The 57671-nt window shown below is 47.6% G+C and carries 44 protein-coding genes and 2 pseudogenes (1 of these 46 running past the window's edge); 30 read left to right on the forward strand and 16 right to left on the reverse strand.

Features of this window, described 5'->3' with window-relative positions:
• Positions 1 to 223 precede the first annotated feature (223 nt).
• The 10 genes from LC073_RS15665 to LC073_RS15710 all read left to right on the forward strand — a co-directional run bounded on the left by LC073_RS15665 (position 224) and on the right by LC073_RS15710 (position 8787).
• On the forward strand, positions 224 to 814 hold the full coding sequence (locus LC073_RS15665) for a hypothetical protein (RefSeq protein ID WP_226648258.1): 591 nt from the start codon (positions 224 to 226) through the stop codon (positions 812 to 814).
• 632 nt (positions 815 to 1446) lie between these two features.
• Positions 1447 to 2445 (forward strand): type I glyceraldehyde-3-phosphate dehydrogenase, encoded by a 999-nt coding sequence (gene gap / locus LC073_RS15670; protein ID WP_226648259.1) that lies wholly within the window; start codon positions 1447 to 1449, stop codon positions 2443 to 2445.
• A gap of 8 nt (positions 2446 to 2453) precedes the next feature.
• Positions 2454 to 3860, forward strand: a complete 1407-nt coding sequence (atpD, locus tag LC073_RS15675) for a F0F1 ATP synthase subunit beta (protein ID WP_226648260.1) — start codon at positions 2454 to 2456, stop codon at positions 3858 to 3860.
• A gap of 27 nt (positions 3861 to 3887) precedes the next feature.
• Positions 3888 to 4280: a F0F1 ATP synthase subunit epsilon gene (locus LC073_RS15680; RefSeq protein ID WP_226648261.1), complete on the forward strand. Its 393-nt coding sequence runs from the start codon at positions 3888 to 3890 to the stop codon at positions 4278 to 4280.
• Between the two features lie 22 nt (positions 4281 to 4302).
• Complete coding sequence (locus LC073_RS15685; RefSeq protein ID WP_226648262.1) at positions 4303 to 4578, forward strand: AtpZ/AtpI family protein; 276 nt, start codon at positions 4303 to 4305, stop codon at positions 4576 to 4578.
• A 3-nt stretch (positions 4579 to 4581) separates the two neighbouring features.
• Entirely contained in the window at positions 4582 to 5280 is a 699-nt protein-coding gene (locus tag LC073_RS15690) for a F0F1 ATP synthase subunit A (RefSeq protein ID WP_226648263.1), read from the forward strand.
• Positions 5273 to 5542, forward strand: coding sequence for an ATP synthase F0 subunit C (gene atpE / locus LC073_RS15695; RefSeq protein ID WP_226648264.1), 270 nt, complete (start codon positions 5273 to 5275; stop codon positions 5540 to 5542). The genes LC073_RS15690 and atpE overlap by 8 nt, the downstream gene beginning before the upstream one ends.
• A gap of 148 nt (positions 5543 to 5690) precedes the next feature.
• Complete coding sequence (locus LC073_RS15700) at positions 5691 to 6458, forward strand: F0F1 ATP synthase subunit delta (RefSeq protein ID WP_226648265.1); 768 nt, start codon at positions 5691 to 5693, stop codon at positions 6456 to 6458.
• Between the two features lie 2 nt (positions 6459 to 6460).
• Positions 6461 to 7936: a F0F1 ATP synthase subunit alpha gene (locus LC073_RS15705; protein ID WP_226648266.1), complete on the forward strand. Its 1476-nt coding sequence runs from the start codon at positions 6461 to 6463 to the stop codon at positions 7934 to 7936.
• Positions 7933 to 8787, forward strand: coding sequence for a F0F1 ATP synthase subunit gamma (locus LC073_RS15710; RefSeq protein WP_226648267.1), 855 nt, complete (start codon positions 7933 to 7935; stop codon positions 8785 to 8787). Before LC073_RS15705 ends, LC073_RS15710 begins: the two co-directional genes overlap by 4 nt.
• 184 nt (positions 8788 to 8971) lie before the next feature.
• On the opposite strand, the gene LC073_RS15715 is transcribed toward LC073_RS15710, so the two are convergent.
• Complete coding sequence (locus LC073_RS15715; protein ID WP_226648268.1) at positions 8972 to 11152, reverse strand: heavy metal translocating P-type ATPase; 2181 nt, start codon at positions 11150 to 11152, stop codon at positions 8972 to 8974.
• A 369-nt stretch (positions 11153 to 11521) separates the two neighbouring features.
• On the opposite strand from LC073_RS15715, the gene LC073_RS15720 reads away from it, so the two are divergent.
• Positions 11522 to 14176 carry a cation-translocating P-type ATPase gene (locus tag LC073_RS15720; protein ID WP_226648269.1) on the forward strand — a complete coding sequence of 885 codons (2655 nt, stop codon included), beginning with the start codon at positions 11522 to 11524 and terminating at the stop codon, positions 14174 to 14176.
• A gap of 28 nt (positions 14177 to 14204) precedes the next feature.
• Here the strand turns inward: LC073_RS15720 and LC073_RS15725 are convergent, their stop codons facing one another.
• From LC073_RS15725 to ppsA, 3 genes are all read right to left on the reverse strand, one after another.
• Complete coding sequence (locus LC073_RS15725) at positions 14205 to 14615, reverse strand: low affinity iron permease family protein (protein ID WP_226648270.1); 411 nt, start codon at positions 14613 to 14615, stop codon at positions 14205 to 14207.
• Positions 14616 to 14681: 66 nt separating this feature from the next.
• Positions 14682 to 16574, reverse strand: coding sequence for a potassium transporter Kup (locus LC073_RS15730; RefSeq protein ID WP_226648271.1), 1893 nt, complete (start codon positions 16572 to 16574; stop codon positions 14682 to 14684).
• A gap of 162 nt (positions 16575 to 16736) precedes the next feature.
• Positions 16737 to 19151 (reverse strand): phosphoenolpyruvate synthase, encoded by a 2415-nt coding sequence (ppsA, locus tag LC073_RS15735; protein WP_226648272.1) that lies wholly within the window; start codon positions 19149 to 19151, stop codon positions 16737 to 16739.
• A gap of 323 nt (positions 19152 to 19474) precedes the next feature.
• Between ppsA and LC073_RS15740 the strand changes: the two genes are divergently transcribed.
• A complete protein-coding gene (locus tag LC073_RS15740; protein WP_226648273.1) occupies positions 19475 to 20470 on the forward strand; it encodes a universal stress protein in 996 nt (331 codons plus the stop codon).
• 50 nt (positions 20471 to 20520) lie between these two features.
• Positions 20521 to 29127, forward strand: coding sequence for a GH36-type glycosyl hydrolase domain-containing protein (locus tag LC073_RS15745; RefSeq protein ID WP_226648274.1), 8607 nt, complete (start codon positions 20521 to 20523; stop codon positions 29125 to 29127).
• 52 nt (positions 29128 to 29179) lie between these two features.
• Here the strand turns inward: LC073_RS15745 and LC073_RS15750 are convergent, their stop codons facing one another.
• Positions 29180 to 29773: a carboxymuconolactone decarboxylase family protein gene (locus LC073_RS15750; RefSeq protein ID WP_226648275.1), complete on the reverse strand. Its 594-nt coding sequence runs from the start codon at positions 29771 to 29773 to the stop codon at positions 29180 to 29182.
• 315 nt (positions 29774 to 30088) lie between these two features.
• On the opposite strand from LC073_RS15750, the gene LC073_RS15755 reads away from it, so the two are divergent.
• Both LC073_RS15755 and LC073_RS15760 read left to right on the forward strand, forming a co-directional pair.
• Positions 30089 to 30718: a hypothetical protein gene (locus LC073_RS15755; protein WP_226648276.1), complete on the forward strand. Its 630-nt coding sequence runs from the start codon at positions 30089 to 30091 to the stop codon at positions 30716 to 30718.
• A gap of 381 nt (positions 30719 to 31099) precedes the next feature.
• The gene (locus LC073_RS15760; protein WP_226648277.1) at positions 31100 to 32452 is read left to right on the forward strand and encodes an adenylosuccinate lyase family protein; all 1353 of its coding nucleotides are present in this window, start codon (positions 31100 to 31102) and stop codon (positions 32450 to 32452) included.
• Positions 32453 to 32532: 80 nt separating this feature from the next.
• On the opposite strand, the gene LC073_RS15765 is transcribed toward LC073_RS15760, so the two are convergent.
• From LC073_RS15765 to LC073_RS15790, 6 genes are all read right to left on the reverse strand, one after another.
• On the reverse strand, positions 32533 to 33177 hold the full coding sequence (locus tag LC073_RS15765; RefSeq protein WP_226648278.1) for a hypothetical protein: 645 nt from the start codon (positions 33175 to 33177) through the stop codon (positions 32533 to 32535).
• Positions 33178 to 33259: 82 nt separating this feature from the next.
• Positions 33260 to 34072, reverse strand: coding sequence for an FTR1 family protein (locus tag LC073_RS15770; RefSeq protein WP_226648279.1), 813 nt, complete (start codon positions 34070 to 34072; stop codon positions 33260 to 33262).
• On the reverse strand, positions 34059 to 34445 hold the full coding sequence (locus LC073_RS15775) for a cupredoxin domain-containing protein (RefSeq protein WP_226648280.1): 387 nt from the start codon (positions 34443 to 34445) through the stop codon (positions 34059 to 34061). Before LC073_RS15775 ends, LC073_RS15770 begins: the two co-directional genes overlap by 14 nt.
• 175 nt (positions 34446 to 34620) lie before the next feature.
• Positions 34621 to 35283, reverse strand: coding sequence for a tetratricopeptide repeat protein (locus LC073_RS15780; protein ID WP_226648281.1), 663 nt, complete (start codon positions 35281 to 35283; stop codon positions 34621 to 34623).
• A gap of 251 nt (positions 35284 to 35534) precedes the next feature.
• Positions 35535 to 36260: a thermostable hemolysin gene (locus LC073_RS15785; RefSeq protein ID WP_226648282.1), complete on the reverse strand. Its 726-nt coding sequence runs from the start codon at positions 36258 to 36260 to the stop codon at positions 35535 to 35537.
• 500 nt (positions 36261 to 36760) lie between these two features.
• Positions 36761 to 37741, reverse strand: a complete 981-nt coding sequence (locus LC073_RS15790; RefSeq protein ID WP_226648283.1) for a hypothetical protein — start codon at positions 37739 to 37741, stop codon at positions 36761 to 36763.
• A gap of 366 nt (positions 37742 to 38107) precedes the next feature.
• Between LC073_RS15790 and LC073_RS15795 the strand changes: the two genes are divergently transcribed.
• The 3 genes from LC073_RS15795 (at position 38108) to LC073_RS15805 (ending at position 41643) form a co-directional block, all read left to right on the forward strand.
• Positions 38108 to 38965 (forward strand): urea transporter, encoded by an 858-nt coding sequence (locus LC073_RS15795; protein WP_226648284.1) that lies wholly within the window; start codon positions 38108 to 38110, stop codon positions 38963 to 38965.
• 180 nt (positions 38966 to 39145) lie between these two features.
• Complete coding sequence (locus LC073_RS15800) at positions 39146 to 39745, forward strand: short chain dehydrogenase (RefSeq protein WP_226648285.1); 600 nt, start codon at positions 39146 to 39148, stop codon at positions 39743 to 39745.
• Positions 39746 to 39972: 227 nt separating this feature from the next.
• Positions 39973 to 41643 (forward strand): FMN-binding glutamate synthase family protein, encoded by a 1671-nt coding sequence (locus LC073_RS15805; RefSeq protein WP_226648286.1) that lies wholly within the window; start codon positions 39973 to 39975, stop codon positions 41641 to 41643.
• Positions 41644 to 41983: 340 nt separating this feature from the next.
• Here LC073_RS15805 and LC073_RS15810 read toward each other — a convergent pair whose 3' ends face one another.
• Positions 41984 to 42904 carry a LysR family transcriptional regulator gene (locus LC073_RS15810; RefSeq protein WP_226648287.1) on the reverse strand — a complete coding sequence of 307 codons (921 nt, stop codon included), beginning with the start codon at positions 42902 to 42904 and terminating at the stop codon, positions 41984 to 41986.
• 203 nt (positions 42905 to 43107) lie between these two features.
• On the opposite strand from LC073_RS15810, the gene LC073_RS15815 reads away from it, so the two are divergent.
• The gene (locus LC073_RS15815) at positions 43108 to 43890 is read left to right on the forward strand and encodes an SDR family oxidoreductase (RefSeq protein ID WP_226648288.1); all 783 of its coding nucleotides are present in this window, start codon (positions 43108 to 43110) and stop codon (positions 43888 to 43890) included.
• A 514-nt stretch (positions 43891 to 44404) separates the two neighbouring features.
• Here the strand turns inward: LC073_RS15815 and LC073_RS15820 are convergent.
• The 3 genes and pseudogenes from LC073_RS15820 to LC073_RS15830 all read right to left on the reverse strand — a co-directional run.
• Positions 44405 to 44764, reverse strand: a complete 360-nt coding sequence (locus LC073_RS15820; protein WP_226648289.1) for a hypothetical protein — start codon at positions 44762 to 44764, stop codon at positions 44405 to 44407.
• Positions 44765 to 45308: 544 nt separating this feature from the next.
• The gene (locus LC073_RS15825) at positions 45309 to 45956 is read right to left on the reverse strand and encodes a hypothetical protein (protein WP_226648290.1); all 648 of its coding nucleotides are present in this window, start codon (positions 45954 to 45956) and stop codon (positions 45309 to 45311) included.
• Positions 45957 to 46140: 184 nt separating this feature from the next.
• Positions 46141 to 46422 (reverse strand): annotated as a pseudogene (locus tag LC073_RS15830) (IS4 family transposase); the annotation flags it as partial.
• Here LC073_RS15830 and LC073_RS22010 point away from each other — a divergent pair.
• From LC073_RS22010 to LC073_RS15870, 8 genes are all read left to right on the forward strand, one after another.
• Positions 46358 to 46615 (forward strand): YdeI/OmpD-associated family protein, encoded by a 258-nt coding sequence (locus LC073_RS22010; RefSeq protein WP_226648353.1) that lies wholly within the window; start codon positions 46358 to 46360, stop codon positions 46613 to 46615. The pseudogene LC073_RS15830 and the gene LC073_RS22010 overlap by 65 nt on opposite strands.
• A 35-nt stretch (positions 46616 to 46650) precedes the next feature.
• Complete coding sequence (locus LC073_RS22015) at positions 46651 to 46824, forward strand: VOC family protein (protein WP_226648354.1); 174 nt, start codon at positions 46651 to 46653, stop codon at positions 46822 to 46824.
• A gap of 306 nt (positions 46825 to 47130) precedes the next feature.
• Positions 47131 to 48918 (forward strand): hypothetical protein, encoded by a 1788-nt coding sequence (locus LC073_RS15845; RefSeq protein ID WP_226648291.1) that lies wholly within the window; start codon positions 47131 to 47133, stop codon positions 48916 to 48918.
• Positions 48919 to 49620: 702 nt separating this feature from the next.
• Positions 49621 to 50640: an acyltransferase family protein gene (locus tag LC073_RS15850; RefSeq protein WP_226648292.1), complete on the forward strand. Its 1020-nt coding sequence runs from the start codon at positions 49621 to 49623 to the stop codon at positions 50638 to 50640.
• A gap of 133 nt (positions 50641 to 50773) precedes the next feature.
• Positions 50774 to 50851 (forward strand): transposase domain-containing protein, encoded by a 78-nt coding sequence (locus tag LC073_RS15855; RefSeq protein ID WP_226648355.1) that lies wholly within the window; start codon positions 50774 to 50776, stop codon positions 50849 to 50851.
• A 330-nt stretch (positions 50852 to 51181) separates the two neighbouring features.
• Positions 51182 to 52888 (forward strand): thiamine pyrophosphate-dependent enzyme, encoded by a 1707-nt coding sequence (locus LC073_RS15860; RefSeq protein WP_226648293.1) that lies wholly within the window; start codon positions 51182 to 51184, stop codon positions 52886 to 52888.
• 224 nt (positions 52889 to 53112) lie between these two features.
• Positions 53113 to 53283, forward strand: a complete 171-nt coding sequence (locus LC073_RS15865; RefSeq protein WP_226648294.1) for a hypothetical protein — start codon at positions 53113 to 53115, stop codon at positions 53281 to 53283.
• Between the two features lie 222 nt (positions 53284 to 53505).
• Entirely contained in the window at positions 53506 to 53841 is a 336-nt protein-coding gene (locus LC073_RS15870) for a hypothetical protein (RefSeq protein ID WP_226648295.1), read from the forward strand.
• A 111-nt stretch (positions 53842 to 53952) separates the two neighbouring features.
• Here LC073_RS15870 and LC073_RS15875 read toward each other — a convergent pair whose 3' ends face one another.
• Positions 53953 to 54399, reverse strand: coding sequence for a LysR substrate-binding domain-containing protein (locus LC073_RS15875; protein WP_226648356.1), 447 nt, complete (start codon positions 54397 to 54399; stop codon positions 53953 to 53955).
• 146 nt (positions 54400 to 54545) lie between these two features.
• Here LC073_RS15875 and LC073_RS15880 point away from each other — a divergent pair, with 146 nt between their 5' ends.
• The 3 genes and pseudogenes from LC073_RS15880 to LC073_RS15890 form a co-directional block, all read left to right on the forward strand.
• On the forward strand, positions 54546 to 54749 hold the full coding sequence (locus LC073_RS15880; protein WP_226648296.1) for a helix-turn-helix domain-containing protein: 204 nt from the start codon (positions 54546 to 54548) through the stop codon (positions 54747 to 54749).
• A gap of 61 nt (positions 54750 to 54810) precedes the next feature.
• Positions 54811 to 55563, forward strand: a pseudogene (locus tag LC073_RS21715) (IS30 family transposase); the annotation flags it as partial.
• A 160-nt stretch (positions 55564 to 55723) separates the two neighbouring features.
• Positions 55724 to 57671 carry the start of a Calx-beta domain-containing protein gene (locus LC073_RS15890; RefSeq protein WP_226648297.1) on the forward strand. 5576 nt of this gene lie beyond the right edge of the window, so the window shows 1948 of its 7524 coding nt (coding positions 1-1948); the start codon lies at positions 55724 to 55726; its stop codon lies beyond the right edge, outside the window.

Raw genomic sequence — 57671 nt, forward strand, 5'->3', positions numbered from 1 at the left:
ATGGCCTCCTTAAAGAACTTGCCGGTTCATGGAGGTCATATTTTCACTCTGCACGCCGGAACGGCAGAGCCTTGTCAAGTCTCACCGCCTGAGGCGGTGGTTTACCTATTTGTTAATTAAAGAATTTGCTGGGCAAATTCAGCCGACAAACGCCAACTAGCTTTCAGATCAATGGCATTTTATTTATAAACCGACTGAAGCGATAATGGAATGGGGTATCACTATGGATTCGAATAAGGCTATCAACAGTCTTTTCTTGTCGGGTATATTTGCGGTTATACTCGCGCACATGGGGCAAGCCTACGCAAAATCTGAAACAAAAAATAGCTTGGACGGCACCTGGTGTACCACAGAGGAAGGTTCTTTTATTTTTTACGAACATAAAAGAGATGCTGTAAACCTAGGAAAAGGCGACTATTGCCGAACTTTTAAGGTCTTAACAATGAACAAGTCAGGTGGGGGCGGCCGATTCATTGATACGCTTAAAAAGCCTGACATAAAAAATCAAATAGGCGGTATTGAAGAATCAAGAGATGGAGTAATTTATAGTAAAGATATTGGTATATTCGTCTATTCGAAGAAAGATGAAGCAATTCATATGATCACAATCGATGTTTCAGATGAAACCGTCAGTGAGTTAACAATTGATAGCAGTGGAGTAATGCACGGTTTTGTGAGGGAGGTCACCTCTGATTCGACCACATATGAGACTTTGGTGGGCGTCCTATTCTTTAAGAAAAATCGCGAACCAATACCATCAAAATTTAATCAGGATTGGGAGCTGATCTTTAATAAAACACACAAAAAGCCATAGCTCAACTTGTAAATAACGTGAGCAAAAGAAGAAGGCAAATAAGCCGTAGGACCGAGCACAACCCTCTGAATATTGATGCAGTCAACGGGCGCTATAAAATTGCACATTCCAATTTTATTATGTTTCAAGGGGGAAATTGAGGTCGTCACTCTACATAATGCCAGCTGTAAACTGTCAGCGTTTTAGGCAATTTGCTGTGATTAAGGCAAACAAATTTACCCCTTAATTTCACTGAGCTATTTCAAGCCTACTAATTGTTCATCTAGCTTTCTTCCTCAAAGCAATCAATGATCCACATTTCTCATTGTCATTTATTTTCCTGTCAGAAATAATTTTGAAATTATCGAGCAACTTGCAGGCAGAAGAGCCTGCAGGGAAATCAACAATCTCTACATTTAGGAAGTTGCTTCAAAAATATGTGAGCGCAAAACATCTAATGCAATACGATTCATACAAGAGCAGGATAAACTTATCCTTAAACCATCCCTGGCAGAAAAACAACTTTTTTCCCGAAAACCGAAACCATTTTTCTGTATTTCAGATTAATTTGTGGATCGACACCTTAAAAACTTTAGCAGAGCCTAGTCTTACCAATAGATACTCGTCATACTTTAAAATGGAAATATAGGTCAATGAAACGCATTGCTGTAAATGGATTGGGCCGCATAGGCAGATTGCTGGTGCGTCGCTACCTACAAGGGAATTATAAAAGATTTTCTCTGGTGGCAGTGAATGACCCTATGCCAATAGAAAATTTACAATATCTTCTCAAATACGACTCAGTCTATGGAAGGTTGGAACAAGATATTTCGTTTTCGAATGGAAAACTTTATCTCAATAAAATGGAGCTCCCCCTATTCTCTGAGGCTGATCCAGAAAAATTGCCTTGGGGGCGGGAGCATGTAGATGTAGTGATAGAAAGCAGTGGTCATTTTACGAAACGGTCTGACGCCGAAAAACATTTAAAAGCTGGTGCCAAACGAGTGCTAATTAGTGCCCCTTCAAAAGATGCAGATTTAACAGTTGTCATGGGCGTCAATGAGGATGATTTCAACCCAAAACAACATTTTGTGATTTCCAATGCTTCTTGCACAACTAATTCTCTAGCACCAACACTCAAAGTACTAGATGCAAACTTTGGCGTGGAGCAAATTCAAGTCACTACCATTCATGCTTATACGGGAAGCCAGAGTGTGGTAGACGAAGCCTCAGGTAAAAAGATTCGGGGTCGGGCTGCTGGAATTAATATTATTCCAACTAGTACGGGGGCTGATGCCGCTACCATAGCCGTAATGCCGGAACTTCAGAATCGTTTAAGTGCATTGGCAGTGCGGGTGCCCGTAGTGGATGGTTCACTCACGGATATTTGTGCACAACTAAAAGTAGATGCCAGTGCCAATGAAATCAACGATGCATTTAAGGTGGCTGCACAGGGGGAACTATTAGGGATACTGGGCTACAGCGAAGAAGAATTGGTGTCCTCTGACATTATTGGAGATCCCCATTCCTGCATAGTGCACGGCATTTCCACTTGTGTACAGGGGAGGCTGGCAAAGGTCCAGGTGTGGTATGACAACGAGTACGGCTATGTTTGCAGATGCTTTGACCTGCTGGAGAAAATACTTTCATAGGAAACTCAATGGTCAGCATAAAGGAACAAATTAACGAAAGAGAAGCAATAGGTGAAATTGAAGAGATACATGGCCCCGTAGTTATCATCCGTTGTGAACTGTTACCCCCATTACGGCAAGCCTTGATGGTGGCATTAGACGATGAAGCTTATCTGTTTGAAGTTCATCAGCACCTGGATCAGAAACATGTACGGGCTATTGCTCTACATGGGATCACAGGCTTAAGGAGAGGTATCAAAGTTTTCGACACTGGTGCACCCTTACATGTCCGAGTAACCCCTAATTGCTTAGGACGTCTACTCAACATATTTGGTGAACCTTTGGATGGCGGTACACCATTGCAATCGACTGAATACCGTAATGTTCACGCATCGCCAGTCGCTCTTTGGGAATCTGTCGGTACTGGCGATATCTTACAAACTGGCATTAAAGTTATCGACCTTTTGTGCCCCTTTGTCCGAGGCGGCAAAACAGGCTTATTTGGAGGCGCTGGTGTAGGAAAAACTGTACTGGTGATGGAATTTATGCATGCTGTAGCATCCCTGCATAGTGGTGTATCCGTGTTTGCCGGTATTGGTGAGCGCATCCGTGAAGGACATGAGTTATGGCGTGAAATGTGTAAAGCGGGGGTAATGGAACAGTCATTGATGTGCTTTGGTCAGATGGATGAATCGCCAGGTGTGCGGTTTCGGATTGGCTTATCAGCCCTCACATATGCAGAATATTTGCGCGATACTCTACAAAAAGAAGTGCTATTTGTTATCGATAATATCTTTCGTTTTGTACAGGCAGGTAGTGAAATTTCCAGCCTACTTGGAAGAATGCCTGCCACTGTGGGCTACCAACCGACGCTAATCAGTGAAGTGGCAGAAATACAGGAACGTATCCTCTCTACCCGTTCTGGTGCAATTACCTCGGTTCAGGCAGTCTATGTGCCGGCAGATGATATGACTGACCCGGCAGTGGATGCTATTTTAAGTCATCTGGATTCATCGGTCGTGTTATCCCGGGCCCAGGCAGGTAAAGGTATTTACCCAGCGGTAGAGCCATTACAGTCCGCCAGCCGCGCAATGGATCGCCAAACCCTCGGCAAGCGCCACTATGCTGTGGCAGAGGGGGTACGCGAACATCTAGCACGTTACCGTGAGCTGGAGGACATTATTGCCATGCTGGGGATTGATGAGCTATCCACAAGTGATCGGCGTATTGTCCTACGTGCGAGAAAGCTACAGCGTTATCTAACTCAACCCTTCAATGTCACTGCGTCCCATACCGGAATTACCGGAGTCTCTGTTTCAGTCGAAGAAACTCTAAATGATTGCGAAGCTTTTTTACTTGGCGATTACGATGATTTTCCCGAAGAAAAGTGCTACATGCGTGGTGGTATGCGTGATGCCGTTTCAAATACGCCCTAGATCGATTTTCCGGTAGGTGCAATAAACATGAAGACTTTTAGTTTGATGCTTATCTCTTCAGACAATCATCATGAGATTGATGATTTAACCTCCTTTGTCGGGGAAGACTCCTCAGGAAGATTTGGCATTCTCGCAGGCCATCAGCGCCTAATAACCTCCCTAGTGTTTGGTCTGATGTATTTTCGACGTATTACCGGCGAAAAGCAGTACTTGGCGGTGCCAGGAGGACTGCTTTATTTCCTGAATGATCGGCTCCAAATATTTACACGACACTACCTGCTAAGCAGGGACTATGGGCATATTTCGGCTTTATTGCGAAGTAAATTTTTAGAGGAGGAGCAGAATTTGCATATGATAAAAGAAAGTCTAAGGCGTATGGAAGAGTCTATATTGCGACATCTTTGGGAGCTGAGCCGTTAAGTGAAATCGAGAGAAAGTGGGAATGAGAAAGAATTACGATAAAAAGCTCTATGAAAAAATCGAGCGCCAAGCCGAGCGCATTAAAAAGTCTGAGCGTGAACGTTCCACAGTATTTGCGCAAACGATTTATATAGGTACCCTTGGGCTTGTTATGGTACTGCCGGTAGTAGGCGGCGCTTATTTAGGTCGATGGCTAGATGCCTTGGTTCAAGGTTATTCAACCCGCTGGACTCTGAGCTTTATTTTTGTGGGGCTTGTTGTTGGCGTTATCAATGTATATTTGCTGATTCGAGAGTAAACAGTGAATGGGGATGATCTAACACCCGCGGTACTATTTACGCTGGGGCCAATATCAATCACTTCGACTGTAATCACCACCTGGATGGTGATGGTCTTTCTGACGGTTTTAGCCCTGGTAGTGATGCGTCGGCTGGAACTGATACCAGGCCCTATGCAGACCCTGGCCGAGGGTATCCATGGCGCGATTGAGGAGGCGATCCGTGCAGTAGCGCCGAATCATGTCACACAGCTACTTCCATTTATCGGCACTTTATGGATTTTTCTTGTGGCCGCCAATTTGTGTGGTCTGATCCCCGGAGTTCATTCCCCTACACGGGATTTGTCCGCCACCACGGCATTAGCAATACTGGTTTTTCTATCTGTCCACTGGTTTGGTATCCGCAGCAAGGGATTTAAAGCCTACTTACGTCACTACCTCTCACCAAGTCCAATACTGCTGCCATTTCAGCTGGTGAGTGAAATTACCCGTACAGTTGCGCTGGCCGTACGATTATTTGGCAATATCATGAGTCTTGAAATGGCTGCATTGATGATATTGTTGGTGGCGGGTTTTCTTGCGCCGTTACCCATACTTATGCTGCATATCATAGAGGCTTTGGTGCAGGCCTATATTTTCGGTATGTTGGCACTGATTTATATTGCGGGTGGGCTACAGTCACAACAACTCAGGAGTTCCAGCAAAGGAGAGCTTAATGAGTGATATGTTCTGGTTTACAGCACTTTCCACTGTCGCTGCGATGATTGGTATTGCTATCGGTGTGCTGCTGCCAGCCTATGCAATGGGTCGTGCTATTTCTAGTGCATTGGAAGCTCTAGCCCGCCAGCCAGAGGCTGAAAAGTCAATTTTGCGGACCCTGTTTATTGGTTTGGCGATGATCGAATCTTTGGCCATCTATGTATTGGTTATTACTTTGATTGTTCTGTTCCGTAATCCACTGCTGGAATACTTGCTTAAGTCCTAGCAGGCAGTTTTTAAAGATAAATTATACCAGGCAGGGAATGTAGAACTCTTAAATGCGATGTATCGTGGGCTTAAAAATTATGCTCGGGCCCGAGATGAATGGGGTGGGAAGGCAATCTCTGCTGCCTACCAGGTGCTTGGAGAAAACTGTGGAACTCAGTTGGTCAACTCTCGCACTGGAAATGTTCAATTTCCTGGTGCTTTTATGGCTGCTTAAACGTTTTTTCTACAAGCCAGTCCAATCTGTAATCAAAAGACGTCAGGACTCTATTGAGGAGCGTCTGGCTCGTGCCGAGCAAATGGAAGTTAAAGCAAATAAAATGTTGTCACAATATGAAGAGCGAAAAGAACAATGGCATTTAGAATGTGAACAGGCTCGTGAAGCTTTACAAACGGAAATAAAATTAAAACGGGAGAAGGAAGAGCGATCATTAAGAGACTCTCTTGAACAAGAGCGGCAAAGAAATCTTACTTTAGAGATCCAGCATTCTCATGATTTGGAACGACAGTTGGAGCTAAGAGCACTGGAGCAAGGTAGTCAGTTTGCCGCGCAGCTTCTGAAACTCGCCAGCGGACCAGAACTTGAGAACCGTTTAATTGAACTATTCATTCACGCATTGAATTCATTGGATGAAGATCGAATAGTAGAACTGCGTAATCAACTATCGCATTCAGATGCCTTGATGCAGATATCCAGTGCCTTCACTTTAACTGAAGAAAAGCGGATTACAATAAAAAAATTGATGAAGAAGATTCTACAGCGAGATTTGCAATACCATTTTGTCGAGGATTCAGAATTGGTTGCAGGTTTGCGTATTAGGGTCGGTCCCTGGGAGCTGGGAGCTAATATAAATGACGAGCTACTCGGTTTTTCGTCTTTGATGGGCGACTTGATGATTGAGTCAACGGGCAGATAACTGTGATTGGAGAGAGACTCAAACGTCGTACAAGTTGGCTTAAAGCCTATCGACCAAACCTACGTATTCGCGAACGGGGCTGGGTGTTGTCGGTTGGTGATGGCATTGTTTGGGTTGCCGGATTGCCTACCGCATCTATGGATGATGTTTTGGATTTCGATGACGGAAGTCGCGGTTTAGTATTTGATCTTACCGGCAACGCAATTGGTGCCGTATTGCTGGTAGAAACTGAACATCTAACCGCTGGCACTTATGCACGTATTTCTCCAAAACCTTTAAGTTTACCCGTAGGAGATAATCTACTTGGCCGTGTGCTTGATCCGCTGGGTAATCCTCTAGATGGTGGGACTGAGCCTGAATGCAGCGATTGGCGCCGTCTGGAAGGCGCATCACCGACAATCATTGAGCGAGATTTTGTACATCGACCGTTATACACCGGCAGTAAGATAATGGACACTTTGATCCCCATTGGCTGCGGCCAACGCCAATTGATTATCGGGGACGAAGGGGTAGGGCGCAGCTCATTAGCAATGGATACAGTGCTCAGTCAACGCGGGCGAAATATTCTCTGCATCATTGTATTGATTGGACAGAAACGCTCCGCTGTAGTCGCTACGATAGAACTTCTAAAGGATACTGGTGCAATTGAATACAGTGTGGTAATTGTGGCAGAGGCTAGTGCCTTACCGGGATTGCAACACCTAGCGCCTTTTTCTGGGTGCGCTATTGCTGAGTATTGGATGCGCAGGGGAAAGGACACTCTGGTTATCTATGACGACCTCTCAACTCATGCCAAAACCTACCGTGAGTTATCACTGTTATTGCGTAGACCGCCAGGGCGAGAAGCCTATCCCGGAGATATATTTTCTGTCCATGCACGCCTGCTGGAAAGGGCTACCTGTCTCAATGCCAAAGAGGGGGGCGGCAGCATGACGGCACTCCCAATAGTGGAGACTAAGCTCGGCGAGATCGCTGCCTATATCCCTACAAATCTAATCTCTATAACCGATGGTCAAATATATTTGGACCGTGAACTTTTCGCTGCCGGTTTTCGCCCGGCAATTGATATTGGTAAATCGGTATCCCGTATCGGAGGTCATGCGCAACATCCATCCATTAAGCGTGAAGCCGGGCGCATGAAGTTTGACTATCTGCAATTTCTCGAGCTGGAAATGTTCACGCGCTTCGGCGCAAAGCTGGAGGCAGGTATGGAAAAAGCCATACGTAAAGGTCGCATATTGCGGGAAATATTAAAGCAGGAGCGATTATCGCCACTAACCGTTGAATTTCAACTATCTTGGCTTATTGCCTTCAACGATGGTCTTTTCAATCAGATTGCCCCAAAGCGATTGCCGGAATTGTTATCCAGTCTGGATCGAAGAGTACGGGCTAGTAATCTGACACTAGATGATGAAAGGGCATGCTGGGAACAGTTTGCACATGAATGGATACAAGGTAATAGTGAAGCACTCAAATGAGTCGACAGCAGGAACTAAAGAATCATAGAAAACAGCTTACAGAAACTCGTCAGATTATTGGCGCCATGCAATCTTTGTCGTTTATTGAGGTGCACAGACTTCGGCAGGTTCTTGACCTTCAACGACAAATTACTAAGGGCCTGGTCCGGGCTGCCAAAGATCTATTGTGTTTTAATCCAAATTTACTACCCAAAATTGAGCCTTTAAAACAACTTTTCCTAGTAGTGGGGTCCGAGCGAGGCTTTTGCGGTGACTTTAATGATCAACTGTTAAAAAAACTGCAACAATGCCTTACTGACCCCACAGGAAAGGATGCTGGCATTCTTGTTTGTGGCAGAAAAATTGGAAATCGTTTAGAAAACCATCCCCAATTATTAAAAGTGCTCGATGGTGCAGCGGTGCTGGATGAAATAGATACTACCCTTATGCACCTGATCGAAATTTTTACCAAAATGAAAGATGGCATGCTGGCATTAACGGTCATTTATCATGGTGAAAGAAGAAAAAGTGATATTATCCAGCACCAATTACTACCGCCTTTTGAGATCCTGGAAGATATACAACAGGAATTCGCGTTCCCTCCACAAATCAATCTTCGACCAGTCCAACTATTCACAGAATTGCTGGAACAGTATCTTTTTACCGCCTTAAACGAAATTCTCTACGTATCCCTAATGGCTGAGAACCAGCACCGCATACAACACTTGGCGGGTGCGATCCGTCATTTGGATCACCGTTTGGAAAGTTTAAGACAAAAACAAAATCAGCTGCGTCAGGAGGAAATTATTGAGGAAATTGAAGTGATCTTACTCAATTCTGCCGACCCTTCATCGCCATCAAGTGGACGCTGAGCGGATGGAAAAATAGGTTGGATTATTACTGGTAGTCTGCTGATTAGCGCTATCGAGCTTATGGAGAAGTCAAACTTCAAGAATATCACCCGCTGCAATAAAATAGATCGGTGGGTAGGTTAGAGGGCAAATTGAAATCGATTGATTTTGTTGCCAGATTAACCCATTACCCAATAGATTTGTTTCATTGTTGCGTATCACTCAAGGTAAAATAGATCTCCTCTTCTTGAGCGAAGTGCAGCCTGACGATGGTAACCAAACTAAGTAAAAGGCTCCTTAATTCCCTTAACTGAAAATCACTAAGTTCATTCTTAGTATATTCATTAGTCAACTGTTCGTAACGACGAGCAAGTCTAAAGATTTCTCTATGTGTATGACTCATTGAGCCTAAAGGATCAAAGCCGTGCATTATTTTGACGAGTTTCGGGTAGAGTTTATCTTCATCTTCATGCTCATGCGTTAACAGCTGTTCTTGAATAATCATTGCTAGGGATTTTAAATCCTCATGAATGTTTGTTGACAGGCCACTACTGAGCATTTGGATTGTTGCATCTATATGATCTAGAACGGGTTGGAGTTCGCTATGCTCATGACGCAGTTTGTCTGCTATTTCTACGGGTAATCGTGCTTCGGCTAAGTACTGTGGTAGTGGTCTCAATGCGCGCAATGCATTGATTATTACAGCTACATCAATCCCTTCTTGTAACAAAGCGCCGGCTACGGGGGACAAATACCCAAAAGCCGCGAATATCATAGCAATTCCAGATAATCCCATACCGACGAGAACACTCTGGAGGGCAATGTGTCGTCCACGGCGAGCAATGTGAATCCCTTCTGGTAACCGGTCTAGCCGGTCTACTAGCAGCACAACATCGGCAGCCTCGGCGGAAGCACCTGCACCCCGAGCACCCATTGCTATACCTACATCAGCCGCGGCAAGCGCGGGAGCATCATTGATTCCGTCTCCCACCATGGCGGTAATAGCATTACGACATTCAGCCTCTACCGCGGCGACCTTATCTGCGGGTGAACGTTCTGCTAGCACTGAGTCAAACCCAAGAGAAATTGCAACGGTTTCCGCTACATCTTGTCGATCTCCACTTAGCATAACCGTGTGGCGGATACCAGCACGATGCAGTTCACGTAATGCTCGCGGTGTTTCCATGCGGATCTGGTCGGCCAGTAATAAGACTCCAGCAAGATGTCCATCAACGCCGACAAAAGCGCCGGACAAACCACGCATTTCCATTTTCTGAAGTTGGGTCTGGACCCAACCGTCCGGGCCTTGATCCCCCAAAACTAAAGACAGGCTGCCTACTGACACTGAGTGACCCTCGACTTGTCCCCTCAAACCTTCTCCAGGTTCTTCAACGACTTGATCTGGAAAACTGATATCGAGATTTCTACGTTGCGCTTCAGAGACCAAAGATTGAGCGGTACTATGCAGAGAAAACTGGTCCAACGACGCCGCTAGGCGAAGTACCTCAGCCGGCTGGAAACGTGATGTCGTTTCAATCCCCACCAGCTTCGAGTGTCCAGTCGTTAATGTCCCCGTCTTGTCGAATAAGATATTCTTGACGATTGCGAGTTGCTCTAAAGCATCGCCATTCTTGACTAGAATGCCACGTCGGGCCGCTCGGGAAATGGCGGAAATAATTGCAATCGGTGCTGCTAATATCAAGGGGCAAGGGGTTGCTACAACGAGTACGGCAAGTGCTCGTACGGGGTCCCCAGAAGATACCCAGGCCGCCGCAGCGATAAAGAGTGCTATGGGAATGAAGAGAAGGGCATAGCGGTCCGCCATGCGGGTAAAAGGGGCCTTACCCGCTTGGGCTTCTTCAACCATATGCACAATGCCTGCATAAGTACTTTCTGCTGCGGATTTTAACGCTCGTAATTCTAACGGCCCGCCCGCATTGATTGCGCCACTTAAAAGCTGCTCGCCAAGGTAACGTCGTTGGAGTCGTGATTCTCCGGTTATTGTTGACTCATCCACTTGTGCCGTCTTTGTGAGAAGTAACCCATCAACCGGCACAGCTTCTCCCGGTTTTATTAAAAGATGATCTCCGGCATGTAACGTATCAACACTGACCTCTTGAATACCCGACGAATTGCAGAGATGAGCTACCTTGGGACGGCGCTCTAGCAGTGCCGTGAGCTCCTTACGTGCCCGACCATTCGCATATTCTTCCAGGGAGCGACCGCTAGCAAACATAAAAGCGATCACCGAACCGGCTAGATACTGCTCAAGTGCAAGAGCTCCCGCCAATGTGAGTAGGGCAAGTAAATCCACACCGGCTTGGTGGTGTAACAGCGCACGAAAGCTTTCTGCTGTCACCACAATGAGCATCAATACAATTGTCAATTCCCAAACTGGTCGCGGAGATATCCCCCACAACAGGAGTAATCCACCCGTAATCAAAAGCAGAGCCGTAATACTGGCCAGTATCGTATAGTTGCGGCTTGTAATATTTCGCACGACTTACATTTAAAAAGTGATATCTGATGAAAGATAAAAGTCTGTAGACACACTGACCTTTTATGATACTTCAATAAAGCAGGTTATTGACGAATCGTTGTCATCGTTCAGTGGGCTTAGGGTTTGGATTTATTCTCACCCGTTAACCTTTTTCCACGCACTTGGCTGAGCATGATTTTTGCGTCAGGCTGGTTGTCGGCGGAATGCTAATGTTGGATAAGTTAATCCCTTCTCAAAACATAGTTAAAAAAGTTAATGGCCGATACCGACTTACAAGCCCTGTGGCACTGCCTATCTGCAAAGGAGGCGGCAAAACGGCTCGAAAGCAGCTATGAAGGACTATCTACAGGGGAGTCAAGACGTCGCCGACTCATTTATGGCTTGAATATCTTACCGACACCGAAAACTCCCAGTTTTCTACGACTATTTCTACGACAGTTCGCAAGTCCATTAATCTATGTACTTTTGGCAGCAATGGGCGTCTCCTTAATGGTCGGTAAATTAGCCGACGCCACATTTATCGGATTGGTTCTGTTAATAAATGCTCTGATTGGCGCCTTACAGGAATTCCATGCTCACTTGAGCGCTAAAGCACTCCGTAAACTGATGGTAATCCCCGCCCGAGTCATTCGCGAAGGTAAAGTGCTGGAAGTTCCGAGTGAAGAACTGATGCCTGGAGATCTGGTGTTGCTGGAATCGGGCGATCGGGTACCTGCCGACTTAAGACTATGGCAATCAAATAATCTGGAGGTTGATGAATCGGTACTTACCGGTGAGTCTCTGCCTGTCAACAAAGACAGCAATTTACTTTGTCATACCGAGACACCGGTAGCAGATCGGCTCAATCTTTGTTTTGCCGGTAGCCTTGTCGCCTCGGGTCGTGGACGCGGATGGATCACAGCCACGGGTTTAAGCACAGAGATGGGCAAGTTGAGTCTTAGTATGGAATCTATCGAGGCGGTCAAGCCTCCGCTTTTCCAACGTATTGAAAGGTTTAGTAAGAAACTCACAATTGCTTTATTGATCACCGTGGCAATACTGGCGGTGATTGAGTTGGCTCGGGGTACACCACTACTATTGATCTTCATGACAGCGGTCGCTTTGGCCGTATCCGCTATTCCCGAGGGGCTACCAATGGCCCTGACAGTGGTACTCTCCATAGGCACTCGACGTATGGTTAGACGCCACGTGATTGTTCGAAAGCTCGTGGCCATAGAGAGCCTCGGTTCTTGCACCGTTATCGCCGTAGATAAAACGGGAACTCTTACACAAAACTGTCTCGCCGCACGCGATGTGGTCTTTTTAGATAATCGCAAACTGGTCCGCGTCGATGGTTCGCCCTCGCAAGACAAGGGGTTATTACGGCTCTGTCGGGTAGCGGCATTGTGTAACGAGGCAGAGGTTTATCGAGCCAATGACGGTCAATGGCAGGGCACTGGCGATGCTGTGGATCAAGCACTGCTGGTGATGACAAATAAATGTGTTGAAGATCCGTGTGAATTATTAAGACGCCATTCACTTTTGGCACAAATTCACTACGAGCCAGCTCTTGGCTACGCGGCAAGCCTACATGTTGATGACACTGGACAATTGGTGTGTGTCAAAGGCGCCTTGGAAAAATTGCTGCCTATGTGTAGTCATATGGCCACTAGTGCAGGGGACATTCTTCTAGACAGTGAAATAGCGTTGACTAAGTTGAAGCAACTCGCGGAGCAGGGTGACCGAGTGTTGGCCTTCGCGGAAGGTCGCACTAACGGAAGAAACCAAATCGCACCGGAGCAGTTGTATAGCCTTTGTTTACTGGGGCTGGTAGGAATGGTAGATCCTCTAAGACCTGAAGCGGCTCAAGCCGTCACTGAATGCCAGCGCGCCGGTATTCATGTCTGTATGCTTACGGGGGATCACCCGCATACTGCACTTAGTATTGCACGGGAACTTAACTTGGTTGGTGATAAAGATGAGGCCGTATGTGGAACAGAATTAGCAAAAGCTGAATCTGAGGGCGATAAAGCGATTGATGCTCTAACAGCGGGTGCACGAGTGTACGCTCGGGTATCACCGGAGCAAAAATTAACGATTGTGCAATCTCTACAACGCCAGGGGGAGTTTGTGGCGGTTACCGGAGATGGTGTCAATGACGCCCCCGCTTTGAATAGCGCCCATGTCGGTATAGCGATGGGGCTTCACGGGACCGAGGTTGCAAAGGAATCCTCCGATCTCCTTCTAACTGACGATAATTTCGCTTCAATCGTAGCAGGGGTCGAGGAAGGACGTATTGCCTACCGCAATATCCGTAAGGTCATTTTCTTTCTTATCTCCACCGGTGCAGCTGAGCTAGTCCTATTTATATTAAGTGCCGTATTTTCAGTACCGTTACCTCTAACGCCAGTACAATTATTGTGGCTAAATCTGGTCACCAACAGTGTGCAGAGCATCGGATTGGCTCTGGAGCCAGGGGAGGGCGATGAGATGCGAAGGCCACCGCGCCCTTCATATGAGCCACTCTTAGATTCGCTGATGTTACGTCGAGTGATCACTTCTGGTCTGGTAATGGGGGGTATCGCTTTTGGCTGTTTTCTTGCGCAATTAAAATTGGGGTGGCAGCTGGAACTGGCTCGTAATAGTGTACTGCTACTTATGGTTTTGTTTGAGAATGTACAGGTGATTAATAGCCGTTCGGAAACCCGATCTATCTTTCGGCAAGCCTTCTTTTCCAATCCTTTGTTATTATTGGGCACATTGGCTGCGCAGGGAATTCATATTTTGTCCATGTATTCGCCCTTAATGCAAAACGTTCTTGGCGTTAGTCCGGTCAGTTTGACGCTTTGGGTTGAGTTGTTGATGTTGGCTTTATTACAACTGTTGGCAATGGAACTATTACTGCTCCTTCCACATCGCCAGAAGAGGTAATCATCATTTGACGGGTCGCATTTTGATATTATGGCTCTGGTGTTCCAGTATCTTTAATACCCTTGGCCAACTCTTCCCTCGCTTCACTTGCTAGTCGTTCATAGCGGCGCAAGAAATCCCGTAACTTGTCGTCATCTAATTCCTCTAAATCGAGTAATGCGTTATGAGCACCTTTGGTAGAACGAATCAATTCATCGAGTTTAATTTGGATCGCTTCTGTATCACGGTTTTGGGTGTTTTGAATTAGAAAGACCATTAAGAAAGTGATAGTTGTGGTTAGGGTATTAATGATTAATTGCCATGTGTTGCTAAAAGAAAGCAATGGGCCTGTAATCGCCCATAGAAGGATAATTCCCAGAGCAGTTACAAAAACCTTTGGGCGACCACAAAAACGAGCAGCCGATTTAGCTAGCGTTGAATACCAAGTTGAAGAACGCATGGCGATTCCCTTGTTGATGCAGAGCTGTGTAATAACTGACAAATGCAGAATAGCAACTGTGAGCGATTAAATTTCAACTCTAGTCCCCAATTCGATAACACGACTCGACGGAATTCGGTAGTATTCGACGGCACTACCAGCATTGCGCACCATGGTAGTAAATAGAAGTTCTCGCCAGCGAGCCATTCCACTGGGAACTTCCTCAAGAGGAACGACAGCTTCCCTACTTAGGAAAAATGACGTCTGATCAAGATTGATTTGCATCTTGCAATATTCACTCATTTCCAGCAAAGCTTGCTCAATATTCGGATGCTCCATAAAACCATATTGTAGGATCAGTCTATAGCAATTTTTTTCCAGTCGATGCAGGTAATACCTTTTTTCATTTGAGACCCTGGGTGTTTCTGCGATTTTTACCGTTAGAAATACTATCCGATGATGCAGAACTTTGTTGTGAGTAAGATTATGTAAGAAAGCATGTGGGACATATAGCGGCCTCGCCGTAAAAAATATGGCTGTCCCAGGTACCCGCACTGGAGGTTTCCGAAGAAGGTTTGGTAGAAACTGTGTCAGTTTAATTTCTCTAGTCAAGAGTCGGCGAGATAACGCTTTTTTTCCATCTCGCCAAGTAATCATCAGTAAGGTGGCAATAAAACCAAGTACTAACGGAAACCAACCGCCATGACTAATTTTCGATAGACTGGAAGAGAAAAAAATAAGATCTATACAAATAAATAGTGCGGCACCGAAAAGGCATAGGAGGAGACTATAGTGCCAATGATACCTGTAGACAAAAGAAGCGATAAAAGTCGTCAACAACATTGCACCACTAACCGATATCCCATAGGCGGCAGCAAGATTGGTCGAGGTTTCAAAACCCAGTATCGCAACACTCACCATAAGCATCAATAACCAGTTGATCACGGGTATGTATATTTGGCCGATTAGCTTAGAAGATGTATGTTTCACCGTCATCCTTGGAAGATAACCAAGCTGTATGGCTTGTTTAGTCAGGGAAAATGTCCCTGAAATACACGCCTGTGAGGCGATTACTGTTGCTGAAGTTGCTAACAAAACCATGGGATAGAGTGCCCAAGAGGGATACATTCTATAGAATGGATTAATGACTGCTACTGAATCAGCCATCAATATCGCCCCCTGTCCAAAATAGTTTATGGTTAAGGCAGGAAAGACGAGTCCTATCCACGCCAAGCGAATCGGTTTACGCCCAAAATGCCCCATATCTGCATAGAGCGCTTCAGCTCCCGTAAATACCAGCAGCACTACCCCTAATATTAAAAAAGAAGCTACCCCATTCTTGGTAAGAAAGAACAATGCATGCAGTGGATTTAACGCTTCCAAGATTGATGGATTGCAAACTATATTGGCAATGCCGCCTACCAACAGTGCTAAAAACCAGATAGACATAACTGGCCCAAATAATTTCCCCACGGATGCAGTACCAAAATGTTGCAAAGAGAACAATGCTAGCAATACACAAATAGAAATAGGTAACACTACAGGTTTGAGATCTACCGCTCCTATTTCCAATCCCTCTATTGCCGATAACACAGAGATTGCTGGCGTCAATACTGCATCACCAAAGAAGAGCGCGGCACCACACAAACCAGAGAGAACGATGAGATTCTGGAGGCGCTGATGTTTTTTTGTTGCTGATAATGCCAACGCTACAAGGGCCATGATTCCGCCCTCGCCGTGATTGTCAGCACGTAAAATCAAGATGACATATTTTATCGTAACAACAATCATCAGTACCCAAAATATTGTTGAAGCGACTCCAAGGATATTAACGGAGTTAAGAGGTATGCCATGCTCTGGATGGAAAACCAGTTTTACGGCATAAAGGGGGCTGGTTCCGATATCGCCAAAAACAACACCGAGAGCGGCCAAAGTCAAACTCGCTCGAGCCTGTGGATTTGCAGAATCTGACTCATTCATAATTTGTGATATCCAACTTTTCTAAGTTGGCCACTCTTGCTTTTTTATTTCTCTCATGCCACCTTGGTCACAAGTCAATTTTATGAGTCGTGGAGCACGCAAAGTATCTTTCGTTGGATATAAGCCTCTGACCAATAAATCTCATCACCTTTGGGAGTAGCTCTATGACATTTGACCCTGCTCGATAGCGGCTACCATTTCAATGGTTCGTAATAGCGCATCCGGACTCAAACTAATGGAATCAATACCCATTTTCACAAGATATTCAGTTACCTCTGAATAATTTGATGGGGCCTCGCCGCAGATGCCTGCGGGAATGCCATTGCGGTGTGCTCCTTCAATTGCTAAACGAATCATTTCCAGCACACCCGGATCGCGTTCATCGAAATCAAAAGCTACGACATCTGAATCCCTATCCACGCCTAGTACAAGTTGGGTTAAGTCGTTAGAGCCAATAGAGATTCCATCAAATAACTTGCTAAAGGCATCTATCTGAACCACATTGTTTGGGATCTCACACATAACATAGACCCCAAGCCCGTTTTCTCCTTGCTGTAAGCCATAATTGGACATTACCTGCAGTACCTGCTCACCCTCCGGAATACGGCGGCAGAATGGGATCATCACTTTTATGTTGTCGAGGCCCATTTCTTCACGTGCGCGCTTCAATGCAGCGCACTCAAGCGCGAAACCATCTATATAGTTTGGATGTGCATAACGTGACGCACCTCGAAACCCCAACATTGGGTTTTCTTCGTGTGGTTCAAAAGTTGCGCCTCCGATCAGGCGTGCGTATTCATTAGATTTAAAATCGGAAGTACGAACAATCACAGGTTTTGGGTAAAAAGCGGCAGCAATTGTGCCGATACCTTCAGAGAGTTTTTGAATAAAGAAATCAGATCCATCACGATATATTTCGATAAGCTGGTCGATAGTTAGCTTATCCCGTTTGTCCTTGACTCTTTCCGGATGGGCCAGGGCCATCGGATGAACCTTGATATACTCATTAATGATAAACTCCATTCGTGCTAAACCAACACCATCACAGGGCAGGGCGCTCAACCGAAAGGCTTGTTCCGGACTGCCCAAATTAATCATCATTTTAGTTTTGGTTCTAGGCACATTCTCCAGTTCAATCGTTGTAGCATTGAAAGGAATTTCACCTGCAAAGACTCTACCGGTATCTCCCTCGGCACAGGACAAGGTAATAATCTCACCATCGTTGACCCTATGCTCTTCCCCTATGCCGACTACGGCTGGAATCCCAAATTCTCGTGCGACAATGGCTGCATGACAAGTTCGTCCACCATGCTGGGTCACAAGGGCTGCGGCGCGGCGCATGGCAGGCCCCCAGTCGGGACTGGTACTGGCAGCGAAGAGTACTTCGTCTTTGGCAAAAGTCGCCAGCTGTTCTGTGTTTTCTATCCATCGCACCTTGCCAGAAGCAATCCCCGAACCAATCGCACGGCCCTCTGCCAAGATCGCACTTTTTTCCGGGATTTTGCCGAGTTTGAAACGCTGTATCTGATTTCGTGGTTTTTGTGAGGCTACAGTTTCAGGTCTTGCTTGGAGTATGTACAAAAGACCATCGTCAGAATCCTTGCCCCACTCGATATCCATGGGACAGTCACGACCAAACTTATTGCTATAGTATTTTTCAATTTCAATTCCATAGCCGGCTAACTTGAGGACTTCACTGTCACTCAGGCTATAGTTTCTTCTGATCGACTCGGGGGTTTTGATATTTTGGAGGTCTTGACAATTTTCACCTTCACCACCAAGCAGCATTTTTTGCTTTGCACCTAATTGCTTACGCAGAACACAACGATGCCCTTTTTCAAAGGTAGGCTTATGAACATAAAATTCATCCGGGTCTACATTGCCTTGTACAATATTTTCCCCAAATCCATAAGCTGAATTGATAAATACCACATCACGGTAACCGCTCTCAGTATCCAAGGTGAACATAACTCCACTGGAGGCTAAATCCGAGCGAACCATTTTCATTACCACGACAGCTTGAGCGACTTTTAAATGGTCAAACTTATTACGCTCACGATAACTGATAGCCCGTTCGGTAAAAAGGGAGGCGAAACATCGCCGGCAGGCATCCAGTAAGCTATCCTCACCACCGATATTAAGGAAACTATCATGCTGGCCTGCAAAGCTAACATCAGGCAGATCTTCTGCAGTGGCGGAACTACGCACAGCCACTTTTAGTTGAGGGCCATATTCTTTAACTAGCGCCCTGTAGGCTTCAATAATTTGTTTTGCCAGTTCTTCGGGTAAATTGACATCGTATATCACTTGTCGAGCTTTGGATGCGACCTCTGATAACCTATCTTCACCACCATCCTCGATATCCTTAAATATATTTCGTAAGGGCTTCAAGGCCTTAGCATGGTCGAGCACGGCCCGGTAAGCTGCAGCGGTAATAGTAAAACCATTGGGAATATGGATGCCCAGGGGGGTGAGGTACTGATACATTTCCCCCAGTGATGCGGCTTTTCCACCCACCTGGTCAATGTTTTTAATGGAAATATCTTCAAACCAACGGACATATTGGTCATTATGCATAACAGAGATCTTTGAAAATTTGACTTTAATTTCATCACAGGTTCAATCTGAATCTGTAATCTTGGCCATCGTCAAGCTAACCTGAAGAACAGTTCAAAAATAGCAGCTTTTTCTCTTTTCCAATCTGCACCCTAGAGGCAAATTTGGGTAATAGTGACCGACTGAGGGAGATTGAGGTGCACTAACAAAATTCTTTGGAACAGCTGCCGGGATTATAAACTCTGGTACGTTACATGCAGTTGCAGTTAAAGAGAGTTAGATTGCCAGTGACTTTCATCATGTTTTCTGGTGATTTTGGTTTTTCGTATACATAGAGAACATGTATGGCGTTCAAAAATATCCTGTTGCCACTTGATGGCTCAGCTATCGCAGAAGAAGCCATTGCCCATGCAATGAAGATTGCAAAGGCGTGTGACGCAGTAATACACCTCTTACATGTTCAAAAATCCCAATCACAAGTGGGCGAGCAAAGTATCGATCCAGTAGATTGGCGCATGCGCCAGATAGAACTGAAAAGCTACCTGAATCAACAGGCGGAAGAGATTTCTAAAAGTGAGATTTCTGTTTCGCTATCCGTTGTTGAGGGTCGTCCGGCGGAGAAAATTGTCGAATATTGTGAAAATTCAAATATTGACCTGATTGTATTTACAGCTTTCGGTCACGGTGGCCCCAGTCGCTTTGATTTTGGTAGTACTGCCCACAAGGTGTTCAGTGGTGCGGGTTGTTCATTTATGGTTGTCCGGCCAGGCATGGCGCCTGTGATTCCAGAAAAGATTACCTATCATCGAATTTTAATCTTAATGGATGGTTCCCCACGATCTGAATGGGTCGCTTGTCACGTAGCATCTCTAATGCGAATGCAGGAGGAGGATGTAGAACTCATATTGCTTCAAGTCATCGCTATACCTGATATGCCTCGGCGGATGCCCATCACGCGTGAGGAGCATGCAACGCGGGAAAAATTTGTCGAATGCAACCGGCGCGCGGCTGAAGTTTATCTAGAAGAAGTAGCCCGCCAATTAGAAAATGGGATTAAAGTGCGTCCCTTGTTACTTGTTGCACAAAACGTCTCTGAGTGTATTTCTACGACTGCCGCTAAAGAAAATGTAGATTTGATCGCTATGAGCGCGTACGACTGGCAAACCGGCAAGCATCAAGTCACAGGCACTATATGTCACACCGTAATGTCCCACAGTAACCTGCCAGTACTGGTATTCCAGGATCTGCAGGAACCCAAATCACAGTCCCTGGGAGCAGACTCAGATACTTGTCAAATACGCTATGCAACTCACCCGGTAAGAAATGAAGCGCATCGATGAAATTGAGGTTTTGGAGAAAGAAAAGCTCTGGCCACGGAAAAAAGTTCTTTTTGCGCTCAAAATCCGGGCAAACTGCTCCGAGAGTAGAAAAAACTACTGAATCCTCGAGCAACCATTCCCGTCAGGACAATGAACAGCAACGTCTTGAAGAAATAGCCACACTGGCCAAACGCCATTGCATCCCTATTGGCACCGGTGGGGGTTTTCGCCTTAGAGCGCATTTACGCCAGCTGGAGTCCCATTTTGAAAAAATATATCAGCATCTCGCCACAAAAATAGAGGCGGGTGAAAAAAGCACACGCAGCGAAGAATGGCTTCTGGATAACCGCCATGTGGTACAAGAAGCCCTGCAATTGGTGTGCGAGTCTCTGCCTAGAAACTACTTGAAACAGTTACCGCAAGTCACTGCCGAATATGGCAGTATCGATCTGCGCATTCATGTCCTCGCCAATGCGCTGATCACCGATTTTTCGCAGCCTGTAGATGTTCAATCTATTCACCTGCTGGTAGACCACTACCAGGAAGACAGTATTCTAACCACAGGTGAACTCTGGGCACTGCCCGCCCTGTTACGCTTTTGCCTATTGGAACACTTGGCAGAACTTTCCGATCAGTCCCTGGGTGGAAATACCGGTACGGAGGAAGAACATAGTGTCGGTATCGCCAGTGGCATCATTAGCCTGCGGGAATTACGCAGTTGTAACTGGCGGGATTTTGTAGAATCTCTGAGCCGTGTTGAACGGATTTTGCACACAGATCCAGCAGCTTCCTATAGCCGGATGGACTTTGAAACCCGCGACAGATACCGGGGTGCTATTGAGAAGCTGGCTCGCGGCAGTGGAGCAAGCGAGCTGCAAATAGCCCAACAGCTGGTAGAGCTGAGCACTGAACAGGAGCCGGGCAATCGCACACGGCATGTGGGTTACTACCTGATAGATGAAGGGCGGCCGCACCTGGAAGCGGTGCTGGGTTATCGACGGGGGTTTTTGCAGCGTATCCATGGGCGGCTACTGCATAAAGCCTCTAAAGTTTTCTTTTCTGGGCTGGCGCTTTTCTCTTTTCCGCCACTGTTCGCCTTAGCCATTTATCTGCTTTTGGGTGGCGCTTCTTTTATTTTGACGTTACTGGTACTGGTAGTTGCCACGGTGCCACTGGTCGGCATGGCCCTGACCTTGGTCAATGGCCTGATTACTCACTGCCTGCCACCGCGCCTGCTGGCCAAGCTGGATTTCGACAAAGGGATACCGAAAGAGTACCGCACCGTGGTGGTGATGCCTGTGCTGTTTGCCGATGCGGAGGATATGCAAAGAATTCTTGAGTGCTTGGAAATCAATTACCTCAACAATGGTGACGAGAATCTGGTTTACGCCGTTCTAAGCGATTTTGCTGACGCGGATGGGCAAAGTGCCAAGGGGGACGATGAACTTCTGGAGATCGCCAGGGCCTCTATCGAATCCTTAAATGAACGCTATAGAGCCAATGAGGGCAGATCACCATTTCTTTTGTTGCACCGCGAACGCCGTTGGAATTCAGTAGAGAATTGCTGGATGGGCTGGGAGCGTAAGCGTGGCAAACTAATTGAATTCAACCGCCTGCTTTCGGGCCGTGAAGACCACAGTTTCACTACCTGTTTTGGCGATCGAGAACAGCTGCAGGGCATCCGCTATGTCATCACTCTCGATGCCGACAGCCAGATGCCACCGGACACCGCGCGACGCCTCGTCGGTGCCATGGCGCATCCTCTCAATCGCGCAGTGGTCAACAATGACCTCCGGCGGGTGGTGGCTGGTTACGGGTTTCTGCAGCCCCGTGTGGAAACCGATCCTGCCAGTTCCGAAGGGACTATCTTCAGTCAGATTTTCTCCGGTGATCGCACTATTGATCTCTACACCCACGCGGTATCCGATGCTTACCAGGATCTGTTTGGCGAGGCGATATTCACCGGAAAGGGCATTTATGATCCGAAGGTTTTCTCCCAGACCCTGGTAGGCCACTTGCCGGAAAATGCCATTCTCAGCCACGATCTGCTAGAGGGCGCTATCGGTGGCGTAGGGCTCTTATCGGATGCCGTGTTCTATGAGCAATACCCACCCAATATTTTCGCCATGCTGCGTCGCTCACACCGCTGGATTCGAGGTGACTGGCAACTGCTTTCCTGGCTGGGCAAGCGTGTACCGGTCGAAAATGGTGAGAAAGTCAGCAACCCTTTACCACCCATCCAGCGATGGCAGATCGTCGATAATTTGCGCCGCAGTTTGGAATCCCCCTCTCTTTTGGCTCTATTTTTGCTGGCTTGGAGCGGCTGGCTACCGGGCCAGTCTTGGGCTTGGACCTTGCTATTACTTGTGCTGTCATCTGCATCGGTATGGCAGGAACTGCTGTCGATGATATGGCGGAGTATCGCCGACCCCAGCCGTGCACACCTCCACCTGCGAGGAGGCCCAGCGGTTTTGCAGCAACGCTTTTTGCACTGGCTTTTGTCTCTGGCTCTGCTCCCGGTACAGGCGGTCAATGCGCTGGATGCGATAATACGCACACTCCACCGGCTGAATGTTTCCCACCGCTATTTACTGCAATGGACCTCGGCGGCACATGTCAATCACTCGGTGAGAAACGCCCTCACCACACAGGGCAGCTGGCGGGAAATGTGGGTTTCCCCCGCGATTGCGTTGTTGGTAACGGCGGGCCTGATTTTTTGGATTCCCGCCAACCTGTTGCCGGCAGCGCCGTTTTTATTGGCCTGGCTAGTGGCGCCACAGCTTGTGCACCATATCAATCTGCCGCGGCTATTGGAGCCCTCGGTTCTAACCGAAGAGGATAAGCGTGAGTTGCGCTTATTGAGCCGAAAAACCTGGTATTTCTTCGAGCACTTTATGGGCCCAGACGACCACTGGTTGCCGCCCGATAATTACCAGGAGGAGCCGCTGGCGGTCTTGGCCCGGCGTACTTCTCCCACCAATATCGGACTGGGCCTGCTCTCCATACTCAGCGCCTACGATTTTGGCTACGTTGATCTCAGCCTGCTTTTAGCACGCCTCAACAACAGCTTTGACAGAATGCGCGGGCTGGAGCGCTATCGCGGACACTTTCTTAATTGGTATGAAACCCGTGAACTGCATCCCCTCAATCCCCGCTACGTCTCTACCGTAGACAGCGGCAACCTGGCCGGGAGCTTACTGACACTGGCCTCAGGTTTAGAGTCACTGAAAACAGAGCCATTGAATGGCCGCCAGCTGGTACTGGGAATCACTGATACCCTCGATGCCATGGCGCAAACCTTACAGCCTGTCGATACAGATTCCGCCCCCAATGAAATTCGCGAGATCAACGCACAGATAGCGCAGTTTCGCCAACGCCTGCAGGCCGGGGCGGAACATAACCGCTGGTGGCAAACCATTGATGATATCTACGAGCGGGACGTGCCCTGGCTTCAGGAGCGTATGCTGGCGTTGCTTGAGGGCGATGAAAAGAACTTCAGTGCCGAGGACCTCGGACGGCTGCGTCAGTGGCTCGATGAACTACACCGCCACGCTGTGGCCGCACGGCGCTACCAGGAGGCTCTGGAACCCTGGTTGCGACTGATGCAAGCGCCGCCCAAGATTTGTCGTGATAGAGAGGACCCAGTTAAAGAAAGTTTCCACGCCCTAGAGGCCACTTTAAACAACACGGTTTCACTATCAACTATGCCGTCTTTCTGCAAGGCGGCAAAACATCAACTACAGCAGCTGCAAAAACACCTTACCTCTGAATCACTACATCTATCAGATGAAGACACCGGCTGGTGTGAAAAACTATATAACGCATTGGAAAGGGCCGAGGAAAACGCGGCCAGTTATAGTCGCGACATTACAAACCTGGCATTAAGGGCACGCAATTGGGTGGAGGAGATGGATTTCGCCTTCCTCTACGATCGCGATCAGCACCTCTTTCACATCGGTTACAACGTCACCGATGCCGCCCTGGATGCCAATCATTATGATCTGCTGGCTTCAGAATCTCGCCTGACCGGTTTTATCGCCATTGCCAAAGGCGATGTGCCAGCACGCCATTGGCGTCACCTGGAGCGGCCATTCCGGCATTTACACCGGCGGGTGGTGCTGATGTCCTGGAGTGCGACGCTGTTCGAATACCTGATGCCGCGGCTGTTTATGGAAACTCCAGAGCACAGCTTAATAGGGCGCGCCTGTCGCAATGCCATTGAAGTGCACCGCAAATTTACTGGCCGCTATGAATTACCCTGGGGAATTGCCGAATCCGGTTACTACGAGCTGGATAGCCAATTGCACTATCAATACCGAGCTTTTGGGGTGCCGGGGATCGGTTTTCGCCGCGACTTGGGTGAACGCTTGGTGATTGCGCCTTACGCCTCCATGATGGCGCTGCCATTCGATGCCGGTGCGGTCATGGAGAACCTGCGCCAGCTTCGCGCCGAGGGTGGATTTGGTCAGTTCGGACTTTATGAAGCCATCGACTATGGCCGCACCGCCAAACCCATACCGCGCCGTGCGCGCACAGTGCGCTCTTATATGAGCCACCACCAGGGCATGATCCTGTTGGCCATCAATAACTATCTGCACGACGACATAATGCAGCAGCGCTTTCACAGCGATGTGCGTATTGCCGGTTTAACCCCGTTGCTGCATGAGCGCCTGCCAACCGCACGACCAGCCTTAAAGCCCTGGCAACAACCGGGACTGCAGCGCAGTTTCCACGCCGAGGGGGCACTACAGAGCTGGTCGGCACTACCCGGACACCCCTATCCACAGTACAACGTATTGTCCAACGGACACCACACCCTGTTGTTGGGAGCTGATGGCGCCGGTGGCAGCTATTGGCACAATATCGCCCTGACGCGCTGGCAACCAGACCCGACCCAGCACCAGGGGGGCCACTGGAACTATGTCCGTGACCTGAGTAGTGGCGAGCTCTTCTCCGTCGGCCTCGCTCCCTGCGGCGGAGACCCCGGTCACTGCATGGCGAATTTCTCCCCGCAAAGTGTCGAGTTCCAGCGCCGGGAGGCGGAACTCTTCTGTCGTCTGCACATAGCGCTCAGCTCTCAGCACGATCTGGAAGCGCGCCGGTTGGTAATCAAAAACGAGAGCAATCGCACTCGCCATTTACTACTGGCGGATTATACGGAGGTGGTGCTGGCGCCCGAGCGCGACTATCAACGCCATCCAGCCTTTGCCAAGCTATTCGTGGAGAGTCAGTACCTGCCTGAGGAGCAGGTGATGCTCTATCGCCGGAGGCCCCGCAGTAGTGAAGAAAAGCCAATCTATCTGGCCCACTGTGTACTGGTATCCTCCGGGGTAAGCCACCAGTTGGCTTGGGAAACCGACCGGGTGCGATTCCTCGGGCGCGGCGGATCACCGGCGCGCCCCCTGGCCCTGCAACTGGGCTTGGCCGGTTTCACCGGTACTACAGGTCCCGTGCTGGACCCGGTGATCGCTTCGGCCCAGGAAATATCCATTCCACCCCAATCTGAAATTGAAGTTATCTACCTGACCGGCGCGAGTAAGTCCCGTCGTGAACTACTATCGGTGCTGCGCTCCTATCGCTCGCGTCCCAAGGCGCGCTGGGTATACGAGCTGGCGCGAATGCAGTCGGAGCAGGAATTACACAACCTGCGCATCCCCGCGGCGGATATCTATTGGATGATGGAGTTGTTATCCGCAGTATTGGCGCCCACGGGAGGATTGCGCGCGCCCTCCAGAGTGTTGGCGCGCAGTCACCATATTCAGCGTTGCCTGTGGAGCCGCGGTATCTCCGGGGATAACCCGATACTCCTGGTGCAGGTGCGCAGTGAGCAGGGGATCGACTTCGCCGAGCCACTTCTCCAGGCGCACACCCTGTGGAGTGGCCGTGGCCTGGCTATAGACTTGGTTATCGTCGATGAAGATTCCGCTGGCTATTCCCAACAGACCCGCGACAGACTTCAGGAATTGATCGCCGATATCCGCGGTCGCACTCTGCGCAAACTGAATGGCGGGGTGGTGATAGTGCCTGGTCAGGAACTGCCAGAGTCAGACCGTATTGGTCTGCTGGCTGCGGCACGAGTACTGCTCGATTCCTCAGCCGGCTCTGTGGCTACACAGTTGGAGAACAGCGCGACAGCTTTGCAGGCCCAGGTGCAGCCGCTGCCGCCGTTCGTGCCGGTGCAGCCCGCAGGCTACACCCAATTGCCAACGCCAAATCTACAGCGCCCAGACGATCTTTTATTCGATAACGGCCTCGGTGGATTCTCTGCCGATGGCCGCGAATACATCCTGCATCTTAAAACCGGAAATCTGGATGAACCGGGGCAGCGCCCCCCGGCACCCTGGGTAAATGTCATCGCCAATCCCGATTTTGGTTGCCTGGTTTCCGAGGGCGGTTCCTGTTGCACCTGGAGCGGCAACAGCGGCGAGCACCGGCTAACCGCCTGGAACAACGATCCGGTGCGCGACCCCAGTGGCGAAATGCTCTACCTTCGCGACGAGGAGAGCGCCGAGGTCTGGTGTCCAACTCCGGCCCCACGTCCCGCCAAAGCTGACTACCAGGTGCGCCATGGGGCGGGCTACACAGATTACCGTCACAACAGTCACGGCCTGGAGCAGTCCTGGCGTATTACCGTCGATCGAAATGCACCGGTAAAGATTGGTCGCCTGACACTGAAAAACGGCTGGAACAGGCCGCGCCGGTTGACGGCAACTTACTACGTGGAGTGGGTACTGGGACTTACCCGAGGCGGCAGCTGGACACACCTGGTCAACGAATTCGTACCAGAGAGACATACACTATTGGCCCGCAACGCCTTTGTTCCAGACACCAAGCCCGGCGTCGCATTTCTAACCGCCAGCCTGCCACCCCACGGTTTAACCACAGACCGTCACGAATTTATCGGCAGCGCCGGGGGCCCGCAGGCACCAGAGGCGATGTTTCGTATTGGCCTATCCGGCAGGGTTCAGTCCGGCGGTGACCCCTGCGCCGCCTATCAGGTACATATCGAACTGGATATTGGTGAAACCCAGCATATTTATTTCGTGATGGGGGAGGGGACAGATCGGGCTCAAGCCCTGGACCTAGCTAGGGAATTCCGTGAACCACAAAGGGCCGCAAACTCACAAAGTGAATTCGAGCAGTTCTGGGAGGATTATCTGGGCTCGGTACAGGTGCAAGTGCCCGACAAGGCCACTGAACTGATGGTAAATCGCTGGTTGCCTTATCAGACACTGGCCTGCCGCCTCTGGGGACGCAGCGGTTTTTACCAGTCCAGTGGCGCCTTTGGTTTTCGCGACCAGTTGCAGGATGTGCAGGCGCTATTGTGGACCCACCCCGATTGGACCCGCCAACATATATTGCGCACGGCATCGCGCCAGTTCCAGGATGGGGATGTACTGCACTGGTGGCACGAAAACCCTTTACGCGGTGTGCGCACCCGATGCTCCGACGATTTATTATGGCTACCGTTTGTCACGGCCCAGTACATTCGTACTACCGGCGACTTTCAAATCCTGAATGAACCCGTCAGTTACCTTGCTGGGGCTCCACTGGGGAAAGATGAACACGAGCGCTACGCCGAATTTGAAAGCAGTGACGAATCTGGATCTCTTTACGAGCACTGCTGCCGGGCCATTGAGCGCGCCGGTGCCGTAGGGCCCCATGGACTGCCGGTAATCGGCAATGGCGACTGGAACGATGGCTTCAGCCGTATCAGTACCACCGGTCGCGGTGAAAGTGTGTGGATGGGTTGGTTTTTACTGCGGGTCTGCCGGGATATGGCCCCCTTATGCGATCACATCGGCGACTCAGCCTTGGCAGAATACTACCGCCTGTTGGGAGAAAACTTCCGTCAGCAGGTGGAGGACAGTGGCTGGGACGGCGCCTGGTATCGGCGTGCTTACTACGATGACGGCACTCCGATTGGCTCTAAAGATAGCGATGAGTGCAGAATTGATCTAATCGCGCAGACCTGGTCGGTACTTTCCCAAAAAGAACCCACTGAACGCGCTCGCAAAGCAATGGAGTCCGCTAACCGACATCTGGTAAACGAGCTCGCTCGGCAGATACTGTTGCTCAAGCCACCTTTTAACAAAACCAAGAAGGACCCTGGCTATATCAAAGGCTATCCGCCAGGTATCCGCGAAAACGGTGGCCAGTACACTCACGCCGCCACATGGGCAGTTTGGGCCGCCGCCGGGCTGAGCCAAAGTGAAAAGGCCTGGCATTACTTCAATCTTTTAAATCCCATCACCCACACCGATACCGCCGAAGGTGTACGGCGCTACCGCACCGAACCTTACGTATTGGCAGGCGACGTTTATGGCGTGCCACCACATGTTGGGCGCGGCGGTTGGACTTGGTATTCCGGCGCCTCCGGCTGGTTGTATCGCGGTGCACTGGAGGCATTGCTTGGGGCAAAAATTCTTGATGGCGATCATTTGGTGATCGAGCCCTGTCTACCGCAAAGCTGGTACAACTACCACCTGTCACTGCGCTTTGGTAGCAGTCGCTATGAGATCGAGGTCAGCAACTGTGGGGGCTGTCCGCGAGAGATCGAATCACTAACTCTGGATGGTGAACAAATCTCTTCCGGAAAAATTCCGCTGCAGGATGATGGCCAGGAGCACAAGGTATCCCTATTATTCAAGACTTCACCAACTATCCCCAGCAAATAAGGGATGTTACTGTTGTCGTTACTGCTGTATTAGCCAGGCTGGACAGGGCACTTTAGGTTGGGGAGGTATCGAGCTTTTGATCTTCTTCGCTGGGAATACTGACATCAAAGCCATTTAAAATAGCGGAGACCTGATGGTATCCGGCAACCAGGAAAATCAATTCCGCAGCGGAATCCTCACCAAAAACCTCAACAGCCATTTTCCATGTAGCCCTAGGCAAGCGGCCACCAGCAGAAAGAGAAACCGCAACACTGTAGGCAATGCCTTCTTCCCGGGTTAAATCAGAAGGACGCTCACCTGCAGCGATCGTGGCTATTTTATCCGCTTCCAAGTGCAGCTTTTCTCCAATTGCCGAGTGCGCGTAGAGTTCATAGCCCGCCTTAAAGTGCGCTCCCGTGGCCAGAATCGCAACCTCCCGTACAGTCTTTGGCAGTGAAGGGTTATCCGCAATTGCCTTCACATAATCCCACCAGGGTTTACCAAATTTTGGATAGCGAATTGCCGGCGCCCAGGGACCAAGCAAAGCCCCATCTTTGCGATTTTTGATAAACCCTGAAAAGTAGCTTTTCATCTCAGTACACATATCTTCGTACAGAGGCTTTTGTTCTTGGTTGAGATCCTCGGGAGCAATAGGGGGGATGCGCATTGAAAGATACCTTGTTGATTCAGCCTCTTCTCTACTTGATAGAAAGTCTAGCTTGTTCATATTTAGAGCATGTTTTAGCCATAGCCCTATAGAAACCGGAAGATTCACCACAAGAACTTTCTAGCTGACATCCGGTCAAACCTGCTACCTCGCAAGCCCATAGATCCTTACTGATCGAGATGTTGTCGGGGCATTATACGGACGTGATATTTAAGTCAGATGGACCTCCAGCCAACACCCTTAATATATAAAGGTAGCGAAACATCAATTTCGTGGCGCCTTTGGATTTCCCTGGCGATAGCATTAGGTCTGCACATGGCTTTATTCGTTATTCCAGCTTCGCTGCTTCCCGATAAGCAGATGAACAATAAGTCGACAATAAAGCTCATCTTAGATGGTAAAAACCCAACTGCGAATTCACCAATAAATAATCCCGGAAATCCAGGCAATGCAGACAAGCCGAAAAAGGCTGCAACCACTACGAAACCGAAAGTAAAGGGGCAGGGCGAAGTATTGTCAGCAGCTGCAAAACCTGCCGCGCCTAAAGTTCAGCAAAAACGTAAAGCACCGAATAGAAAAACAACCAGTGAACATAGAAGCCAAGCAGTTATTACCCAGCCTGAAAACTTACCGTCTCAAAAAGACGCTACTTTAGAAGTTCCGGCTGCATCTGGAGCAAAAAGCAAAGCTATAGTTTTTGATCCGAAGCTAAAAAGAATCTTGAATCAAGAGCGCAACAGAGTTCGGCCACTTGAATCAAGTGATGCCCTGTACACAACAGCGACAGGAACCTTTGTTCAACTCGGCGATAAATGCTTTGATTTAAAAGATTTACCAGCGGGCAGTGATAGCGACCTGAATCCCTGGTTTAGGACCAAGTGCCCCAAGAATACCAGATCTCAAGCAGATATTAATCGCCTGGCAGAAAAATATAGAATTCCTTAAGGTTGCAATATCTAGCAATCACTAAATGGAAATAGACTCAGGTGATGGCATGGATACCCTTTCATATAGAAAATTGTCGAAAAGAAAATCCTAAAAAACTATATTGATATTGCTCTTGATAATTCTTTAAGGGGGACTGTATTGACATGTGCCCCTTAGGGGGCTGGCTATGTAAAGGCCTGGGTTTACTATGCGCTGCCAAAGCGTGACAATTTACGCCTCCTTTGCTTAGTTCAGAACATCTGGTATTGGAATGATCTGGCCAATTTCCCATTGCCATACCCGGCTATTTTGGCACCCAACTCCCATTGAGTTCTCTTGTTGCCATAATATCCGACATCTATAGTTACCAGCGCGCAAGTCAATAAGCAGGCCTGGTACATGATCCCTCTGTCACCTATCGATTCTCCACTGTTTGGCAATACTTTTGTAGATACTCGAATGCGAAAGATTTTCAACTTTCGTGCCTATTTGGAATGCTGTATTAAAGTTGAGGAGGCTTTAGCAAAAGTACAGGCAGATCTCGGGATTATTCCCCAATCGGCTTATAAAGGTATCGCAGAGTCCATTAAAAATTTTCAAGTAGACACAGATGAGCTACAGGAAAAAACAGCAATAGTTGGTTATCCCATATTACCACTGGTTGAACAGTTAGCAGCCAATGCCGGAGAGTCTGGGCATTATCTGCATTGGGGCGCAACAACCCAAGATATCATGGATACAGCCACTGTATTGCAAATACGCGACGGTTTAGAACTGATAGAAACCCAAGTTAAAAAGGTTAACCACGCTCTAGTCACTCTGGCAAAAAAATATCGTGACACTCCGATGGCTGGGCGAACTCACTTACAACAGGCGCTCCCAATTACTTTTGGCTATAAAGCTGCGGTGTGGCTTAGTAGCTTTGAGCGTCATCTTAAGCGGCTCCATGAGCTGAAGCCACGTGTACTGGTGGTGCAATTCTCGGGTGCTTCGGGCACTTTAGCTTCTCTTGGAAAGAATGGGTTATCTGTACAAAACGCACTAGCAAAAAGGTTAAACCTTGGGGTTTCCAGTATTACATGGCATTCAATTAGAGATTGCTTAGCGGAAACTGTACAAATACTCGCATTGATTTGTGCAAGCCTGGCAAAAATATCTATAGATATCTCTCTTATGATGACTACAGAAATGGCTGAAGTGGCAGAACCTTTTGTTGAACACCGCGGCTCATCGAGTACCATGCCGCAGAAGCGAAATCCAATTTCCTGCGAGTTGATAATTGCTGCTTCAAAAATGGTTCGGGAAAAAGCTGCATTAATGCTTGATGGAATGGCAGTGGATTTTGAGCGAGCCACAGGTCCTTGGCACCTTGAGTGGATAGCTATCCCTGAAAGCTTTGCTCTTACATCCGGCGCATTATCTCAGGCCGCTTTCATGCTGGGCGGGCTAGAAGTTCACCCAGAGAAAATGAAAGCTAATCTGGACCTAACACAGGGATTGATAGTGTCGGAAGCCGTTATGATGGCACTCGCTCCCCAACTGGGGAGACAAGCTGCCCATGATCTGGTCTACGATGCCTGCAGACAAGCCCTGGAATCAGGCGATAGCCTGGCGCAAGTATTAGCAAACACACCTCAGCTAAATAGTGTTTTGGATACAAAGAAAATAGCTTCGCTTACTGATCCATCTGGTTACCTCGGCTCAGCAAAAGAAATGGTCGATCGAATGATCAATCAACGAACCGGGCTATAGCCTCTTTTTTCTTGGCGGTATTCCTACATAAGGGGTTTAGGAGCAAGTTGCTTATCCGCAGGGAAAGCTATAGGACAGGCTCAATAGAATTCGTATTCCAGTAACAGTCGAAATGACTGGTCTGGGCTCTCATCGGTAATACCGAAGATCAAGCCGAACTCCCAGTAAAGTTGGCGCGCACCGGTGAGGCGCTGCACCCCGCTAGCCATAGGCCCAATGCCTACCGTGTCCTGACCGGCGTAGAGTTCCAATGCCGGTTCGAAGGCCTCGGCGAAGCGGTAGCGGCCCTGCAGGCGCAGCTGGGTTTCAAACTCATTGTCGATATCATCGCCCCACTCATAGATAGCAAATAAGTTGGCAGTGCCCACCCAGCGGCCCGATTCTCTGGCAGCGATCAATGCTGTCGCAGCCTCCCACTTATTGACGCTGAGCTCCTTTTCCAGTTCGAATAGCAGGCCCCAGTCTGCAGCATATTCACCCTGTTCGGTCAGTTGTCGTTTGACTTCCAACTCCATACTTTCTATATCAAATCCCTCGCCCTCGTAACGTTCACCAATCAGATAAGCTTCGCCAAACCAACGCTCACTAAAACTGTGGCCAAGCCCCAACCGATGTAGCTGCAGCGAGTCGAGGTTGTTCTGTTTGTCCTCGGGCATCGCAAGTGCCCGCCACTCGATTTCCGTTTCCAGTGGCTGCACATAGGGGTTGTAAACCTTGTCTATCACAATGCCATCCGCTTTTGCCTGCGGTGCCCCGACAGCAAGGAAAAGATTAGCTATCGCCAGAATTTTTGTAGGCCCGTATCTATTAGCCAGCCAATTGAACAACATGGGGAACCTTGTTTTTTCTATGAACGAACCAGGTGATTAATAACAACACGGCCATCAATAACATACTGACAAGATAGATAAACACTTCGAGTGGGGATGGCGTAGCCTCATAGCCAATCAGTGCATACAATAATTGCCCGGTAATTGAATCCTCCGGTAGCAACCATGATGTGTCCCATAGTGGCGCCTCAGCGGGCAGCCAATCTGCCTGGATCAACTCCCTGGCTACCTGGAGATACATAGCCCCCCCCACTAGGGTCAGCAGAACGCAGGTCACCAGCAATGCGTGCCGTCGTGGGAAACTAAGCAATAGATAATAAAGCAAAGCCCCGATACTGAAGCCGATGCCTACGCCGAGTAGCGCTCCGCACAGCACACTTGAAAAAGCCTCCGGCTGGTAACGTAAGGCAGACAGGTAGATAAATATTTCTGATCCTTCGTGAGTTACTGTCGCAGCTACCGCTGTAGCCATGGCTACTTGCAGCAAGCTCTCAGAAATCCCAACCTTGTAATGGTTCACGATCATCAGTACTGTGATAATGATCAAAAGCCCATAGGCAAGGGTCTGCAGGACAGCATTCAATAGCTCCTGGCCCACACCTTCATACGCGCTAGAGATCGCTGCCAGCTGGGTTCCATAGAAAATCGCTCCAGAAAACCCAACCATCAGGGCGAAGAAAAGCCAGCGAAAACGCAGCTGTAGAAAGCGAGTCATTGCCATGAGAATGCTAAGTAGCAGCGCGGCCTCCAGCACTTCACGCAGAATAATAATCACACTATTCAGCAGCACGAAAACTTTCCCCTAATCCTTGTGCGACGATCTTCCCCTGAGCGGTCTTTGGATTGAACTCACCAAAAAATGGATAGACCCCCGGCGCTAGCGGGCCAATAAAAATGACGGCCTTTTGCCCCCCCATAATCACCTTCTCCCGGTTCAACTCGTAGCTCTCGAACTCCTCGGGAGTCGGATCTTGGTTGTGTACAATCAACTTGACTTTGATATTGGCGGGGATGGTGAGCTCGGATGGGTAGAAAAGATGCCCACGAATCTCTATCTCAAATTGGGGCCTCGCAGCTTGGGCGATGGATGATGAGAGGGTGAAGAAACCTAATATGGTGAGCAGCAGCAGCGGCTGCCAGTAAAAGTGGGAACGCTCTGTCACCAGTAACTCCATGAACGTGGATTGATGCGGGTCCAATGGGATAAGGCGCCTGTACCAGGGGCCCGCATCCAAATTTAGAATTATTTATCTGAGGCAATAGTCGCACGGCAATGTTTCACCGAAGCCGGGACTCGAGTCATCAACTCGAAGCAGAACCCGGCCATTGGTTAATCAGCTAGCGGAGCTTTTCCTGCACCTTAGTCATCAATACCTGTATCTCCCCACGCCGCCCCTGGTCTGCTACCTGGCGCTCAGGGTCCGCAGGAGCGGCCAGCGCCTTTTGCAGATAGTCCATTGCCTGCGCATAGTTCTTCTTCTGGAAAAGATAGTCTGCGTAAAAGTAGTTGGCATCAATGTCTGTAGCGCCAAATTGCAGACCTTTGCGCAGGTACTCATCCGCCTTTTTATCATCACCGAAGCCCAAAGGCCATCCGGGGACCTGATAGTAGAGGGAGCCTAGGCTCGTGAAAGCAGCACCGTCTAGTACACTGCCGTCGATAGCAATAGCGTGTTCCAAGTCTGCCTTGGCAGCCTTCGCCAGTGATAGTGCACCCAGACCACCCTTCGCGCCTGCATAAGAGGCATCAATTATTCCGCGCCATACCCACAGGGATGCATTCTGTGGATCGTGGCTGGTGTAGGTTTTGGCCTGTTGCGCCAGCACCTCAAAGGCATCTTCCTGCTCTTGTTCAGGAGTCTGGTATTTTATCTGTGCCCACGCCTTTTGCAGCTCGACGACGGCATCATTCGACGGATCGGCCCAGAGCAAAGGGGAAACCGCCAAGCTTATAGCCGCGGCAAAAATTTTAAGACGATATTTGATATTGAAGCTTTTCATGAGGTTCTCCATAAATACAATTTTGTTTTACGCACTAACGGATCAGTGAATTTTTTACCCAATATTCCCTCGCCCCAGGAAGGAAAGAGGGCCGAAGAAGACGTTTAGTTTGCGATTGCCTAGTTCCGGCGAATCAGATTTAGTCTCTACCATGCGCGCCACTCAAAAGTAGTACCCCGCGATATCGCGGCCCCTAGACTCCAGATCCAAGTGATGTGGTTGTCGCGCAGCCGAGTTATGCAGTTTCTCAATTAACTACATCTGCTTCCCTCTAGAACTACCGCACCTGCCATGAATAGCCGTGACAGGTGTTCCGCTTGTGCGGCACACTGTTGTAGCAGTTCCCCCACAAGCGGTTGCTGCAGTAGCACATCGCGCGCGAGTGTCACGTTGATCGCAGTGACCTCGGGACAGGTATCGTAGTAGCTTCCCCAGTTTTTTAGCTCTGCTCCAAGACGTTTGCCATCGGCCGTACACAGCACTATCTGATCTGCGGTGAGCCTGGCCAGCAGTTTGTGTACTTCTGGCGTCGCAGTAAAAATCGCCCAGGTCATGCCTGCGCTAGCGAAGAGTTCGGCGAGCATTAAAAACAGCAGCCGGCTGCTACCGCGAGAGGTCGAAACCAGGTTGCCGATTTCGACGATGTCCGCACGTGCCACTGGTCGTCCTGCTGCCTCGGCCAGCTGTTGCTCAACAGGTCGATCCAAATACTGTTCCAGGAAGAGGGTTCCACTATCGGCCCGGCGCAATCCAAGTGCGGCGCTGAGGACACCATTGGCATATAGCGACAGCAGTTGAGGTAGATAGCTATTGATAGTCGCACCATGGATATCAGAGAACCTCTGCGCGATATAGGTTTCTATCTCTGCACGGCCAGGGTCATCAACAGCGGCCAACACAAAGTGATGAGTAGGTACCGGCAGCTCTCGCCGTGTAGTGCCTGGTAATTCACACTGACGATCACCTTCCGCTGCCATTACACTGTCTCCATGGGGAAATTCAATAGAAGGCAGTCTAGAGGGGGAAGATTAAGTGAATCTTAAGAGTGACTCGAAATGGCTGACACAGCGCCATCTGTGACAATCAATATCAACTTGGGGGTCCTTACCTTACCGATAGGCTAAACAAGAAGAAGGGGGGGAGCTGCAATGTTACTGCCATTGGCCACATCACCAGGCCGCCAATTAACTTCAGTTACCAGTTGGAGCATACAGACAGTTACATCGCAACTGGCAGTTCTAGGGCGTTCTCAATGAGTACAATCATCCAGCCCTGGTCCATATCGCAAAATAAAGGGCCCCATAATGTTAAACAGCCCCAAACAGATCCGTACAAATCCATCCTTTGGAAAAACAAGGGGTGCTTGGGATTTTGGGGAACAGTTCATTGAATTAGGGATAGGATACCCATTTGTAGTAATACGATAAGAAAAGCTTCAATGAATCGCAATTAAGTGAACTATCCCCCGGGTTTTTCTTTAATGGTTAAGCAGGCTTGGGTGTATCTTTCGATTACCCAAAATCCCTCCCACAACCTTCTTAACTTCTACTTCAGAAGGGAGTTGTGCCACATCATGGGCGAACCATGCCAGTGAATCAGCATTATCTACCGCTTTTACCTCAGCAAGCTTTGCCATATGTGATGCCGCTGAATCTTGCCCACGTAACCCATTTAACGCCTGCTCTACAACGCGCTCGAAAGCTTGATCATGGGTGAGACCTTGTTGCGTATAGATTTCCATAAACATACCACCCTGACTAATTGCCTGATCTAACTTATCTACAATGCCTCCATCCTTGAAGTACCCGGGATCCAGATCCACTGTTTGCGCGTATTTGTGCGTTCCCTCATGTATCAAAGTAACAATGCAGAAATTTTCACCTCTTTTCCAAATTTCTTCGAAGTTCAAGCATATGGGATGCTTGTAATCTGTCTTAAAGCTCCCCCCCTTGAGGTACCCTCCACCTACCGTCGTCAGCTTATAATTGTTAGAAAGATACCTGGGCACACTTTCAAAGATGTCCACCCACACAAAACCCGCCATTTTTTTTGTGGGGTTCCCCAGGCCTATTGCTGACATGGCAGAAGTCTGAATTTTTGCCAGGGTGGGCATCATACTCACGTCCGCACACTCCACCCCGTTGCTCAAACCCATCTGAGTTTTAGTTAACCGCTTGAGTATCGCGTTTAGACAACTTCGGTATCTATCGCTCGGACAACCCGTAGGAAGACCGAAGTAGTAGGAAAGTAAATTATTAAATTTGCCAGAAACCTTATTGGGGGACACAAGGGCGGTGGTGCACATTGCCTCCGCTCGAGACAAGATGGTTTGTGCTTCATCCAGCCAGCTTTCAAGTGATTTTTTCACTTTTGTTTGAAAGAGTACCGGTGCTGTGTCTTCTACCAACACGGAAAATTCAACACCCTTACTGATGCTGCGACTAATTATTTTTGTCATGATTACCTTCCTATGATTTCCTAATGTTCCAGCGCTAGAAGTTATTGTTGTTGGTCTAACGCTAAGGGAAAGAAGATCAATATTGTAATATTTAATCTTATGGCAGTACATTAATATTTCAGGAGTGACTCTGGAGCAGATTTATTTTTCAATTTATTTCGACTAAAGCTTTCTGGTGTTTCCTCAAAGACTTCATCTTGAGATTCGTTATGCATTAATGAAGATGAGGGGGTGTTGCGTCTTGCAATCTTATGGGCCACTTTAACTGTCTTTTTCTAATTATGGGTTACCATAGATATTAGTGATCGCTGACCGCTATAAATGCTGTCCTTTTCAATTCCAGCCCAATCACGAAGTATAAAAATCATGTGTTCTTTCTGTATATCGATATACCCAAAGATCAGTTTTTTCTTTATCAGCCTACTCCGAGGAATTAGCCAAGTCATCCTTCAAGAGAACGTTTTAAGTGGAGCTTTGTTCTTGTTCGGTGTGGCAGTGAACTCAATCATCATGGCTCTTGGAACCGCACTTGGTGTTATCACAGCGACTATTTGTGCTGTTGCTTTACATTATCCAGTGAAACACATTAAGGCTGGGCTGTTAGGATACAATGGGGCACTAATCGGTGTAGTCATATTCTCTTTATATGCACCCTCACCACTGACTGTTTTATTCATAATTGGAGGAAGCGCTCTAACAGTTTTAATCATGCGCTTAATGATGATTCACATTCCCCTTCCAGCATATACCGCCCCATATATCCTGGTGATATGGGTTATATGGGGAATGGCTCCAACACTAGGCCTAGAGCCAGCAGTAACATCCCTAAGTGAAAAATTTTCAACATGGGGTATATTGGCAGGTGTTGGCCAGGTTATCTTTCAAGATAATGCTATTACAGGGATATGTTTTTTAGTTGGCATTTTCGTTTCCAATAAGTCCCATGCTCTTTGGTCTCTAATTGGTGTCGTACTTGCAACATTACTGGCCGAGCTCCTATCCTTACCACCAACACCAATCCTTGCCGGCATCTTTGGTTATAATGCATCCCTTAGTGCTATTGCATTAGCCAATAAAAGTAAGTATTGGCTTGCTCCACTTGTAGGGAGCCTATTAACCGTTCCCATCACAATGGTCTTTATGGGGGCAGATATTATTGCTTTATCCGCGCCATTTGTTATTTCAAGCTGGGCAATATTGCCGCTCAAAAAGTGCTCACATTGATTTAATATTGGGATTGAAGAAAGTGTCCAGGTCTATGAATTGATTCAGTCACAACTTTCACTTGAATATATTTAAGCTTTATTTCTCTATGCCTAATGATGCGCGCCCGTAGACGCAATTTTTGCCATTATGGCCGAGAATAGCCAAAGATTTTAATCAACAAACTATGGAGATTGCAGCATGAAGATCGTAGTGATTGGCGCTACCGGTATCATTGGTAAATCAGTTGTGGACGAGCTTAAAGAGTATGACGTTGTCAAAGTTGGTCACAGGAATGGTGATTACCGGATCAATATTGAGGATAGGGCATCCATCAAGGCAATGTTTAAGCAGGTGGGCCAAGTTGATGCTGTAGTTTCAGCTACAGGGAACGCAGTTTTTGCGCCAGTTGAAGAGCTGACATTTGATCAAATTAAAGCAGCTATTGACAGTAAGTTATTAGGGCAAATTAATATTTTCCAGATTGGCCGTGACTATGTTCGTGAGGGTGGCAGTATCACCTTAACTTCTGGTGTTTTAGCCCAACATCCTATGCGGGGCGGTTCTGCACTCAGCCTAGTTAATGGCGCTATTGAATCCTTTGTGAAAGCCACAGCATTAGAACTCGGTCATAAGCTTCGTTTAAATGCCGTTAGTCCACATTTTGTGAAAGAAACCATGGATATGATGGGTATGGATAGCTCCAGCGGCATCTCAGCGTCGGACACTGCAAAAGCGTATCGTCATGCTGTTTTATCCAGTGAAACTGGCCAGACTTTTGATGTGGCAGATTATATATAAGCCTCAAAAACTGATGTTGATCGTGAGGCTTTTTGTATTGATGATATACAGTTTATTGATGGTTATGTATTAATTGATACACTATCTTTTCCATGGCGAGATTGATCTAATTGTGTACTAACAAAGTGACAGCAAAGATTATCCACGTAAATACGATTGCCCCCGGGCCGGTTGAAAATGAATTTCTCAAGGAGAGAGTGCAGGAATAGCCTGTACGGAATACGATGATGAAACTATCTCTGCTCAGTCGTTATGCATTTTTCGGCTGTTGTGTACTCACGACTCTCGTCAGTCTGCCTTTACTTCACTCTCACTCCTGGCTCTGGTCGGTAACCACAATCACCGGCCTTCTAAGTCTCCTCGGAGCTTACGATCTAGTCCAGAAATACCACGCGGTGCGCCGCAACTATCCCATTTTGGGCAATATCCGCTATCTAGTGGAACGTGTCCGCCCAGAGCTACGCCAGTACCTGCTGGAAGGGGATGATGACAAGTTACCTTTTTCCCGGGCCCAGCGCTCCCTCGTCTATGCCCGGGCAAAAAATGAGAATGCCTCTAAACCCTTTGGTACCCTGATTAACGTTTACGAACCCGGTTTTGAGTTTATCAATCACTCCATAAGCCCCAAGGAAGTCAGGGATCACCAGGGCTTTAGGGTGCTCATAGGTGGGCCTCAGTGCAGCCAGCCTTATTCGGCATCGATCTTCAATATCTCCGCTATGAGCTTCGGGGCCCTCAGCGCCAACGCCATCAGGGCCCTAAACAAAGGAGCCAAGCTTGGCGACTTTGCCCACGATACAGGGGAGGGCAGCATCAGCCCCTACCATCGCGAGCACGGCGGCGATCTGATTTGGGAAATAGGCTCGGGTTATTTTGGTTGTCGGACACTGGACGGCAGCTTCGATCCAGACCGGTTCAAGGCACAGGCCTGTGACCCACAGATCAAGATGATTGAACTGAAACTCAGCCAAGGCGCCAAGCCCGGCCATGGCGGCATTCTTCCCGGACACAAGGTTACTGCCGAGATAGCGACCACCCGCGGCGTGCCCGAGGGTGAGGACTGCATCTCACCGTCCGGCCACAGCAGCTTTTCCACCCCCCTCGAGTTGCTGACCTTTATCCAACAACTGAGAGAACTTAGCGGTGGTAAGCCAGTGGGTTTCAAATTGGCTCTCGGCCACCCATGGGAGTTTATGGGCATCGCAAAGGCGATGCTGCAGAGCGGTATATTGCCCGATTTCATCGTGGTAGACGGCAAGGAAGGTGGCACAGGAGCAGCGCCGCTGGAATTCTCCAATCATATCGGCGTACCCCTGCGCGAAGGCCTGCTGTTCATCCACAACACCCTGGTTGGCCTGAACCTACGAGACAAAATCAAGATAGGTGCCAGCGGCAAGATTATCTCGGCCTTCGATATTGCCAGCGTGCTGGCTATAGGGGCCGACTGGGCCAACTCAGCGCGCGGTTTCATGTTCGCAATCGGCTGTATCCAGTCGCAATCCTGCCACACTAACAAGTGTCCCACCGGGGTGGCCACCCAAGACAAGCTGCGCCAACGAGCCCTGGTGGTGCCGCAAAAGGCCGATAGGGTGCATAATTTCCACCGCAACACCCTTCATACTCTGGCCGAGATGTTAGCCGCCGCAGGATTAGAGCATCCAGAACAGCTAGAGGGAAAACACCTGGTGCGCCGCACCGGTGGCACGGAAGTACAGCTCTTTTCGCAAATTCACGTATTCCTCAAGCCTGGAGAATTGCTCAGGGAACCTATTGAGGGAGATTTCTATGCCCGGGCCTGGCATATGGCACGAGCCGACAGCTTTGATCCAACCGAGAATGATCCGACTAACAGAGATTTCAAAAGCGAGGCCGACACAGCTGAACTTGCACCCAGTTGACCAGGCATTATAAGCGCCCAGCCTATTGTGCTAAGTCTCAGGGATTTTGATCGCCATCAAACAGAATCGAGAAATGTCTGGCTAATACATATAGGGGAAGGGCGCTTAGCGCAATCGCGAGTGCAGTCGCAACAAACCGGTTCAAGGGGATACACGTGCACTGAAATACGTAAGTCAGTCACTAGGGCGCAAATCAGTAGACAGCACTGGGATTTAAACCAATGTCCAAATCCTCGATACATTGAAAGAATAAATATTCTAAGCAGTCGTGCAATATCTCTAACGCAAATTAACAAGTTAAGAGGGCCTAATCTCACAATGACGTGCTGTGGCACTAATTTCACACTACGCGAAAGAGTGGTGCCAGCTGTGTCTGGAAATGCTCGACAAGGAAGTCAATAAATACGCGGGTCTTGGATGGCAGCAGTTTCTGGCCGGAGTAATAGACCACCACCGCTCCCAGATCGACATGCCAGTCCGGCAGCAGTCGCACCAACTCTCCCCGCTGAAGCCAGGTGTAGGCGCAGTCCATCGGCGCCAGCGTAACCCCTAGGCCCATGACCGCGCAGCGGCAAATGGCTTCGGGGTCATTCATGATCACCGAGGGCCTGAGGCTCACATCACAGGTGGTTCCGTCGCTATGCTGCAGCGTCCAGCTGCGCAATCGGCCGCTGTAGGTCGAGCGTACGACGATGCCATCTAGGGTGGCCAGGTCGTGTGGGACTTGAGGGAGCGGGTTGACTTTCAGGAATGCGGGTGAGGCTACAGCCACCAAGTGCAACTTGAACAGCTCCCGCGCCACCACGCCAGGGACAAGCTCAACGGCGCCGCTAATGGCGGCATCAAACCCCTCCGCAATCAGGTCGACGCGACGATTCTCGAAGTGCCAATCAGGTACGACTTCCGGATAACGATGTTTGAACTCAGCCAGTAGGGGCAGCACATGTGTCATGCCAAAAGAGGGGGATAGACTGACCCGCAGTCGGCCGGCGGGTATTTGGCGCACTTCATCGAGGCGGGCAATGGCGGCCTGGATGTTGTCGAGACTGTCGGCCACCTCGGCGTAAAAGCGCTCTCCGGCCTCGGTCAGGGTCAGGCGTCTGGTGCTGCGGTGAAACAGGCGAGTGCCGAGATTACTCTCCAAGCGGGCCACATTCTTGCTCACTGCAGCGGCAGAGACACCGAGGCGCCTGGCGGCTTCTGAGAAATTCAGCGCTTCAGCCGCGCGCACGAAAGAAGTCAGGTTTCCCAGGGTCTCCACGGAAGTTCCTATTCCATTTGATTGAAACTGATCCTACTGATTCTGACCTTATGCGTCCATTACTTGAACCCTATAGTTCGCAGTGTGGGTTCAAAATGGGTTTGGCAGAAAACATCTGTACGAGGACACACTGGTGATCGCACGAGTATTCGATAAGGCGCCCGAGAGCCCCAACGCAGCCTATTCACAATCGGAGAACCATCATGACTAAAAGGCTTAAAGGTAAAGTCGCACTGATTACCGGAAGGCTTAAAGGTAAAGTCGCACTGATTACCGGCGGAACCACTGGTATTGGCAGAGCCACCGCACAGGAGTTCGTGGCACAGGGTGCAACGGTGTTTATTACCGGACGTCGCCAGGCAGAACTGGAAGAGGCCGTGGCTGCTGCAGGGCCGGGTACCATCGGAATTCGAGGCGATATTTCCAAAATGGAAGATCTCGACCGCATCTACGAAGAAATTGCAGAAAAAGCCGGTCACTTGGATATCGTTTTCGCCAATGCGGGTGGCGGCGATTTCCTGCCTATGGGCGCCATCACCGAGGAACAGTTCGACCGTATTTTCGGTATCAATGTCAAAGGGATGCTGTTCACGGTTCAGAAGGCGTTGCCCCTGCTTCGCGAGGGTGCTTCGATCATTCTTACCGGTTCTACTGCCGCCAGTGGCGGCACTGAAAACTTCAGTGTCTACGCGGCCAGTAAGGCGGCGGTGCGAAGCTTCGCTCGCAACTGGATACTGGATCTCAAGCCGCGTGCTATCCGCGTCAATACCCTGAGTCCCGGACCTGTGGAAACGCCCGGGTTGACCGGCCTGGTGCCCACTGAGCACGCCCAGGGATTTCTGGGCAGCTTTGCCGATATGGTGCCGCTGGGCCGCGTGGGCCAGCCGAACGAAATCGCCAAGGCAGCGTTGTTCCTAGCCTCGGAAGATAGCAGCTTCGTCAACGGCATCGAACTGTTTGCCGACGGAGGCCTGGCCCAGATCTAAATCCAGGGTGCGGGCAGCGCCACTTTGAGCGGTGCCCAAAACTTACACCGTCAGGATAAGTACTTAACTTGGGCGTCTATGCACGGGTGACCGTTGAAGTACGTGAGCTCGTTATTGGGGGTCGACCGGCATTCTGGTAATTTTCGCCAAAATGCGATTAACTTATTGTTTCTAAAGCTTTTTTCCGACACATCCCTTATCACGCCGTCTCCAATTCGTTGATTCCTGCCAATCGCTGGTCGCCTCGGCGAAGGAAATCTGCCCGCTACTGCTTTACTTGGACCTTTCTGCGGCCTGGGCTTCGAGCTTCGAGCTTCGCGGGGGTGTCGGCTCCAGCCTCTGAGATCGCTTTGTAGTGGCCCAAACTGGTCCGGGTCTCGGCAAGTGCAATATCCAGGCTCGTTTGTTTCTGCATGTTTTCTTTCAGCTCCGCCTGAGTGTGATCCAACTGTCTCTGAAACAAATCACCCTCATGCGCTTTTAATTTAAGTTGGGCGTTAACTTGATCGGGGATTCAGCTGTTCTTGCATGGAAGTGAACCGCTGTGAAACAAATCTGACTGTCGGAGAGAATCTTCCTGGCAGCTCATCTGCTTGCGCGCTGAAGCCAGCTCAGCGGCCAAGCGATCATTGTCCTTGTTGAGCTGCGTCAATTCTCCCTGTTTCACAATAATCGTTTGGTTGAGTTTACGCTGTTCTGCCCTATATCCAACCGCGACAAGGTCTACAACCTGGAGAGAGAAAAATCCAGCGCGCTGGTCTGGTGAGACGAGAAACTGGGAACCAGTGAGTGCTGTTGCACTGAACCAACAGAAAGAAGTGTTAGGAGTCCAAGTCGCAGCGTAACGAAAAAAGGCGACTGTCTTGAAAAACACCGATATCGAATGGCACTCCGTGGGGGTACTGGTAAAAAATCTGGGATTGCATTGCTGGGCTAAAATGGTTTATCAACTTAGTCTGCAATCCCAGATTAAAAAAGGCCATGCATGACCCTTCTCACTATTTATAACCTCAACAAATAAATACTAATTGTATGATTTTGAACATTGCCGTGAATCCCATGGATCATAATTTCCTTTATCGTCTATAGCATAGATCAGAGACGTACCGTTAATGGTTATTGGTTTTGGAACTTGGCTTATTGGAACCGTGTAACCATGGCCAGCCGGATTTGGGAGGTTCACTAAAAACCCGACTGAGAAGGCGTCTTGACTATCCGCTCCTGTGACAACAGTACGATAAGCAAGGGTTTCATAGATTAGCTCTTCACTTGGGGTCCAAAATACTGCATGGCCTTCATAGAATTGCGGGTGCCACTGCGTCATTGTTCCGCATAAGGCTGAATAAGCACTTGTGCTTACTGCAATAAAAAGCGTTGCAATAGCAATAAAGGTCCTGATAAGTAGAGTTCCTATTGATTTAATCCTCCTTGTTAGGTGAAAAACCTTCTAAATTTTCTAGTGGTATACGAGACGATGACTTGTTTCTTCGGCGTTCACATCCTTTTTTTAGAAGCCGACGAACATCGCTGGGTCTTTCTTGGCTCAACCCAACTAAATCTAACGTTGTAGTTTGAATAGTTGATTGCATGTTTATTATTGATTTTTCTATGTTTGACTTCGTTTTTTCAGAAAGTTTTTCATACGCTTCTCGGTAGTGGTCAGACAATCCGTCCTCTGCTTCTCGATCAGCCCGCATTACAAGTGATGCTACTGCATGGATATCACTCTCTTCAATTGACAGTAAAGAGCATGCTTTATCAATAGTGTTATTCGACTTGATTTGTGAGTCCGCTCTACTTTCTTTAAAATTGCGTAAAATTTTCAGATCGGTTTCACCAATAGTGTTAGGCCTTGACAAAATCTCAGATATAGACAACTCTAACATCCTCCCGTCATTCATATCATATGTGTCAATAACTCTTGAGTGGCGTTTAATTGCTTCGGTCAGCTCTGTTTCCTTGAGATTATTTAAGTCAGAAAACTTAAGTTGCTCTTGTGCAAAAGATGGCTTAATAAAAGTTATGGAAAATAGAAGCAGTAATGTGAAAAAGAAGTTTAGAACCATGATAAAGCCTTCCTTTTTATTTGACTGGCTGCAGTTTATTCCGGATCTGCGTTATATCAATAAACTAGATGTTGTTACAGCCGAAAAAGATTCTATTCGCCAAAATAGAGTTATAACCGAATCTAGTGTTTGGGGGTTTGAAAGTAAGCAGCGTATCTAGCACTGCTGTCCTACAGTTTGACAGTCATGAGACCAGCCTCATTTGAGGCTGGTCTTTTTGACTGGGCGGTGGACTCGGATTCAATATCTCTGCCAGCGCCTTGCTCTTAAACAAGTTGAGTTGCAGCACCCTCAACATCCGCTGCACAGTCCAGCCTTCCTTGGCGCTATGGCGTGCAAACGCCACCAGCAGGTAGACGATCAGGGCGATCCATACCTGTGTCAGCACCGCGCTCTTTGATATGCCAACAAAGGCTTTGATCTTGAGGTTTTGCTTGATCGCCTTGAAGAACAACTCAACATCAAACGATGCAACACTAAAGTGGCAAAAGATTACCCCCTTGGCACGAAACGAATGGATTTGCTGGGTAATCGATGCGAAGAAAGATACTACGAGAAATAAGAGAATTGATCGGGCGATCGAAGATCTAAAATCGGGTAAACAAAGACCTTGTTGTTGGCCGGGATGTCCACATAGAATAAAAAATGGCAAAGCCTAATTTTCTAAGTTGATTAGGAATGGAAAATGGAAATCATGTTAAACCACACAATTGTCCCGACTAAAGATAATGTGCAGTCGGCTAAATTTTATGAGGAAATTTTCGGCTTCGAATTCATAAAAGAATGGAGACCATTTGCCGTGGTCAAAGTTAATGAGTCACTTACCTTTGATTTTATGAATAAGGGAAAATTTATCCCATATAGTTAGGTTTCGGCCTAACACGGAGGTTTTCTATGAGCAAAAAGAGAGCTCAGGCGGACATCTTGCATTACCGGTATCCATTAGGGCTAAGGCCGTATTACTAACTTGGTTGACGCAAGACTACTTTTATTTCTCTAACTGGTGATCAAACAATATTTGGCGGGTGGTTCCTAGTAAAATTATTTCCTTTATCCCGCTGCATCCTACTCTCTACTTAGTTTTGAATTTTGTTAGCGCATCAAGCTAGCAATAATTAAGGCCAAAAACGTTGAATCTTCCGCAGTAGCGGTCATGAGTAGGGCAGGGGCACCTGTGAGAACCACGACATATATTGCACTTTCATTGCTTTTAACTTCCACAGTTCCAATTTCTGTCAACGCCCAGTGGGCTATTCCAGAAATAGGGCCTCCGGCTTATCCCGATACACTATGCAAACAGGTCAAGCCCCATTTCGACAAGCTATATAAAGCACCAGTTGATGAATGCTTTAATGGCATTGGTCAACCCTATCCAGAGTTAGTGAACGGCGTCTGTTCGGCGGGAGAACCTAAACGCAACGGTACGCGGATTTGGGGAATGGCTGAATCTCCCCAATTTTTATACTGGGGAACCGGTAGTAATTTTCTCTGTACCGCACAAGCGTCTCCAACCGCCGTATTGACTCCGCTATTCGCCCCAACCCAGGGTTGGGTATGCGAGTTTGCCGATGGGATACTCGCTCAGGAAAACCCAAACCTTAAAAACCTTGGGGACTGGCGGGCACCCACTGCCTACCGCATGGATACTTGCACACTTGAAGTCACAGAAGTTACTCCCACTTACGATCCGCTTCTACAGGACATCCTTGGATTACGCTCGGGTGGCTACGCGGGCGACGTGATTTTTCTTGCAGGGCCGGGTGGTATACAGGAGGGAATTGCCGGCGTGGGCAGTGGTAACAGCATTATCATGTTGGCTTGGCAGGCAAGTACCGGACGGTATTTGGGTTCAAAGAAATTTCCTGAATATTCGAATATCCGTGAGTTTCTCAACCATGAGGGCGTTTTATATACCGGTGTGCGATTGCAAGAGGATCTTGGCGGATCAGGCCGGGTTCTGCGCTGGATGGGCGATCTCGATGATCCATTCAATTTTGAAGTCATCGGCACTATGGAAAGTACACCGGCAGACATGACGATACACAACGGGCGTATATTTTCATCTACCTGGCCGAACGGTGATATTGAAACAGGAGAGGTGCAAGCCTACGCCGGGATAGTGATGAGTCCCCAAATACCTTCAGGTGGATTCCTGCCAGAAGATGTCGAAGAGTGGGAGGAAGTCTGGAATATTACCGAATACGAACCAGACCCTGTCAGCGCTCGGGCCTATGCCGGTGGAGATATTACTTCATGGCGTGGGAATCTCTACTGGGGTACGATCAACTTTCCGTTCGGTGGATTCAGGAGCCATGTTCTCGCCTATGGTGAGACGTGGGATACTCCAATTGATAAGCTGGACACCATTAAGGCAACCCATAGAGCAACAACCGTATTCCGCGGGGACAACTTTGAAGGAGAAGGGCAGCCAAATGTTGAAGTTCTTTATGGGTATGAAACAGTTCAGGCTTGGGACCCGGATCTCAACAAGTTTGTGGAAACACAAACTTTGGCCGGGCCTCCAAAGCTAGGCGGAGCCGGATTGGGCTGGCTATTTAATGTATACACCTGGCGCCTGGGAGTGACTGGAGACAATCTGTATCTGGCTACACTGGACGTCAGCTCACTTATACCGAGTGTAATTGATCTTGCGGGTGAGCTTCCCGAGGAATTGCTGATGCTCCTTAAGGATGCGTTATCCAACCCAACAATCTCTGGTGCAAAACTCTATCGTTTTTTCTCTCCAGATCTACAGGCAATTCCTGCCACTATAAATGGTGTAGGTAATTCGGGCAATTTCGGTTTCCGTACGATGATCAACCACTCAACTTTTATGTGGTTGGGCACCGTAAACCCCTTCCATCTAAATCCCGAAGGGGGTTGGGAGTTGTATCGGTATGCACCGACCACATCGACTACACCGTTTCAGCAGAAAGGGGGGGGCGGGGCGAAGTCTGATTAACTCAATGTCTTCACTTTAGTCCAATTTGCAACCCATCAAGGGTTAAGGGTTTGGATTTAGCTTTTCCCTTTTACTGAGTCTAAAGTTTAAATGCTGAACCAGGGCGTCACGGAGATCTTGATCGACTATGGGTAGATACCGCGACTTACCTTTATGCTGCTTAACTTGCGGATAGAAATTTTCCAGATTAACTTTAGCTCCAGATTTGGCCAAGGCCTCAATTTGTCTAACAACGTTGTTTCCTTACAAAAATTAGATGAAGGGCAGGCTGTTTGTTAATCGTAGTAATTTATTGCTAGCGTAGGAAAGATGATGATCTAGGATAATACTTTGGAGGGGGCGCCTGGAGAAAGTCTTTAAATGGATTGTGTAATATAAGGAATTTCTTAAAGCTTAGTCGACCGTTTTGAAGGTCAAAAGAAAAATTGGCATCATCATTCATACAAAACTGTATGTAACATTTTGGCTTTCATCCATATAATAAATCTTGGCTCTGTTGTATTGATCCCGATCGCAATCTCTATCTTTGTTTCGCTCTAACATATATATTGCTAGTTGATAGATATCTATAAAGGAAAGCTCCAAACTACTCTTATATGCCCATGTCGAAAATAAATCACTAACCTTATAATAAGGCATAGTCATTGTTGTTAGTCTAAATGTTATTGTAAATTGAACAAGGCAGCATTTGGAAGAATTCTCATGGAGCGATGTAGAGCTATAGATAATGCAAAACTGTTGATGATTTTTCTGGTCGTATTCGGCCATTTTATCGAGCCTCTTATTGAATATAACCCGATCATAAAAGCGCTGTACTTGAGCATCTACTCTGTTCATATGCCGGTGTTTATTATATTGTCAGGAATGCTTTCCAAGAATGACCTAAGTGAAAGTCGTATTGATAAACTGGTGGTAGGTATATTAATTCCGTTCATGGCTTTTGAAGTCATCTATGAGGGCACTTACTTTGCTGTGAAAGGGGAGGCCAGTCAGTTCGCCGTGGGCTTTAAGCCCTATTGGATTTTGTGGTATCTGTTTAGCCTATTTTTATGGCGAATGCTGTTGCCGACTATGTTGAGTTTTCGTTACCCAATCACTTTAAGTGTTGTTATATCGGTAGTCGCAGGTTATGTCAATTCAGTCGGGTATTTTTTGGATATAGGTAGAACCTTATACTTTTTTCCATTTTTTTTAATAGGCTATAAACTAACGCCCGTGTTTTTCTCAAATACACCACTGGCCCGCGTTCCAAAAGTATTGCTTATAAGTATTGTTGTATTAAATGTTGTGCTTTTTTGGTTGATTCACGGCATGTCAGAACAATGGTTATACGGCAGTGTTTCCTATAAGGGAATGGATATGCAGGCTTGGTATACGGGTCTAGTGCGCCTGGGATTCTACAGCGTTTCTATAGTAACTTGTTTGGCAACTTTGATGATTATACCTAATACTGAGTACAAAATATCAGATTATGGGAAAAACTCTTTGTATGTGTACGTCTGGCACGGTCTTATTGTTGAATTATTTATTGAATCTGACACGATTATCGAACTTTATAAAGTGCTTTCAATGCCTGTTGCTCTGGGTTTATTGTTTGCCGCTACGCTGATCATAACAATGTTATTGTCAGCCAACGCTGTTGCAAATTTTACGAAACGATTTGTTTTTGCTCCAACGGAGCGCATTCTGCTTAGAAAAAATAGAGTCGAACAGGGTATTTGATAGACCTAAAGCAAAAAAGCCGATTTGCAGAGTAGCATGATTGACGGAACTGGTTGATCGGGAATCTAATGAGGTAAAAGACTCAAAGGGCCACTGATATAAAATAACCCGCACAGGGTTCCATGTCTTCAGCTTGATTCGCACTGCCAAGCTCCACGGCCTTGACGCCTACAGGTATTATGTGGAGATGCTTGAACAGATTCCTCACTGACATTCCTGTGAGAATTATGAGGTACTGCTACCCTGGAGTATCCAACTTGTAAAGATTGGGCTAGCAGTAGTCGCGTAATGTAGGGACGTTGCCAGCAAGAAGGTTGGCGCAGGCTGACCACACCATATTTATCGATTGACAACACTCCTTCCTTTTTGGGCTTTTCTGGCTGGCTATTCAACGATCGAACTTGAATGCCTCGAGTAGAGTCCTCACCTTTGGCTTAGTAAAATCGCTTACAAATAGAAACGAGCTAAATTATAAAAAACAAACGCAGCAAATCGATCAATATGAACATACAAACAGGGATATCATTAGGTTAACTTATATATGAGCTACTCTACAACACATCCAATATACAATGGCGCTAACGCCATAATTGATCAATTAGATGCTAACAAGGTAGATTGTATTTTTGCCTCGCCCATCGCCATTATGGCACCAATATGGGAAGTATTCGCTGCTAGAGAAAATGAAATAAACATACGCTATTTTCGTTGTCGTCATGAACTATTGGCTGTCAGCCTCGCCTATGGATACTTTAAAGTTAAGGGAAAAGCGCAGGCTGTTTTTCTCCCTTCCAGTCTGGGAGTATTAAACGGCTCTATGGCACTAAGGTCCTCATTACAAGAACGAATCCCGATGCTTATTATATCACCTGATTCATTAACTTATGGTGAGGATGCTACAACCGATCCAGGTCCAGAATGGCCCTCTTTACTTGTTGATTTTGCAGGCCCAGCAATAGAGGGAGAAAGGGTCGTCAAATGGTCAAAAAAAGCGATAACATCTTCTGATCTAGTGCAAGAGCTTAATCGGGCCCAATTTATTGCAAATGCTGTCCCTCGAGGACCCGTTTTACTTGAAGTATCTTTCGATTTATTACTACATGAAGCACCTAAGCCTCTGCCTCCCATTCTGGCTTCAAGTCCGGTAGTGGCTACAAAAAACCAAATAGAAGAAATAACAAACCTGTTAGCAAGTGCATCATTACCTATTATTATCACAGAATATGGCGGACGAACAAAAGCTGAAAAAGAACAACTAATTCATATCGCTGAAACCCTTGCAGCTCCAGTTTTTGAGTTCATGATGCCCGCGTATCATAACTTCCCCAGATCTCACCCGTTGTATGGGTTTGAAATTACAAGTGAAATCCTCGATAAAGCTGATGTCATTCTACTCATTGGCTGCAATGCCCCTTGGCATCCTCCCCACCGAGCATTAAAACCTGATTGCACTGTCATCCATCTTGAAGAGGATCCATTAAGACCACGTGCGCCCTACTGGGGTTACAAAACAACCCACACTATTGCAGGTGACCGCTTTCTCAATATGAAGCAAATATCAGCCTCACTAGAAAACAAAAAAATTGATAACAAAAAACGTGCTAATGATTGGTCACGCTATTCAAACTCAATACGGGAAAAAAACCGTAAAGATGCACAAGAAGTGTTGCAAGCAACGAAACAAGGTATTCCCGCTTCAGAATTGTTTCGAGTTTTACATGATACTTTACCCGAGAAATGTGCTTTCATCGATGAGATTGTTTCTCAGGTTCCCCACATGTTGAATCATTTGTACAGCGCTAAATTATTTCAACAATTTAGAGGCTGGTGTGGCGCATTAGGAACCGGACTGGGCACAGCACTAGGGGTAAAACTTGCCAGCCCTGACAGGCTCGTCGTTTGCATTATTGGCGATGGCGCTTGGCACTATAATCCTATTCCGGCTGCGCTGGGCTTCTCTCAGGAATATGGATTACCAATATTCATCGTCTTATGTAACAACAACCAGTACTTATCAGCAACTTGGAATATACAAAAATATTTTCCAAATGGCGCAGCAGTTAAAAACGACCACTTTGTTGGCAACCTTATACAACCTGCACCTGATTATTGTAAAATGGTCGAGTCTTACGGTGGGCAAGGCCTACGAGTAAAAGAGATAAGCGAATTAAAACAGGCCATTAACAAAGGATTGCAAAGCATTCAAACCGGGAAAACATTTATACTCGATATTAAAGTTACGTCATAAACTAGAGAACCTGTATCAACCCAGACTTGGAGATGTGTTTAATTCATAGTTGATCCAATCAATGTGTTTCTAAATAGCCTGGTCACGCGCTTTATTCTCTCGATGGTGGGCTGGTCCAGCTCTGCAGGGAGGGCGAACGGTTATCACCAATATCAAAAAACTTCGATAGCATCGACCCTATATGCGTTGCCCTCGGCGTTTATATTCCCCAGGACCCAGAGTTTTTGTACATCGAAACCCAAGGGAACGATGAGGCTAAGCAATACCTTGCCCGTTGGTTCCACTGGGCACCGTTCGGCGCCCCCCTGGTTCTGGATGAGTGCCTAACCATCTACAGGGAAGGGCGGGGTGGCTTCGACCGAACTCTGTTACCATCCACCCAGGCAACAATGTAGAGCCTGTTACCTGGACCGATTCCGACGTCGATTGAACGCCCAAGCACTCTATGGGAAGCCTTCGAGCGGCACCACCACTTTAACTGGGATGTGTTCTTGGTATCGCCCAACACATACTCACGATTTCTCTATGCGAAATCCTTTTTTTTGGAGCTTCTATGGTCGATTATCTCGAAGATCGCGACAAGAGTAGGGCGCCTACTTCGACTCCTGTGGCGAGCAGTGATCAGGCGCATACTCCCGTTCCTTGCTAGTGATGGTCATCGCAATGTTCCTGGTTCTGGAGCTCTTGTTCACAATGGTGCAATCGTCCGTTTAGCCCATCAGCTTCAGTTCGAATTAACCCGCATCACTGGGCACACAACAAAGGACGATCTCTCTGATTATCTCTTTGAGGCCACCGATGGCGATGACGATTACACCGTAACGTCGCAGGAGCTAAGCCAGCTTGGCTTTACCGTTGAGCCCATCAATCCTTGTATGGTTCGCATCATCGTCGGCATTGAATCTCTACAGATCCCTTTGCATACTCGCCACAGCTGCAACAGCGTCTCGTGAAGCTAAGCCGCTCCGCGACTTCCTTGCCAGCATTAACAGAGGGGATCTGCCGGAATTAGCTAACGATCTTCCACATTTGGGCTTAACTCATTGATATTAATGAATTAACTACTAAGGCTCGCTATGTTCTGCAGTATTTTCAGGGTGCTGTAAATGCTGAGTAAGGGCTGATAGGGCAGGAGATTTTTGTTGGCGATTTGGGTAATAGATTTGATAATCGAGGAATTCCGGACAGTAGGCTTCCAGGCAGGTTTCCAGTGAGCCAGCAGTCAGGTGATCGGCAATGTGCTGTTCGAAGGTGTAGATTAGTCCCAATCCCTCCATTGCAGCCTGAATTAATACTGGTGCATCGTTAACGAATAGGCGGCCTTTTACAACGAGTTCTACCGTGTGTGATGGTTGCTGGAAAACCCAACGAAAGTTGTCACCGTGGCTCGCTGTGCAGATATTAATACAGTCGTGATCCAGAAGTTCTTCCAGGTTTTTTGGGCGGCCATGGTGGGCGAAGTATTTGGGTGAGCCAGCTATTGCCACGCGGAGGGGGGCGCTTAGTGGTATTGCCCCATATCTTTTTCCAGGTGAGTGCCGAAGCGTATACCTGCATCAAACCCTTCTTTAATAATGTCGACAAATCGATCACTGATATCTACTTTATTGCATGATACCACAAAAATTATAAGTTATATATTTACTTTAATAATTGAATGGCGCGCACCCAGGCTGGCCTACAGGCGGCACGCGCACGTGGACGAAAAGGCGGCAGGCCCAAGTCACTCAACAAAGACAAGCAGGCTTTGGCTGTGAAGCTGTACGATGAGAAGAAACACACGGTAGATCAGATCTGCGAAATGATGGGAATTTCAAAGCCCACCCTCTACAAGTACATTGAAGCCACCAAAGGCCGATAGCGAGTGGAAGAACTCTAGAAAATGACGAGTAATTATCATGTGAATTAATTGCAAAGAGAAAATGCCAGAGGATATGAAGGTCGTCATTGCCTTGTATCTTGGGCACTGGCCCGGACGTGGCAACAGCGGCATTGCCGATGTTTACGCAGTGGATGGCAAATGGTTCAACCTACCAGAAGGTATTGCCATCGTTGGGTGGATGCCGATACCGGATACTGAGCATTTGCCAATCGCAGAGCACTATGCCGACTCCACTGTCGAATCCAGGTTACGAACTTTCATCCAGGATAATATTTACATAATCCCCGATGTAATCCGAAATATTCAGATCATTGCTGAATTCAAAAGAGCAACTTTCAACCTCCTTAAGATCGTCTTCTATCGCTGGATCAGCCGATTCAACTGGCGGCCTCGCCTGGAGCGAAAAGGCAAACCTTATCGCAAGCACATGGGCTCCGAAGCGGGAGTGAATCTCATTCCAGGTCGTATCGATATTGACGAGCGCCCAGCGATTGTTGATGAAATCACCGAGCTTGGGCACTGGGAAGGTGACACAGTTTACGGGCAAGTTGGATACCTAGTGACATTGGTGGAGCGAGCCTCCAAACTGCTACTTGCCCGCAGGGTGCCAAACAAAAATAAGCGAATAATAAGCCGGGTGATCAAACGGACGCTGAAGCCATATCAGGCAGTGTGTAAAACCATAACCTTCGATAACGGAGGCGAATTTGCGGACCGCCAGTCGATCGCGCGGAAACTAGATTGCAATATTTATTTTGCCAAGCCGTACCATTCCTGGGAGCGCGGATTCCACTCATATTAAATTTTTATTACACATAATACACATAATACACATGTTCCATCTAGTTGTTTAAATTATAATTTTGTTGTTTATCTCCCTAGTCTGTGTATTATTGATGAAAAGTTTAATTTGATTTTTGACTTATTTAGTTGATTGCAAGGGAGTGCAGTAGGTGGCTAAAAAAATCTATTTTCATATATCCCTAAATATATTGTTATGTTCATTGCTTTTGGCTCTGTCATCTTTTACTCATGCCTGGGTGAGCAATTATGGGATCGATAAAAAAACAGTAAAAATAAACCAAACTTACAAGATATCCTTCCAGGGGCATGTTGGAAACTCCGGTAATAGTTCATCTGGAAGCTCAAAATCATGCTCAGTTTACGAACGGAAAAATAACGGCTCCTGGAATCAGCCAAATGATCTTGATCCAGATCCTAATTGGACATCGATTAAAGGTGTTAATAATGGGGATAATGTACTTTCTCTTAAGAAAAGTGGGGTTGGTGTTTATTATTACGTTATTTTATGCCATGAGATAGAATGGGAGCCCCAATACGCTGAAGAGTCAAGCTACAATTATAATGTGGGTTCGGTAAATGTAGTTAACCCAAAATCACCCACAAGCGTAAGTATCTCATCGGCAATTTCCCGTGATGGATCGCATAAGGTTTCCTGGAATGCAGGTACTGGTAGTAATTACTACAAATTGTATAAAAACTACAATAATGGGGGGTGGAGCAATATATATTCAGGTTCCCTCAGGTCCAAGGACTATAGTAATCTTACAAAAGGAAATTACAAATATCGGGTTTACGGCTGTAACAAAGCTAATGGTGTAGTCGTCTGCGGAACCTATAAAGACAGTGGCAATGCCGTCATTGATGTGTCACCGAAGTTTACGATAAACAATGTCACTGTTAACGAAGGTAGCGACGCTGTCTTTACCGTGACGAAATCCGAATCTACGGTGCTTTCCTATAGCGTAAATTATGCTACAAAAGAGAATAGTGCGAAAAGCACTGATGATTTTACCACTAAAAGTGGAAAGCTTACCTTTTCACCAACTCAGTCAAGTATTACGATTGCTGTGCCTACAAACATGGATAATCTATACGAGGGGACTGAGTCATTTTATATGGATCTGTCAAATGCGTCATTAGGCTCAAGTATAGGCGACTCACAAGGTGTTGCCACGCTAAAGAACATTGATGCTAAACCAAATATCTTCCTTAATAGCACAGTAGATTTCGTTCAGGTAAATGAAGGCGATACGGCTAAGCTAATTATCAAGAGATCTGGGGCCCTGGGGGCAAGTAACTCCGTTAACTATGCTTTGATAGAGGGAACAGCAAAAGAAAGTGAAGATTTTGAGCCCCTTTCAGGAGTGATTACTTTTGGCCCAAATGAGACGTCCAAGTCAATTTCAGTTAAGACCTTATCTGATCAAAAAATTGAGACTAATGAAACTTTATCTTTCGTAATTAGTAATCCAACAGGCCAGGCTGCACTTGGTAAGAATAAAGTTGATTTAAAGATAAATAATATAGCCGCTCAAGGTCAGCCCGAAACGCCATTAGACCCAATAGTGGCACCACTTCCCAGCTTGTCACCGCAAAATGTCGAAGTTGGCACTATCGAAGGCCAAAGCGCTGTTGACAATAACGGTAACGCCAGGTGGTCGGCTAATATCATAGTTCCGCGCGGAATTGGAGGGCTAACACCAGAAATTTCCCTAAACTATACCAATAGTAATGTAAATGGGGTCCTGGGTGTTGGGTGGTCGCTTAGTGTGATATCCCATATAGCACGTTGCAGAAAATTTCTTGAAGAAGATGGCTATTTTCAAGAGGTTACCTTTACAAATAAAGATGCTATTTGCTACAACGGTGAAAGGCTAATACCTGTAACCAATTTAAACTTTGTGGATGGTTCTGAATATCGCTTGAAGTCTCATCCTAATGTGCGCGTGACTTATGATTCAAGTGGTTACTTTGAGCTTTATATAAAAGATAGAATGCTTACGTTTGGGAAGACAGATAATTCCAGAAAGAAAAATAAGTCTAACAACGTTACTTACCAATGGTATATTTCTGAGGAAAAAAATGCTTTTAATAATA

Origin of the sequence: Microbulbifer variabilis (genome assembly GCF_020524905.1) — a bacterium.
Classification (GTDB): domain Bacteria; phylum Pseudomonadota; class Gammaproteobacteria; order Pseudomonadales; family Cellvibrionaceae; genus Microbulbifer; species Microbulbifer variabilis_A.

Excerpts from the sequence above, each read along its gene's own strand:
- gap (WP_226648259.1), top strand. The coding sequence starts at position 1,447 with ATGAAACGCATTGCTGTAAATGGATTGGGCCGCATAGGCAGATTGCTG.
- LC073_RS15720 (WP_226648269.1), top strand. The coding sequence starts at position 11,522 with ATGGCCGATACCGACTTACAAGCCCTGTGGCACTGCCTATCTGCAAAG.
- LC073_RS15860 (WP_226648293.1), top strand. The coding sequence starts at position 51,182 with ATGAGCTACTCTACAACACATCCAATATACAATGGCGCTAACGCCATA.
- ppsA (WP_226648272.1), bottom strand. The coding sequence starts at position 19,151 with ATGCATAATGACCAATATGTCCGTTGGTTTGAAGATATTTCCATTAAA.
- atpE (WP_226648264.1), top strand. The coding sequence starts at position 5,273 with ATGAGTGATATGTTCTGGTTTACAGCACTTTCCACTGTCGCTGCGATG.
- LC073_RS15680 (WP_226648261.1), top strand. The coding sequence starts at position 3,888 with ATGAAGACTTTTAGTTTGATGCTTATCTCTTCAGACAATCATCATGAG.
- LC073_RS15685 (WP_226648262.1), top strand. The coding sequence starts at position 4,303 with ATGAGAAAGAATTACGATAAAAAGCTCTATGAAAAAATCGAGCGCCAA.
- LC073_RS15725 (WP_226648270.1), bottom strand. The coding sequence starts at position 14,615 with ATGCGTTCTTCAACTTGGTATTCAACGCTAGCTAAATCGGCTGCTCGT.
- LC073_RS15785 (WP_226648282.1), bottom strand. The coding sequence starts at position 36,260 with ATGGCAGCGGAAGGTGATCGTCAGTGTGAATTACCAGGCACTACACGG.
- LC073_RS15665 (WP_226648258.1), top strand. The coding sequence starts at position 224 with ATGGATTCGAATAAGGCTATCAACAGTCTTTTCTTGTCGGGTATATTT.
- LC073_RS15850 (WP_226648292.1), top strand. The coding sequence starts at position 49,621 with ATGGAGCGATGTAGAGCTATAGATAATGCAAAACTGTTGATGATTTTT.
- LC073_RS15710 (WP_226648267.1), top strand. The coding sequence starts at position 7,933 with ATGAGTCGACAGCAGGAACTAAAGAATCATAGAAAACAGCTTACAGAA.
- LC073_RS15790 (WP_226648283.1), bottom strand. The coding sequence starts at position 37,741 with ATGACAAAAATAATTAGTCGCAGCATCAGTAAGGGTGTTGAATTTTCC.
- LC073_RS22015 (WP_226648354.1), top strand. The coding sequence starts at position 46,651 with ATGTTAAACCACACAATTGTCCCGACTAAAGATAATGTGCAGTCGGCT.
- atpD (WP_226648260.1), top strand. The coding sequence starts at position 2,454 with ATGGTCAGCATAAAGGAACAAATTAACGAAAGAGAAGCAATAGGTGAA.
- LC073_RS15760 (WP_226648277.1), top strand. The coding sequence starts at position 31,100 with ATGATCCCTCTGTCACCTATCGATTCTCCACTGTTTGGCAATACTTTT.
- LC073_RS15800 (WP_226648285.1), top strand. The coding sequence starts at position 39,146 with ATGAAGATCGTAGTGATTGGCGCTACCGGTATCATTGGTAAATCAGTT.
- LC073_RS15750 (WP_226648275.1), bottom strand. The coding sequence starts at position 29,773 with ATGCGCATCCCCCCTATTGCTCCCGAGGATCTCAACCAAGAACAAAAG.
- LC073_RS15780 (WP_226648281.1), bottom strand. The coding sequence starts at position 35,283 with ATGAAAAGCTTCAATATCAAATATCGTCTTAAAATTTTTGCCGCGGCT.
- LC073_RS15755 (WP_226648276.1), top strand. The coding sequence starts at position 30,089 with ATGGCTTTATTCGTTATTCCAGCTTCGCTGCTTCCCGATAAGCAGATG.
- LC073_RS15740 (WP_226648273.1), top strand. The coding sequence starts at position 19,475 with ATGGCGTTCAAAAATATCCTGTTGCCACTTGATGGCTCAGCTATCGCA.
- LC073_RS22010 (WP_226648353.1), top strand. The coding sequence starts at position 46,358 with ATGCCAACAAAGGCTTTGATCTTGAGGTTTTGCTTGATCGCCTTGAAG.
- LC073_RS15880 (WP_226648296.1), top strand. The coding sequence starts at position 54,546 with ATGGCGCGCACCCAGGCTGGCCTACAGGCGGCACGCGCACGTGGACGA.
- LC073_RS15805 (WP_226648286.1), top strand. The coding sequence starts at position 39,973 with ATGAAACTATCTCTGCTCAGTCGTTATGCATTTTTCGGCTGTTGTGTA.
- LC073_RS15815 (WP_226648288.1), top strand. The coding sequence starts at position 43,108 with ATGACTAAAAGGCTTAAAGGTAAAGTCGCACTGATTACCGGAAGGCTT.
- LC073_RS15730 (WP_226648271.1), bottom strand. The coding sequence starts at position 16,574 with ATGAATGAGTCAGATTCTGCAAATCCACAGGCTCGAGCGAGTTTGACT.
- LC073_RS15795 (WP_226648284.1), top strand. The coding sequence starts at position 38,108 with ATGTGTTCTTTCTGTATATCGATATACCCAAAGATCAGTTTTTTCTTT.
- LC073_RS15825 (WP_226648290.1), bottom strand. The coding sequence starts at position 45,956 with ATGGTTCTAAACTTCTTTTTCACATTACTGCTTCTATTTTCCATAACT.